Origin of the sequence: Rhodococcus sp. MS16 (assembly GCF_013277795.1) — a bacterium.
GTDB classification, from domain to species: domain Bacteria; phylum Actinomycetota; class Actinomycetes; order Mycobacteriales; family Mycobacteriaceae; genus Rhodococcus_F; species Rhodococcus_F globerula.
Genome location: NZ_VBTM01000015.1, coordinates 1 through 57,180, shown reverse-complemented (window position 1 = coordinate 57,180; position 57,180 = coordinate 1). Strand labels below are relative to the sequence as shown.

Below are 57,180 nucleotides of genomic sequence, written 5' to 3'. Positions count from 1 at the left end.
CGTTGGCCATTGATCGCTTCATCGTCACGGAGCGCTTGCGCCTGCGCTTTCGCCTTATCCGGTACGCGGCGCGCGATCGCCACCGAAAACACGCACGAGGTCACTGCTTTCAGGTTGCGACGCGGAGTGGTCAGCCGACGATCGGGGTGGGCACAGAGCATCTCCTTGGATCGATGAAAGGGTGGAACAGGACTTCGTGACAGAACAGTCAGTTGGTGGTGCGCTCCCACACCTGATAGCGGCCGGCATGCACCCGGGATGACGACACCGCCACTGCCCCTCACCACTGCCGAGAAGATGCTCTCCGACCTGGGCATCCCGGTCCGCGGCTGCGGACGGATCACTACGCCGCTCCCCCACCCTCCGGACCTCCGTACTCGACTTGCGGAAACTCTGACCATCGCGGACACGACGCGCACCGATACGCGAACATGTGCCACCTCAGGATCTCGACCGCAGGGATCCTGCAGTCACACCGTGACCGAACACCTCACCCAAAACCACCCGAACTTCGACGGGCACAGGCGATATCGATGCATCAACGCACCCATCGACAACGCCGCACACCGCCGCATCCGGCACCATTCCGAGCACCCCGCCCCACAATCATCCACTGCGTAACCACCGAAACCGATTACCCATCAACCGATCAGCCAAAAAATGCTGAAACACAACAACATTCAAAGGTGCCCGAAAATCGACCTTCCCGAGCCCACCGCACACCCACATCGACGAGCAACAACACCCTCCCCACCCGCAGCCGGCACCCGCCGAGCGATCGACCCGAGCCCAACCGGCACGCCTCCGACTCGACGAGCACCCACCACCGGGACATGTCATCACCGCAGGCTAGAGCACATCAACGCGCGGTAACCATCAACACCCCCAAGGCCAGTAGAGGCGTGCCCGCTACCGCTATTCCACCCGAGGGCGGTTCTGCATCAGGTGGTACTGGCACTCGATACCGACAATTCGACTACGCACGCCGCGAGGCACCCCAAAGAGCACGCACCATGACGACCCGGCTTCAAGCCTGATCATCACCACCGTGCCGACAAGACGAACTCAGGGCTCGAGTGACGGACGTTGTACGTTCACGACACGAGGAAGACACCCGTTCCAGCGACACTCTCGTAACCCGTAGTCATCGATGCAGTTACAAGCCCCGCCCCCGTAAACACACTCACGGCATCGCTGTACGGGATTTCCAGCACTCCGAAGGCTCCAGTCGCAAGGTTCCGCCAGTGCATCCAGTACGTGCCCTTCGCCTCCGGCGACAAGGCAGGGAACGTGACAGTGCCGGACGTCTCGCCCGTGATCGCCACCGGGTTCGACACACAGAAGATCTGGAATCCGCAGGCCCAGATGCTGTTGGTCACGAACAGTGGAATCTGAAAGGTGTTCACAGTAGGCGACGCCGACGCATGAGGAAGCAAACCTGTTGCAGGACCGACAGCTAAGCCCGCGGCAATGACACCGACGCCCAGCAATCGCCGCAAACTCCACATCAGGATTCCTTTCGTCGAGCCGTCCGGCCTACGAACACAACTCACATCCTGCGCGCTCACAGACCTCCGCACCACCCCCAGCGTGCGCAGCATTGAGTCTGACCACCGAAATCGTGCGGTAGCGAACGCCGCGCTGTGGAGCGCCTCCGAGTGAACATGCGCCGTTGAAACCAACAAAGCATGCCTCAAACTAAAAGGTAATCCATTTCTTTTCAGCAATCCGGCATCGGTCGAGGCCGCGTACGAGAGAACCCCGCCTTCCCCAACCGAGCCGATTCAGGCCAACCATCCCGAAAAGCACCACGATCGTTGACTTCTCGGATACAAAGTAGTCATTCCTTAACACACCCATCGCGGGTGCAAGGACGAGAGGGCGTGGGCATGACGAACGGCCGAATGAAACGAGTATCGGAATCAGGTGCCCCACACCGAGTCGGAGGATTCCGATACTCCCGCACCGAAGACGAGTGGGAATGGTCCGACAACGTCGCGACGATGCACGGCTACCGCCCCGGGGAAGTAATTCCCACCACCGAACTACTGCTCTCGCACAAACATCCCGACGACCGCCACTACGTCGCGCAGACCTTGGACGCGATCCGCACCTCGGGCGGGCCGTTCAGTAGCCGGCACCGCATCGTCGACACAAAAGGTGTCACCAGATCAGTCATCGTCGTCGGCGACAGCATCGAGGACGAGCACGGCGAAGTGACCGGCAGTGCCGGCTTCTACATCGACGTCACCGAAACCCTCGATCGCACCGTCCAGGAATCGGTCGACGAACTGGTCGACGAGATCAGCAGCTCCCGCGCCGCCATCGAACAAGCCAAAGGGATGCTGATGATCGTGTACGGCATCTCCGCCGCCCGGGCCTTCGACATTCTCATCTGGTGCTCGCAACAGAAGAACGTCAAACTCCGCCGCATATCCGAACAATTGGCCGACCGCGCCCGCACCGACTTCGTCCTACCCAACGGACTGCGTTCGCAATTCGACCATCTACTTCTCGGTTCGTGACCGAACGACAAGGGATTGAACCGCTGTGTGATCGGTGCCTGCGGCTGACTGCTTAACCGCAGGCACCTCGCCGAGGACCCTCCATCACGCCATCGACGTAAAACCATTTATACCGCCCGAAAGAGCACGAAAACACCCCTCCGGATGTCCTGTCCGATACCGAAGAGCCCGGCCGGAGCCTTATCCCACTGCACCCCTGCGAGGGCTCCCGTGCAGGCTTGAGCCGCGACCTTCACTACTGCCCGCGCCGATGCGATCTGTGAAGGCTTACATGCCACGATTCGTCGGCCATCGAAGTTGCTCTCGAGCCGTTCATTCCTGCACGTTGGCGAGAATCGATGCCCGAGAGCAAAGGAACGGTCACGCCAGGAGGATGACACCGACCCTTATCTCTGCGGTCCACCGAAAGCTGGACCTCGATGAACATCCCCGAATTGAGATGTCGGGGATGTTGTGTCGCGTCAGCTCGTAGCAGCGGTCCGGATCGGGTTCGGCGGCAACCGCCTGCTCGGCGCCCGCGGACGAGATCTTTCTGCCCACATACCGACGACGAGAACGAACCGAACCACCGAAATGTCGTCCCCCCGTGCCAAAGCAAAAGGGGTACGAACGTGTTTACGGAAAACACTCGACGATCCTCCGGTTGGATAGGCCACACGTCGTCGAATCGGTCAACAGACCTCGAGCTCTGAGCACATGATCTAGACGGGCGTGATGTCACCTAACTTCCAGGTCCGATCGAAATAGGGCTCGAGAGGCCCGTAGAAACGGAAATACGAGAACCAGTGCTGGCCCGCGATGGTCTGAACCCAATTGGATTCCTTCCCTGCCGGGGCGGTGGGCCCGTAGTAGAGATCCACCGAACCATCGTCATTGACAACAAGATCGGGATCACGCGAACCACGGTCGCCTCGGCCTTGTTCGTTGTCGATCAAGCAACGCGTGTCGATCGAGTACACCGTCGCGGACCAGAACAGCTTTGCCGGGACATCGGCGGGCACGTGCAGACTGTAGTGCCTTCCTCCGTCCAACCAGTGACCGTCGGTATCGGAGTAACTACCCAGATACGCCTGGCCGAGCCCCGGTGTCGTGCTCTTCATCGCCTCCGAGAAGCTGACTGCCTCGTAGAACCACGACGCGCGTTCGTAGAACTCGTCGTAGGTGTCCCCTCGCTGAGCAGAGTTGTCGAGAACAATCGCCAAGTCCCACTGACGATCTGGCCAGTAGCGCGAACCGGGGAACCGTTTGACGAACGCATTCGCCTGCGCGAACACCTCCCCCACTTCGACTGCCCGCTGCAAGATCTTCTTCGTTCGATCATCCGGGGCGAAGGGCTTGCCCTTCTCCATCCCCAGCTGCCGAAGCCACGCCATCGGGAAGCGGTCGCGCTCTTCGACAGGTTCGTCCTGGACGATGTCGTGCAGGAGTTCCCAGTATCGAAGACCTCGCGGCTGAATTCCGCTCCAGGGTTTACCGTCCGGTGAGACCAGCCGTGTGGGAGTCGGATCCTCACGATCGGAGTAAGGGTAGACGCGCACCGCCTCGACCAACTCCCCCGAGCGCGCCGGGTCAGGATCGAGCGTGCGGAAGCCGAACATGATGTGCATCATCGGTGAGTGGACAAGCGTGTATTCACCTGTGTCGTCGACACTTTGCCCTGGCCCCACAACCAGCGTCTTGCCGCCCTTGCCTGCATCGGGGCCCATCTCACCGAGCACGGCAACCTCCCGTTGCCAGAAATCTGCGATACCACCGGCCGTCGGTCCCGGTGGCAGCTCGATCACCAACGGCCCCGATACACCGAGATCGAAAAAGTTCAAGATGTACGGCGTCGTCGCGTTGGCGGTGATCAGGCCTAGTCGGTCACGATATGAGCGGTAGACGACGATATCGGACTCAGTTGCTCCGAAAATGTTGGTGTGCACGTCCATCCACTGCGCCCACGACACGATGGGGATGGCCCACAAGTACGCCTGCACCGCAGTCTGGAAGTCGAGCTCGTCGAACACCGTCGCGATGTGGTCGCGAGCGGGAAGTTCTCCGTCCCTGGGGACAACTCCGGAGGAATACGTCAATTCGATGTCGGCCATACCCAGATGGTGCTGAAAGAAACCGCGACGCGAATCACCCACACCGGGTGAAAAACCAGTTCAGTCGCCTCGGACAGCCGCCGTGCCGCGCATTCCCCGCATCACCTCCTCGCCGCCGAGAACCAAGCGTAATCGCCGGCCCGCAACGTTGTCCAAAACTGCGCTCCGACAGATTTATTCGAGTCTCTTCTCATCTCTCGCTGCGCCAGGTGTTGCAACGTCGGCAAGAACCCATCCCGCCTCTAACCTGACTGCCAACCGTGCCGAACATTCTCAGCGCTGATTCGTCTTTCCCCATGCCAAATTCTCAACGAGATCGATCCATCGTGGCCCAATCGACTGCCAGCTGTATTGAACTTGTTTGGCCACTATTTCGCAGGCGCGGCCAATTTGCGCCGCCCGCTCAGGATCCTTCAACAACTTCAGCATGGCAGCCGCCAAGTCCCGCGGCTCGGGCTCGCCACCGTCAAAGACCCAATCGATGGCCACCGGCCGGCCGGGTGAAATCCATTGAGGAGACGATCCCCATATCTCTCGTAGGCCGGAGTGGGCCGGCATTATCTGGGCCGCCCGGTACTGGGCATGCTCGGCTGCGATCAGCCCCCAACCTTCACCGGTCGAACTGCTGACGCCTATTTCACAGCTGGCATACAGATCATGCAAACGCTGAACGTGCCACGGAGCCGAAGCATGATCATGAGTGAAAATGACTGAATCTCGCAGGTCCAAACGGTCACGCTCAATCGCGAGATCGACTCCTCGCCGCCGGATCGCGCAGTGCATCAACAGCGTTGCAGATGGTATCAGTGACGCAATCTCAGCGAACGCCGCAAGAGTCACCTCTGGTCGTTTGCGGCCATCATTTCTGTTGGCATTGAGGATCCAAGTACCCTCGCTGCGCGACCGACACAAGGGAAGAATCGCTTCTCGCAGCTGTCGCCGCTCAGCGGAGATAGGGGCAACCGGAGAAATCGCATGCGGTATCGACGTCACGGTTGTATCGATTACCGCCCGCAGCGCGTCCGCAGCCTGGGGCGTGTAGGCCACAACTTGAGTCGCACCCGACAATCCCGTCAGACGTTCGCCGCCGCGAATAGCGCCTTCGACTGGTACGTAGGCCACGATCGGACACTCGATTGCGTTGCGGCGTAGGCGGGTCACCATCCACGCAACGGTCTCGGCTTGCCCGATCGCGATCACGACGTCTGGCGTGAGCTCCTCGGCGAGCCTGGCCAGAGCAGACGTGCGAGTTGGATCGAAACGATCATCGTGACAGTGACCGACCCAGGACTCGCCCTTCTCCGCACACCCGAGTCCGATGACGTGAACTTCGAAACGAGAGGTCAATGCGGACGCTATGCCGGCAACGACCGTTCCGAATCCCGTCGATCGGCCGGTGTGCGAAGAGAGAAGGACACGTCTCACTCAGGATCGATCGAGGAACAACGGCGCACGGAGTGTGATTCTCTGCTCAGGGGTGCGCATGGAGCTGAAAGGGCTGTCTACGCTTCGCAATTGGCCTTTGAAGGATGCGACATTGCTCTTCCCGAATGCAATGACCTGATTCGGCCATCCAGCGTAGCCATCGTACCAACCCTCTCGAGGGATGCCGCATTGACTTAACCAGTTCATCGCTTTGGCGCTCGGCGGATGAGTTGTTCCGATCGCCACAACGACTGTCCACCACGTCTTATTGTGCGATTTGGCTTGCGCTCCTACTGACTTGTCGAAAATGAGTTCTTCGAAAAGGTCAGGATCGTCTCCCAGGCGATTGTCATTGTACTGAATGACACCCTTTTCGTCGGCCATGACGATCCAATACTCTGCCGCGAAAGCAGTCGTCTTTTCGTTGGGTGCAGAAACTGCGTCCTGGCCGATCGTGATGCTTGATGTATTGGAAACTGGGCGAATAGCGGGCTGCTCTACGACAATTTCCTGATCCGCTATTACCGTCACACTCCGGTTCAGGTAGGCCTCGAGCGCGTCATCAAGAGCAGGAACTTGCGGCGTCGGAGCGACGTGCGAAATGGGTTGGAGGATCTGACTGGTCACGCCTGGGCGTGTCCCCACTGAGCTTGTCCAATCAACGATCAACTTGTTGAAATTGACTTCTGTGGGGGTGGTGGGGGGAACTGCGCTGGCGAGAATGCCGGGTTCCCCACCTTGAACGGCAAGTTGCGCGTCGCGTGATGATATCCACGACTTGTCCATCTTTTCCCATTCGGCGTGGGCAGCGACGGATGCCTCAGCGAACACCGCGTTGTACTCGCACTTCAGGTTGGCTTTCGCAGATTCTTTGTTGAAACTGGAGCTACTCGACACGGTGACGCAGTAGTTGAGGAACCCTCCCACAGACACTGTACTGATGACGTGGGTCCCCCATTTGTTGAAGAAATTATAGAAATGAAACTGATTCTCCTCAGTGAACGCATCACCAAGGGCTATCAGGTCGGCTTTGAAGCTCGAATCGAGCGGGAGTTCCTCGAGGTTTTTCACCGAAAGATCCCATAGATTGGTAGTGGCCTCCATCAGGCCGTAGTAGCGGGCAGAGCTCGCGTTGGCGAGGCTGGAATAGGAGGCATCGAACTCGCCGGAGAAACCCCACGCACTTGCTTTGATTTCAGTGGATGCGGCCATGTAAGCCGAATATTCGCTAGTTGTCTCGAAAATGTGCGCGGTACTGGAACTCTTGTGTATGTCGATAAGGTCCACATTGGCCGGAAGTAGATACTCGACACCGCTCTCCGTAACCGTAGTACCGGTCTCTTCGTGGATGTTGACGATGCGTTGTGTTACTTCACTGGTCGATTTCGCGTGCGCGATATTCAAACCGTAACCGAGGATTGCGGCACCAGGGACCAGGTTGAGGCTGGTGGAGGTGGTTGCACTTGGAAGAGGTGACACTGTGGACACGGAGGCTCCTCGCCGATTCATGAATGTAGTTGATTTGCTTCGTACGATCGTCCACCTACGGGTCAATACGTCCTTTTGTCCAGCAGGTAGCAATAACTGAGCTACTAACTATTAGTTCGACATACCCATACCTGCCAACATGACCACCACCCGGGCGGCTGTGCGAATCGGCAAATGATCCCACGGTTGCACTATTAAACAAACTAGAAGAAGAGGCACCGAAAGGACGTGACCTCTCTGCGACCTTCCACTCTTGACTACGACGTCACAGCCAATTTCTTCAACGCACCTTCCGCCTCTCCTACCCCCATCCTCGTCGCGGAATGAACGTAACGTTACGGCATATCAGTTGACTTTGTCTTTAAATAATGAGATCACATTTAAGAAGCGGGAAAAATATTTCACCGACAGCACGGCCGTGCAGTTGCTTGCCCTGTTCGCAACGCTGATGCTGACCAGTTCGGTCGCAATGCTGACCGGCGCGATCTACCAGCGTTGGAGGATCACTGGTCTGCTCGCCTCCCTCACCGGACTCTTCGGGATGCTCGGCCTGTCAGCGAGCGTAATCACCTGGGCGCACTGGTGGCCGGCGATCGGTTCATGGTTTGTCGATGTCCCACGGGTGGTGCCGATGACGCTGCTACCCCTCGCGCTGGCAATCGCGTGCATCACCGGATCCTGGGCGACACTGCGGCGCGCCACACCGTAACTGCATCAAGACGCGAAATACTTGATGCCCAAGAGTATTGCTTATCGACCTGGTGAGACCGGCACTACGCTGAGAATCGGCACTCCACTCGCGGTAGGCAGGCAAAGCTGTCAGTCTGAGGTCAAAAATGCACGTGCCGATTATGCCTGATGTGGGTATAAGTGCAGCGCCACTTGGGCGAGGGGATCCGCGGCCAGGTGATCGACGGTCGTACTTGTACGCATCCACGCCTCGACAGTTGTATCGAATCGGCCAACCAGTGTCCGGCAGTCCTCGATCACTTTCCGGGGGCTGTTCCGGATCTGCATTCGAGGCTCGCCGGCGCCCGCGGGCGTGAATTTCCCCGCTTGGGGAAAGCCGAAAACAACACTTTCACAGTGATTTACACGATTTCGTGCCCAGTTCAAACTCATCATCAGCTTCATCGCGTCATCCATACTCCATACAGGTCGTCGGGTGGAGGTCCCGCTGACAACGGCGCCGCTGCGCATTCGGAGTCCTGTCTGGTTGAAACAGGACTCGAGCGCCGGACGCCACAACTTCTTTTCGTTGTCACTGTCCGCGGGCTTGGGAAGAGGCTGGACCCAGGTACCGAATATCAATTCCGCGACGATTTTGCCGGGATCCGGCCGGCGAACGATCCGCGGCTTTCCGGTGCGTGGATCTTTCGGAGCGGGTCGTTTCTTAGTCAAGATCTCGTAGTCCCTCGTGGACAGAAGCTGGGTGTATGCCTTGTCGACACCTTTGTTCACGCTTTTACTTATGAAGGATCGTTGATCGAACCATCGTGTGCCGTATCTGGTCGACAGCGCAAGGTGCATTTGCTGCCGCACAACCAGTTCGGTAACGCGAAGCTGGCTGTGAATGTGGGATGAGAGCTTCATATCCAAGTGGTAGAGCTGGCGGGCTTGACGTTGCGATCCGTTCATGGCAGCCAGATAGGGGCGCAGCCGCAGCCGTTGATCGGCTGGGCGAACCAGGTTGTCGCCCTTAGGATTCACATCATCAAACGCATCCCCGGCAGCACCGGATTCCACGTCCGACCCCGGGTCTGGAGTGTGGAGCGAACCTTCGCCTGGATCAACAAGCACCGCCGCTGCGTCGGCGACTACGAAACCAGACCCGACCACCACCAAGCTATGGTGCACATTGCCATGATCAGGCTCATGACTCGACGACTTGCACGAATCTCATGAGTATCCGGACGCCCTCTGACTTTTGGGGGTGGAACGCAAGAGCTCGGAAAACGCTGCGGCACCCCGGCCAGGTAGGCCAGATCGCCGTCGCCAGCTTCTTCGCGGTCTGGTGGATGCGCGTGCGGGTTTCGTCCCGGACTCGGACGGTCGGGTCCTGGTTCGCGGTCGGGACCGACACCCCGGCAGCCTCCGCGACCAATCTTCTGGGATGCACAACTACAGTCGGTGACGCGTCGACCTCTCCGAGACCAAGACCGGTCACAGGCGCTTTCGGGCGAGTCTCGAGTAGCGTCGTGTGGCTAGACGGAACGCGGCAGGTCGACCACAGGGTCACCCGCAGGCGCGCGCCTAGAGTCGACGTATGAATCGCACCGACCGGTTGTACGCACTGGTCGAAGAACTTCGCGCCGTCGCCCCGCGGCCCCGCAGCGCCCGACGGCTCGCAGAAAAGTTCGAAGTGAGCACCCGCACGATCGAACGGGACCTGTCTGCATTGCAGCAAGCCGGCGTGCCCATCTGGGCAGAACCCGGCCGCACCGGCGGCTACTGCATCGACGCCTCGCACACACTCGCCCCGCTCGGGTTCACCGTCGACGAAGCACTCGCCGTCACCATCGCACTGGGCATGCTCTCCACCAGCCCATTCCACACCGCAGCAACCTCCGCACTACGCAAAGTCGTCGCGGTGATGGACCAGAGCACACTCCACGAGACAGCCGAACTCGCATCACGCATCCACCTGCTCGACGACGGCCCCGTCCCGGACGGCCCGCCCGAACTCGCAGGCGCTCTCCGCTCGGGGAACGTGCTACGAATCGCGTATCGGGATCGAGGCGGCGCCGACACACTTCGCGACGTCGAGCCCCTCGGCTATGTCGGGAAGGGACGCGACTGGTACCTGATCGGCTGGTGCCGACTCCGCGACGGCATTCGCGCGTTCCGAGGTGATCGCGTGATGTCGGCGGAAGCCACCGGCGAGCGGACGCCTCGCCGATCACTGCGAGCAGAAGACCTCGATATCGCCTACGGCACCCTCCGCTCCGTCAGCACCGGTGAGAAAGATTCGCAAACACCGACATAACGTTGTCGCCGGCGCGGCGCACCATGGAGGGATCGGGTCGAACGACCCGTCTGAAAGGACCACCATGGACTTCGCATCTATCCGCATCATCACCGACGACATCGAACGCCTCGCCCGATTCTACGAGCTCGTGACACGAACGCCCGCGATCCGACCCGCTCCCGTGTTCGCCGAATTCCGCACCGCCGCAGGCACGCTCGCGATCGCCAGCACCGCGACCGTCGCAATGCTCAACAAGCACGCCCCACAGCCCGGCCGCAACGCCTCGGTCATCATCGAATTCCTCGTCGCGGACGTCGACGCGGAGTTCGCTCGCCTGCAGGCAGCTTTGGACGTCATCGTCCTGGAGCCGACCACGATGCCCTGGGGCAACCGGTCCGCGATGTTCCGCGACCCTGACGGGAACCTGGTCAACCTGTTCACCCGGCCTACCGCCGAACCCCGATAACGCGGCTCGCGCTCGCCCCGCCGAACAAGAACGAACCCGGCAGCGTCACCCACCGCGGACGTGGCGGAGGTGCAACTGGCACACCCGCACTACCGCCCCAGGTCACCACCGCCCCCGGATATTGCGCTTAGGGTCGAGCACCGGCCGATGTGACGGGGGTCGATGGCACCGAGTTGTTACCGATTGTAATCCGTTCGCGGCGTTGGCCATTGATCACTTCATCGTCACGGAACGCCTCCGCCTGCGCTTTCGCCTTATCCGGTACGCGGCGCGCGATCGCCACCGAGAACACGGATGAGGTCACTGTTTTCAGGTTGCGACGCGGTGCGGTCTGCGCTTTGTTGTCGACCGTCCAAACTTAACCCTGGACGAACCAGTGCACAGACTTTCCGTCAGCTTAGATCCAGCGCCGACGCCCAACCCATCCAATTTCGTATTACACTAATCTGTATGACTGACGAAACGATCAACGGTCAGCCCGTCACGGACGAGATGATCGAGCAGTGGGCAGACGAAGCAGAGATCGGTTACGACGTCGAAAAGCTGCGCAAGCGCGGCAGACCCACCCTCGGAGCCGGCCCCGGCGTTGTCGTGCCCGTGCGGATGGATGCCGCATTGCTCGAAGCGTTGAACGCCCGCGCAGAACAAGAACACGTCTCCCGATCCGAAGCGATCCGAGAAGCAGTGCGCGCCTGGACCCAGGTCGCGTGAAGGCACATAAATCCGCAACCAAACACGGAATCAGCGAAGACGCCGGCATCTACGCAGCAGAGCACCACGTTTACATCGCCGATCTCGACGACGACAACCCCGCCCGCCAATTCCACCTCGGCTTCGACCCCCAACGGCCGCCTCCTAGAACTCGTCGTCCTGCGCTTCGACAGCGGAAACGAACTACTCATACACGCCATGAAAGCCCGCCCCCACTACCTCGACCTCCTGCAATGACCCTTGCCCACACTGCACCGGGCTGTGGGCTGTGGGCTGTGGGCTGTGGGCTGTGGGCTGTGGGCTGTGGGCTGTGGGCTGTGGGCTGTGGATGACGATCGACGAAATACTCTGATTGTCAGCCCACACACACACACCAGTTCACCCACTCATTCAGGGAATCAGTACGATTCGACCGAACACCTGACCGTCGTCCATCCGTTGATGCGCCTCAGCGGCCCTCTCAAGCGGAAGGACATCGTCGACGACCGCATGAAGTTCGCCGCGAACGGCAGCATCGAAGTACCCGGCGCGCACCCGGTCGCGCGCAACTTTCGGTACGGTGTCGAGGCTGAATGTACCTACAGAGAGGGACCTTTGGAACGACGCCATCAACGTCGTCCCGAAATCCTGAGGAGGCGGTCCACCGACAACCCCGACGAGAACGAGTCTGCCATTCGGTGCCAACCGCTCGATGAACGTAGGCAACGCATCACCAGCGACGATATCGATGATCACATCGAAAGCCTGCGGCCCGACACCATTCCCGCCGCGGTCGAGCACATGAGTTGCGCCGAGATCGCGAAGCCACTCGCCGCGGGCCGGCGATGACGTCGTAACCGTGACCGAGCCCTTCCGGGACGCGAGTTCCACCGCAGCAATACCGATACTTCCCGCGGCACCGCGCACGAGGACCGACTCCCCTGCCGCAAACCGGGCATGTTCGAGTACGAAATGCGCTACGGGAGCGGCGCTTCCGAGAGTCACGGCATCGACGCTGGAGAGTTCATCGGGAAGGGCAACGATATTCTCGACCTGCGCTAGCGCTAGCTCGACGTAACCGCCGCCCGTTCCCGTGAATGCCCAGACGCGGCGGCCGATCCAACTCTCCTCGACGTCGGCACCGACCTGCGTAACGACTCCAGCGACCTCACTGCCCGGAATGAACCCGCTTTCGAAACCGTAACTGTTCAGCGTTCCTCGACGAATGACAGCATCGACCCCACCCACTCCTATGGCCTCGGTTCTAATGAGGACCTCCCCGGCCCGCACTGTCGGCTCCGCCAAGTCGATGACCTGCATGCCGTCAGCGTTGCCGAATGTCTGGATCGAGATTGCTTTCATGAATCCGACGGTAATGGACGCACCCGTCCGTTTACGTAAAGTGAGAACCATGACCGACGGCTTGACTCAGATCCTGCGCGCCGACGCCAAGGAGAACCGCGACCGCATTGTGGAGGTGGCGCGTGAGGTGTTCGCGTCGGACGGCCTCGGTATCTCCATGCGCGAAATCGCCCGCCGGGCAGAGGTCGGCCCCGCCACCTTGTACAGACGCTTCCCCACCAAAAAGGATCTGATACTCGAAGCGTTCATGGACGAGTTCCACACCTGCCGCGACATCATCCGTACCGCATTCGATCACCCCGACCCATGGCGCGGATTCTGCTACGTGATCGAGCAGCTCAGTGAACTCAACGCGCAGAACCAGGGCTTCACCGAAGCCTTCACCTCCGAATACCCTGGCACGGTCGATCTTCTGTCCCATCGAACCGAAACACTTCGAGCGTTCACCGACCTCGCCCGTCGAACAAAAGCGCAAGGCGAACTGCGAGACGACTTCGTCGTCGACGATCTCATTCTTGTCCTGACAGCAAATCGGGGACTCTCCACGACGACACCGCCGCACGACCGCATTCGAGCCGCTCGGCGTTTCGCAGCACTGATGATCGACGCATTCCACACGGCGCCGACCAACCACGCACTGCCACCCTCGCCCGCACTCGCACGGTCGATAATCACGTCGCGGACAGGACCTCCCGGCAGAGGCGCCGACTGATCGTTAGCGACCCGGCACAGAGGTTCCAGACGAGGCGGCGGGTGCGGGCGTTGTCTCCGGCCACTGCGGCGCAGGATCCCCTGATCGACATGAAGCGTCCGGCGCTCAGAGGGTCGCAGCACGCAACAGACCCACAATCACGGCCACAACCGCCAGTGCCGCGGCCGCAGGTGCACCGGGAAAGTCCTTGACGCGCAGATGCGCCGCGACCGCGCCCAGAAAGTAGAGCGTCACACCGACCGCAGCAGCGATACCCAGTAGACCCCACCAGAATCCGGCGATAAGGCCTACCGCCCCGGCGATCTGAACCACACCGAGGAACGGCAACATATTATCCGGCAGGGCAAGGGTGGACATCTGTGCGACCAGCCGCTTCGGTCGGGTGAATTTGGCTGCCGCTGAGGACAGAAGTACCGCGGACAGGAGTGCGGCAAGAATGACATACGCAATGAACATGAAAGGTCCTTTACTGCTTTGAGGTTCGGTGATGAGTTCGAGTTGTAGATCGCGGATGTGCTGACTTGCGGCGGCCGATCTAGCTGCGCACCGTGGCGGCGACGCCGGTAGCGAACCTCTCGATCGACTCCAGAACAGCGCTGCGGGGAAATCCACCAAGGTCCATCAGCCCGACGAAACGACTCACCGAAGACCTGATGCTGCAGATCTGCCGCGACGCCGTAGCCACGTGTCTTGAACACGGCGTGCAGGAAACTCTGCCGAATTCATATCGGCGAAGCGGTAGATGCCGAATTCGATGTCGGCATTGAAGAGCGGTCAATGGCATGGGTACGACACTAGAACGTCGATAGGTACCAACAGGTACCCTTCGGAATATGAGTCTTCGCCCCGGAAGCGTGTTCCTCGCCGATTGCCCCGCCAGGCTGGCCATCGAGATCATCGCCACCAAATGGGCCGTCGTCACCGTGTTCGGGCTCAGCGACGGACCACTTCGACACGGCGAATTAGCGGAGCTGATCGGCGGAATCTCACGCAAAGTACTCACCCAGACACTGCGCCGGCTTCAAGACCACGGACTGGTCACGCGCCAGGTGTACGCCGAAGCCCCACCACGCGTCGAATACAGCCTCACCGAACTAGGACGCACACTCGAAGAACCCATCAGAGCCCTGACAGCGTGGGCACGAACCAACGGCGAAACCATCGCAGCGTTGCACGATGTCACCGACACCGACGAAATCTGAAGCCCAACAATATATTCGACCGAACGGTAATTCTTTGCCTCGGTGCAGCTACCCACCTATCGCAGGACGCCACGAAACATCACCACGATCAGGACACCCCGTCCAGTAACGCGCACTCGACATCGACCAGGATCTCCAAGCACCCCGCACGCCCGAAGGTGTTGGTACCTCACTTCCGTTCCCGACGAATCGAGAACCAAAATCATCCTGACGTAGCCTGCACACCGAGTGTTCATGCAACGCCGTCACTTTCGTCGAGACGGCGTCGAAGTTCTTCGCGCTCTACGCTGTCGTCGGCGCCGCCCGTGGGTCGATCTCACCACCCCTAACGTTCTCAGCGCCAGCCTGCACGTCGTCCGCGTCGTCGTGCCCGGATGTCTCACCAACGCCCACCGCCGGACTACAATTTCTCCGCACACCGCAACTACGCGACAGCCTTGCCGGACGACCAGCCCCACCCTCCCCCTGCCGCACTGACAATTCAGGAACCGCTACAGCGACGTCTCGTCGCCTCTGCCTGCAGCCTCGGGCACCTGCCCCTATACTGTCATCGACATCACTGTAAACCCATTGACATACAATATCTTTCATCGACCACCGACGACAGACCAGCATTACACCCACCTCGGGAAACAATCTAAACCCGCCCGCAAGCCACAAAAAAATGGCCCGTCTGATCGTTCGTCAGTAACGACCAGACGGGCCGTGCGCACCCTCGCCGGTAGGAAAGAGCACGCAGTCCACGGTTCGCTCAGACCAGGTAGCCAGCCCTCGGCATCGCCGAGAACCTACACCAGTCAGATCAGCGACGTCCCCACCAGAACCTTATCGTCCCGGTGAACTATGCCGTGGGCAGGACCCTGCCCACGGAATGCTTGCCCCGAACACGTAATCGCGAACTCACCGAACAGATCGCTCTTGCTTCGTCACAAATCCAGCAACTCAGCTTCGAAGCACACCAACTTCGATCAGGACTTCATCAACGCGCCGCCTTCACCAACCTCTTCACTCCAGGTAAAGACCAATCAGAAGCCCGTTCAGGTGCGCTCTCTGCCGCGGGCATCGTTCATCGAAACGTCGTAAACGCAGCTCCTCTCGCACCGCGTCCCGAGTCGACACTGAACCTTTCTGGCACACAGCATCATCCGACACCGTCAGTTCCCATTCACCGCCCGCACGGAAGGCGCGGCAGCACAGCAACGGGCCTTCGCCTCCACCGCCAATACCGCAATTTCCGCGGACCGGAACACTCGCCTACAAATCTGGCACTCTCAGTTGCAGAGTGCTAATCGGTGTGGTTATCATGTTCTCGCACAGTGAGTTCGGTCGACCGCCACAGTGGCGGGGACCTTTCTTTTCACGACATGGGAGGTGTGTTACTGTGCTACGTTTCGATCCCTTCACCGACATCGACGCATTCACCAAATCCGTCCTCACAGCAGGAACCGGCAACAACCGCAGTCCACGGTTCATGCCGATGGACCTCTACAAGGTCGATGACCACTACGTCCTGCACGCCGATCTTCCCGGCATCGACCCAGGGTCGGTGGACGTACACATCGACGGTTCGACCTTGACGCTGACCGCGCATCGCAGCACCCTCTCCGAGGAGGGTGTGAACTGGCTGGCGAGCGAACGATTCGCTGGAACGTACAGACGGCAACTGTCCATCAGTGAGGACATCGATGCCGAACAGATTGTTGCCTCGTACGACAACGGCGTATTGACGGTGACCTTGCCGATCGCCGAGAAGGCGAAACCGCGGCGGATCGAGATCTCCTCCGGATCGCCCTCCCGTCCCGAAAACGCCCAGGCGAAACAACAGGTGCAGATCGAAGCCTGACCCCGCCCGGCCAGACCCGCTCCCTCCAGTGGGGTGATATGCGAGGACACCATGCGCTCTCGGGTATCACCCCACTACCGGTTGAGCCGACCACCGCACAACCCGCACACATCCGGCATACGCACCTGAAAGAATCCGAAAGAAACAGTACGAGAACCTTTTACGGCCATGACTGCATCGACCATCCCTCCGCACGAACAGTCCGACAATCCCGGCAACCCCGATCCAGGGACCCCCGCACGCACCTCACCGGATTGGTGGGATCATGAACGTCCGATCACCAGCGATGAATACAACGACATGGCATTGATGCTCGGCGCCCTTTCGATCCTGACATTCTGGATGTTCGGCCTCGGCATCCTCCTCGGAGTCGCCGCCATCGGAACCGCACTGGCAGGCCGCCGCCCCGACACACCCGGACACGACCCCAGCGACAACAGCGTCGGCATTGTCGGGATCCTCACCGCAATCTCCGGTATCGCCTTTGGCATCGTCTTCCTCACCGCAGCCTTGCCACACATGTAAACAAGCCGAACGAGACAAAGACACCAACGGACCCGACTCGAAATCCCCTGAGGGCAGAGCCCCGGCAACCGAAGTGGGGCAGTCCCCAACGAGCTGAACCCCGACAACCACCGACCCACCCGCACCCAGCAGCTCAGGGGCATCGCAGCATCCGCCAGAATCGCGTTCACCAACCTCCTCACTGCCTACATCGCCAACACCACCACAGAACAGCTCTCCGACACCTCAAGCTACAAATACACCGACTGGCTGTGGGGCTACACCTCCGACCGCACTCACCGTTGAGGCAGGTATCCCAACATGACAGGTCGAATGCCGCATTCCGTCACTCTGATTGACCGACTCGACACTGTCACACTAGCGAAAATTCCAGTTGCGCAGCTTGTTTGAGCCAGGGCGCTACGGCACACCGCCGGACGGGTTTCATCTTCAGTCGGCGGCGTGGGTCGTAGCGACTTCCTGCCAGATCATGAATCGTCGACCAAAACGGCAGTGCCCCGAGTGCGAGGTGCCGCCCGGAGCACTGCATGTTCGCGGATGCGACATCGAAAGGTGCCATCACTGGCGACTGGAGGAGTTACTGGCAACCAGTGATGGCGGCCGGCGCGTCATTGCGCGGCCAGTGGACCAGCCGCACTGAGTGCGGCACCGAGAAGTGTGCCCGCAATCGACACGATTTCCCAGCTGCCAAGTGCTACCGGTCCGCCTGATGCCGCCCGGAATTGCTCAGCGCGAGAGGCGGTGCGGTTCCTGCAACTCGGCATTGTTGATGGCGCGGCCTAGCAAGATCGCAACGTAGGCGCCCGCTGCGGTCCACCCGACAATAACGGCAATCCACCACATGGCAGGAGCTTCGCACGTAACGCGCCGACGTACTGGACTTTGACCGGGCGAGATGCGAATGAAAGTCTCCCGCAACGCAATTGTGACCCGTCCATTCACACTCAGGTCAGGAGACTCTTGTCATAAATGAGGCCACAGATAACCGCAAACACAGTGAGGATGCACAGTGCAACGACTAGTCACGTCTTCAATCGGCCAGCTGGATCTGCGCGCCTCACCTCGCACCTAACCTCGGCCCTGTGATGTTTCGCCATGGGCGAATCGTCTCATATGCCCGCCCTTCGGTCGGCAAGGCATGAGTCCTTCGTCCCCAGTGGCGCACCCACAATGGCTCACGCGTGGCCGCCGACGTCGCAAGGCACCACCACGGCCGGAATTCCGGAGGCAGCTGGAACGACAACGCGTCGGCGAATACACCAACAACGCAGGCAAACTGCATCCACTCCCCCTGAACTCGCGCCCCAAACGCCCGCAAGTGCCACCGCACAATGCGGCGACGGCCCCTACAGCTACAGCCAAAGCCGCCGAGGAACCTGTTCCAGCCACGGTGGAGCACCCGCCTGGCTCGAGCACTCATCATTCGACAGTCGGCACATGACCGCTACAGAACTCAGCTATCAGGAAGACAAGACCCACGAACAGCGCGCGGCCGCATTCACATTTCGCGACTGCACGCGATCACGCGTCCTCGGTGAGCGGATCAGCTAGCTACGCCTTCTCCCCCGAACAGTCTCGGTATCAAGTTATTTCAGGAAGAATGGAACATCGTTGCGTCACGTAGAAGTGGCAACAATCGGCCGACTCATGCCGCGGTAGCCCCCGCGACCGACGTATCCGTTCCCCGGCGTTGCTGATCTCCGCAGATCAGTCCACGTTGCGATTGTTCGACCACGATTGTCGGCACGCATTGCTCTGCGACGTCGATTCCCAGCACTTCACGCCACCAAGATTCACGTTCGTCAGATTCCGCCCACACAATTGGATCCATGTCACTCCTCTTCGACCCCCGCCGATCACTGATACCCCACTCACACAGCTCGAAACCCACACCAGCACCGGCGAGGTGAACCCCATGAACACAGATCGACCGCTTCTCGATCCGATACCGACCGGTACGCCAGCTTCAAATATCGACCGTGGATCACACACTGCCGCAGCACGGTTCGCACCCTGACAGTCGCAGTCGTGAGGTGCCCCCGGACCGGATGTGCCCACACTGGGCCCGTGACCGACGCCGAGGGGTGTGGCAGCAACCGAACGGAAGGAGGAATGATCCTTCAGGCCAAAGAATTCGAAACTCAGACCACGAAAGGCCTTGAACTTCCAACACAAGAGATAGGACTTTAGTCCTCAGTTTCGACGGTTTGTCAGTACCGTCTCGCGCTCCCGACGCCGGCCTGACTACGGTGAGCGGGCGGAGCCGGATGCGAGGGGTCGACTCCCATGGATAGAGGGTCATCGGTGTTGTGTGCTCAACACCGATAACGTGGACAACCCCGGTCACTGGTTTCTCGGCCGGGGTTTCAACTGCCATGGGAACAGCCATCTTCCGCGCACAGAAGGTGATCACGTGCAGGTGGAGACACCGCACGGACCGGATGATCACGGCACCCGCCGCGCCCCAGGAGAGGTAAGAATTACCCAGCGAAACGCCCGGCGGACCGAAACAAGCCGGCTCCCCGCCGTCGGGCACGCATGCATCGACACCGGTGTTCAGACGACGAAAACGACTCCTCCCCAAGGCAACTGAACATTCGTCCGAGTGGCGCCAAGCCGCATCCGTGTGTAGACATAATCCGGCGACACTCGACCGTGACATCACTCACACCCGGTCTGGTGACCGTCGAAACCGGACATACCTCACACGTGCCTTGAAACCACAGGGCTTCGAGTACCGGACCATGCCGTAGGTCCGGTACTCGAGCCAATGGAAAGGGCCCACTCTTGCTGCTCCCGATGCCACCGGCCGACTCGATGTTCCCGCTCGGCGAATCCGGCGACTATCCGGTGCACGTCGGGGCCCGGCCCTGTTCGAACCGCCGGACAGGGCCGATGCACAGGATAGGCGGGCGATGCTCGCCGAGGCACTCGCCTCCGGCACCGCACCCGCCCGGCACTGGCCGGGGTCGTGTGCACTGTGTGCACTCGTCGGTCCTCGTCCTCGTTCCTTCGCCGCCCGCATGATCCGATAAACCACAACGGAAACCGCTCCAAGTCAGTACAATTCGCAACCGCGACAAGGAAGTCACGCATGAACGCACCGAAGTTGCCGGCAAACCCCGGCCACACCGCACCGCCAGAGTCGATGAGTACCGCCGAAATCAAGACGCGGATCGAGGCCATGTTCGTAGACCGTCCGGCACATACCCGAAAGGCGCCCCGCACAAGGCGGTTCTCATGAACACCAACGTCGCCGAACTGCTACTGGTCCTGACCGCCGGGATCGGCGGCACCGCGGCAATTCAAGCCGTCCTACGGCGCCGCCGCAGCAGTCGATCACTGCGCTTGGGGACACACCTGATGAGGCCACACCGATAACCGACCACGAGCACTGCTGCCACGCGGCGCGCAGCCTGATCGAACCCCTCCAGACATAAGTGCATGCGCGGCCCCACTACGGGTCACAGCGTCGACCGAGCCCAGCAACGTATGTCGGTGGTTAGGCAGCGATTCGGTGTCGACATGCACACCGACCTTGCTACCAAGATTGACCAAAGCGTCTAGAGAGTGGGCACTGTTCTCGATGACCCGTCGGCAGCCGCCCGCGCTACGCGGGTCGATCAACGTAGCGCCGTCGTCAGATATGGCATCGCTCGTCACCAACACCAGATTCAGTGCGGATCCGACGCCGTGCTCGCGGGACATCGGGCGCGATTTCTTCGTCCCCAGCATCACCACAGGAATGCGCTGCGATGACGGACCGGTCCGGAGTAGGCCACGGAAACAACCGCGCTATGCTACGCCGTTGCTTACTCCAGCGCCCGCACACCCGAAGCTGGTGTCGGGATGTGCTCAGCCGGCGCAGTCCAGGCAGATCAGCTGCCCGCCGGTGTCGGCGACGCGACTGCGGTGATGGACGAGAAAACAACTGGTGCAAGTGAATTCGTCCGACTGCTTCGGTACCACGCGTACCGTGAATTCCTCGCCGGACAGGTCCGCCCCCGGCAGCTCGAAGGACTCCGCGGTGTCCGCCTCCTCGACGTCGACGACCCCTGATCGGGATTCGTCCCGTGTGGCCTTCAGCTCGTCGAGCGAGTCTTGCCTCAGCCCGCCGGGATCGGTAACTCTGGGTGCGTCGTAGTCGGTGGCCATGACCCCTCGCTTCAGCGGATGTTTTTCCCGGATCCGCTCGATGTTCGCGGAGATCCGTTGCATGTTAATGCTCCGATGCCGTGGCCTGTGTCAGCGACCGGTCACATGGCGGCAAATCGTCACCTTCGATCTTGGGTTGGGTCGAAGGTGCCCGGGTCGGTCAGCACATCGTTCGATTCGCGGCCTTTAGCAGATCGCGGTGACTGGTCCGCCGGCGGCGAGATCACACGCACAGAGGGCCGCGCTGCGTATTTTGTCGCAGCGACTCGCCTTACTCGACCGCCGAGATAGCACGCGACCCGGGCCGCGTGCAGGACTGGCCAGGCAGCATCTTCGCGCCGGAACCAGCCCAGGAGCCGACATAAGACTCGGATCGGTCGAAATCGGCGAGGGTGTGAGATGCTTTCACCCGCACGATGTTTCTGCTCTTGGCTTCGAATCTTGGTGTGACAACTCAGATTCCCCTGCCAGTGAGAGACTCTCGCGTCCACGACACGCACATGCCCAACCACTCGCACGATCATCGGTGGATCAGGGCACTGCGGGTCGGAACCCCAGTACCCATCGCCGCGACGATCGAATCGACATTCGATGGCAACCGAATTTAAGGAGTAAGGAAGGATGACTGCTTCCGAAAGCGACGCACTATTCGACACCCTTTTGGAATCTGCCAAGCGGCTGTCCTTCGATTCAAGAGATCCGCAGGTCTACCAAATCGAACCTGGCGACGACGAACGCCACGGCATGACACCCCAGTGGTCACCCCTTTTCGGCACCCCGATGTGGGAGCGCATGTCCGAACCCGAGCGCATCCGAGTCACCAGAAACGAAGTCGCACAAATCCTGGGCGTCGGTATCTGGCTGGAGATCGGTTTGCAGGTGGCATTGCTGCGGGCGAGCCACAGCGCGAATCCGGCGCGACCGGACGTCAAATTCCTTTTCAACGAATGCGCGGACGAGAACCTGCACTCGTTGATGTTCGCCAATGCCATCGAAGCCATCGGATCGAAATTCTATCCGCGCGACCGCATGCTGGACTTCTTCGGCTGGCTGTTCCGACACATCGCCTGGGACGAAGTAGCGTACGGAATCGTCCTCGCCGGCGAAGAGATCTTCGATGTCATGCAACGTGACTGGATGAGCAGCGACGACGTTGCCGCACCCATTCGCCGCGCCGCCTACATCCACGTTGTCGAAGAATCCCGGCACATGGCATACGCGCGCCGAAAGATCCGTGACCGATTGATCGGGCTCTCCCGCGTTCGGCGATTCACGAGCACCCTGATCATCGCTGCGGGAACGCACGTCATCGCGAAAAGCCTGATCAATCGCCGGATATACGACGATCTCGGCCTCGACTGGGATCTCGTGAAGTCGAATATCGATGACAACGAACACCACCGCATGATGTTCCGCAAGGCCGCGGAACCGTTCATCGAATTCCTGAGCAAAGAAGGACTGCTGAATGTCGGCGCTCGATGGATCTACCGAAAATCGAACCTTCTCTGAAGTAGGAGTCTCGTGACCCACGTCATCTTGGGACATTGCTGCAAGGATGCCTCGTGCGTGCGAGTGTGCCCGCAAAACTGCATTCACCCCGCCCCCGGCGAGGACGGTTTCGCCTCCGCCGAGACGCTCTACATCGACCCCGACTCGTGCATCGACTGCACCGCATGCGTCGATGCCTGCCCCGCCTCGGCCATCAAACCCGAGCACGCGTTGACCTCCACCGAGCTCTCGTACGCCGCCCGCAACAAGGAATTCTTCGCGAATATCCCCATCGCGCCGCGCACCCGACCACCCGTCGTCTTCGAGCTACCGTTGGCGAGCCCGAGCGACAGACCCGAGGTCGCCGTCGTGGGATCGGGACCGGCGGCGATGTACACCGTTCGCGAACTCCTACGGCGATCGTCGTCGATCAGTGTCACCGTCTACGAGCAGTACGACACCGTCGGGGGCCTCCTGCACCGGGGCGTATCTCTCGACCACGTCGGTGTGCGTGCGATGATCCGGCTGTTCGACGTGCCCTTCCAGGACGACCGCGTCACCATCGTTGCTGACACGGAAATCGGTGTGGACATATCGATCGACGAACTCCGAGCGAGATTCGATGCCGTCATCCTCGCGTGCGGAGCCTCACAGCCGCGCCACATCGGCCCCACCATCGCCGGCGGTGGCATCTACCAGGCCATCGACATTCTGGTCGCCGAGAACGCCGGGTCCCAGGTTTTCCGCCCGCCCACCCCTGCCGGCCCTACATGCGTCGTGATCGGCGCGGGCAACGTCGCCTTCGATATCGTCCGGTGGGTCGCGAAAACCCGCCACCGAACTTCCGCGGGCCAACAGGTCAGTGAACTGGTGGTCCTGTCACGGTCGGCTCCGGACTGCGCCGCGTTCACTGCGTCTGCGTTCTACGAGCTTCTCGCCCTCGAACACACCGAGGTACTGATCGACGGCGCCGGTAGCGCGCCCCACGCCGGCACAGACAGCCCGCTGCTACGCGATCTCTTGCGCCTGCCTTCCACCCATATCCACGGCATACACACCGCACCGACCGACACCACAGGTCCCCTACGCATCATCTTGTCGTTCGGCCAAGAAGTCGCCGACCTCACGACAACCCACTCCGGCGCCATCGCGATCACCACGACCGCAGGTCGCACCTTCCACGCGAACTCCGCGATCTGCGCCACCGGATTCACCACCAAACCAATCGACGGCGTCCCACTCGACACACACGGAGTCATACCCAACCGCCGCGGACAGGTCATCTCCGACGAGACGGGCGAACCGCTCGAAGGACTGTACGTCGTCGGCTGGGCGAAACGAGGCGCATCCGGCGGCGTCGGCGACAACCGCACCTGCGCAGCCGAAACCGTCACACAACTCGTCGCCAACTTTCGCTCGCGGGTATGACTTCCGACGATCACCACAGCCATCGTTCCTGAGGTTCCTCTTCCTTCCGCCGCAACCGTGGTCAAATGTGCGCGCGAACGCACCGAAGAATCGTGCCGGTAGCCTCACCCCCTCTACAACGCTCATTCCGTCGCACGCTTGTCGCCTACCGACCGGTGACCAACACATCGAAATCCTCGAAAAACGTTGAACAAGAAGATGTTTATCCAAACTGGCGCCCCGTGCGGACCAGGCCGCCACCCACATACGACACAACTGCCTCCAGCCCACGCCACCAATCCTCGGTCTGCACAATTGACCGGTGGCAGCGCAGTAACCAAACCGCGTAAAGACCTGGATCCGCCCCCATGCGGATCGAGAAGGGGTATGACAGCTATCCGCACGTCCGATCAGTGCAGACGTGGGACGTAACACCCACGTCAGACGGGACGAACCGCGTCACCGCCGGCCTTGCCGCGCACGTACCGTCGAGGTGTAGACATCTGGCATCATCACCAGCGTTTACCGGCCCCGTCGGTCCCCTGTCCTGTGTGAGCATCGGGGTCACCCGACGAGGTTGCGGCGCGGCACCCCCCCCCAAAAAAACTGATTACTCACCAACCAGTCTCGTACGAAACGCACCTGAGAACTTCCACGACGACAAACTCGTCGCGGTAGAGAACAACCAACAACACAGGCTGCGCGCCTGTGCACCGATCACCGATCACCGATCACCGAAAGCCCTGGCAGGTGCGGTGACCACCGCCAGGGACAGCTGACCACCGACAAGGACCTGTGACGTCGATGGTCCTTGCGCGTCGAGATCCCTGCACAGGCTGCTGACGAGGAAGCTGTCTTGCTGGGCCTGTTGATGCGCAGTGTGCAGGTGCGCGATATCGGACTGTTCGATGTGCTGTGGGCACGGTCAAGTTTCATGTCGCAGCGGTGCTGAAGAAATTGGGCGCCGAGAGTCGGTGCCGCCGCTGCAGTGGCGTCAAATCCGCACATTGAACACATGACCAGGTCGAATGCAATCCGGTCGGTATCGCGTATCGGCCACACAGTGTCTTAGGTATGCCAACCCTAGGGGTAACATCACCCGACGAAACGAGTCGGGAGCGTTCCCGACCACAACGGGACGGATGGATATGCGCACGCGATTCGGACGGATTTCTATGATTGCGGCGGCTATGGCCACAGTCTTGGCTGTAGCCGGGTGCTCGAGCTCGAACTCCGACAAAGCAACGGAATCCAGCGCTGCAGGCACTCCCGAGTCCATCACCGTCTACAACGCTCAGCACGAGTCGCTGACACAGGAGTGGGCAGACGCGTTCACCAAAGAGACCGGGATCAAGGTCGAGATGCGTCAAGGCAGCGACACCGAACTGGGTAATCAGTTGGTCGCAGAGGGCGACAAGTCGCCCGCTGACGTATTCCTGACCGAGAACTCGCCGGCGATGACGCTCGTCGAAAATGCGGGACTTTTCACCGAGGTGAATGCCGACACCCTTGCACAGGTTCCCAGCGAATACCGCCCGTCGAGTGGCAACTGGACCGGTATCGCCGCTCGCTCCACCGTCTTTGCGTACAACAAGGACATGCTGACCGAAGATCAGTTGCCCAAGTCGCTCCTGGACTTGCAGAACCCAGAGTGGAAGGACCGCTGGGCAGCTTCACCGTCGGGCGCAGATTTCCAGGCGATCGTCAGCGCGCTGCTCGAACTTAAGGGTGAGGACGCAACCAAGGCGTGGCTCGCCGGTATGAAGGACAACGTTCGCACCTACAAGGGCAACGGCACCGTCATGAAGGCTGTCAACGCAGGTGAGATTCCCGGCGGCGTGATCTACCACTACTACTGGTTCGGCGATCAGGCCAAGACCGGCGAGAACAGCAAGAACGTCACCCTGTATTACTTCAAGAACGAAGATCCGGGTGCATTCGTCAGCGTCTCCGGTGGCGGAGTTCTGAAGTCCAGCTCGAAGCAGGATGCAGCGCAGCAGTTCCTGAAGTTCGTCACCGGCAAGTCCGGCCAGGAAGTGCTGCAGAACGGTACGTCGTTCGAGTACGCCGTCGGTAGCGACGTACCGGCCAACGCGAAGCTGGTTCCCCTGGCCGATCTGCAGGCGCCGAAGATCGATCCGGCCACACTCAACAGCCCGCAGGTGACGCAGCTCATGACCGAAGCCGGTCTGCTCTGAACCTCGGATTGAAGGACCGCGTGCGGTCGGAGCGAACGAAAGTTCATCCGACCGCACGACGGAACCGCCCCTCGCTTCTTCTGGCCGTAACCGCCCTCGTGGTGGTTGCGGTTTCGTTCGTTCCTCTGGGTTACGTGATCGCCCAGAGCATCGACACGGGCTGGGATACCGCTTCGGCGTTGCTGTTCCGGCCGCGGGTTCTCGACTTACTGGTCAACACCGTGCAATTGGTGATTGTCACTGTGCCGTTGTGTGTGGTCATCGGTGTTGCTGCCGCCTGGCTGGTCGAGCGCACTCGAGTATTCGGCGCTAAGATCTGGGCAGTTCTCCTCGCCGTGCCGCTAGCCATACCGGCGTTTGTCAACAGTTACTCCTGGGTGACGGCGATTCCGTCGCTCGGTGGACTGCACGGTGGGGTGCTGATCGCGACCTTGTCGTATTTCCCGCTCGTGTATGTACCGGTCGCTGCGACTCTGGGACGGTTGGATCCTGCAGTGGAGGAATCCGCCCGGGCGCTCGGACTGGGGCCGTGGCGTGTCTTTTTCCGAGTTGTGGTGCCGCAGTTGCGGCTTGCGATCTCGGGCGGTGCACTGCTGGTGTCCTTGCATCTGCTCTCCGAGTACGGCGCCTTCGTCTTCATCCGATTCGACACGTTCACCACCGCGATCTTCGAGCAGTACCAGTCGACGTTCAACGGTTCTGCAGCGACGATGCTCGCCGGAGTTCTGGTCCTGTTCTGTCTGACCCTGTTGGTGATCGAGTCCGTTGTCCGCGGGAGTGCGCGCTATGCACGCATCGGTTCGGGTTCTGCCCGACGCATGACACCCGCCGACCTGGGTTGGCGGTACCAACCGCTCGCACTCGTATTTCTTGCATCGACGATCATTCTGGCCGTAGGCGTTCCGGTCGCGAGTGTTCTTCGGTGGACCATCCACGGCGGGCGCGAGGTGTGGAAGTTCGACGAACTGGCGGAAGCCCTCGGTCAGACCCTGGGCTTCGGGCTTGCCGGTGCTCTAGGCACCTGTGTGCTCGCGTTCCCCATAGCGTGGATCTCCATTCGCCATCGCGGCCGGTTCAGTCGTTTCCTCGAAGGCGCAACGTACATTTCGAGTTCCTTGCCCGGAATCGTCGTCGCCTTGGCATTGGTGACCGTCACGATCCGGTACCTGCACCCGTTGTATCAGACCGTGGGTATGGTCATCGCCGCCTACTGTCTGTTGTTCCTGCCCCGAGCCTTGGTAAATCTGAGAGTCGGACTGTCCCAAGCTCCGATGGGACTCGAGGAAGCCGCCCAGTCTCTCGGAGTTTCACCGTTGTCGGCGTTCTTCCGTGTCACACTGCGTCTCGCCGCTCCCGCCACGGCGGCGGGTGGAGCATTGGTCTTCCTCGGCATCGTGAACGAGCTGACCGCCACTCTGCTGCTCGCACCCACGGGAACTCGCACTCTGTCCATGCGGTTCTGGTCACTGAGCAGTGAGATCGACTACGCGGGCGCGGCTCCATACGCACTCATGATGATCGTGCTGTCACTACCGATGACGTACCTGCTCTTCACCCAGTCCAAGAAGGTTGCCGGCTTATGACACACGCGCTCGAAGTTGCAGGAATCGACAAGTCGTTCGGAACCACGAAGGTATTGCGCAGTATCAGTTTTGCCGTCGAATCCGGATCCACGACAGCCATCGTCGGGCCCTCAGGCTGCGGCAAGACGACACTACTCCGGATCATCGCTGGCTTCGAGAAGCCGGACCAAGGCAGCATCTCCCTGAACGGGCGAGCAGTCGCCGGCACCGGATGGGTTCCCGCACACCGCAGAACAGTCGGGTACGTCGCGCAGGACGGTGCACTGTTCCCCCACGCGAACGTCGCTGCCAACGTGGGTTTCGGATTGCCCAGGCAGGCGAGGACAAAGTTGCGGATCGCGGAATTGCTCGAGATGGTCTCGCTGGACGAGTCCTACAGCTCGCGTCGCCCCGACCAACTGTCCGGCGGACAACAGCAGCGAGTTGCATTGGCACGGGCACTTGCCCGCGCGCCGGAACTGATGTTGCTCGACGAGCCGTTCTCCGCACTCGACGCCGGACTGCGCGTGACCACTCGGCGCATCGTCGCTGAGGTTCTGGCGAAAGCGGGCATCACGACAATCCTGGTCACGCACGACCAGTCCGAAGCGCTGTCTTTCGCGGATCAGGTAGCTGTCATGAGTGCGGGCAGACTGGCACAGTTGGGCACGCCCCGCGAGATTTACGACGCCCCGATCGACGTCCCGACCGCAGAATTCATCGGAGATGCCGTGGTCTTGCCGGCGATCGTAGAAGGGAACACAGCAACGTGTGCTTTGGGTGAGGTTGCCTTGTCGCGGAGCACGAATGCGGCCGCGATGAGCGGCCGGGCACGAATCATGCTCAGGCCGGAGCAGATCGAGATCACCGCCGGCGAAGCCGGTGTCTGGGGCAGGGTCGTTGATGTGGAGTACCTGGGTTCGGAAGCGTTGGTGGGCATCGATCTCGACGATCGCGGGGCTGACGACGTGCCGGAACGGGTGACGGTTCGCCGATTCGGAACCAGCAAATTAGCCGTAGGTGATCGCGTGAGCATCCGAGTCCTCGGCACCGCAATCGCGTACACATCGTGAACCGCAGTTAAACACTTCGGATAGCGCGTCATTTCAGCCAGAAAATGTATGCATGGACATTGCCAAGGTTCAGTTCGACATGTCATCAGTGCGTCTATGAAGTCTCCGAGTTACTTCGGCATCACGGAATGCAAGCCGGTAGACGCCGGTCCGCTTCTACCGCATCCGATGCAATCGTGTCCCACTGTATGGCGGGGCGATCGTCTCGACCGCTACTCGGGCCTCTTGACCTGAGCGGCTGGTGCGGCGCGCTCGGCAGCGAGTGCTGCGATCCTCTATGTCAACCGCACCGGCTGCTCGTGGCGGCAGCTCCCGCACGACTTCCCGCCCTGGCAGACAGTTTTCGCGTATCTCCCACGATGGAACGAGTCCCGGGTGACCAGACCGCATCCACGCCACGCTGCAGGTGAAGCTCCCTGACCGTAGCGGCGGGGATCCGATGGCGGCGACGGGGATCGACGCGCATGCAGTCGAGGGCGCCGACACGGTCGGCGCGGACTCCCGCGGATGGGGCGGGAGGAAACGGGTCAACGACAAGAAGTGACACGTGGTCACGGACTCTCTAGGCCTGTGGGTGACCGCGGTGAGCGTGCACGACCGCGGCAGTGGGCGCTTGGCGTTATTCCGGGTGACAGTGATGCCGTCGATGGTGTTGGCGTCGATGGTGTTGGCGTAAGCAGACGGCGGCTACGCCAGACGCCTCGTCGCGTGGGTCGCGGAGCATTGCCGGAGACGCTCGATATTGTGCGGAAACCCAAGGGCAGATCCGATTCAGTTTGCTGCCACACCGTTGTCTACTAGAACGGACCTTGGCGTGGATCGTGCGTTTGACATCGACTCGACCACGTCGGCGAAGCAAACGCATACTCGCCAACTCAACCACGACGGCGTAGGCATTTCCGAGGACTATAAGAAAGTAACGGGTGATCGACGTCGGGCACCGCGGATCGGAGGTGTTGCGCGACATCCGTCGTCGGCCCCGCAGTCCCGGAACCTTCCTAATTTCAGGGGCGGCCCAGGCGCACCCGGACAGGAGCGACAACTGACAAACGCAGCACCGCAGCAGCGCCCGTCCTCGCACTCACCCGGAGGCACACGGGTCACCGTCGCGGATCGTAGTCGGCGGTTGAAGCGTTGTCCGGTCGGGCGGCCAGGCGGGTCGTCTGCTGCCGGGCCCGCAAACCGTTGATCAGCAGCGGCGCAATGGAGATGACAACGATCATGATCAGGATCACTTCGATGTGCGCGCGTACGAACGCGATCCCGCCGAGCAGGTAGCCCAAGGTCGGCACCCCCACTCCCCAGGCAATGCCACCGATGACGTTGTAGACGGTGAAGGTGCGATACCTCATCCCGGATGCGCCAGCCATCACCGGCGCGATCGTGCGAGCGACGGGGACGAATCGGGCCAGCAGGATCGTCCGCGGCCCGTAGCGGTCGAAGAACCGCCGCGACTGCTCGAGTTGTATCGGCCCGATCCGTCTGGCGCTGGGACGATGAAACACCGCGGCCCCTGCCCTCCGTCCGATCAGAAAACCGAGTTGGTCGCCGACGATCGCAGCGACCGGAACGGTGAGCAGCAGCAACCACAACGGGGCGAACGGATGCGGCTGCGCGGCGAAGACACCGGCGGTGAACAGTAACGAGTCGCCCGGTAGGAAGAAGCCGACGAGGAGGCCGGTTTCGATGACGACCGCACCGAGGACCCCGAGCAACCCCAGGGTGCCCAGCAGCGTGGAAGCGTCCAATAATCCAAGTCCCAATGCCACGTTCATGCTGCTGGTCCCGTCATCGTCGAGTTACTGCGGCACAGATCGGTGGTGCCCGTGTCAGTGGTGGCCGCGTCCGAGTGTCCGGTGCGCCGTCCGTGGGACTGGCCCATCCAGGCCGAGTAAAGCGCACTGCCGATCACCGCAGCGAGGCCGCCGAGGAGCATTCCGCCGATCACATCGCTGAGCCAGTGTTCACCGAGGTACAGGCGGGTAACAGAGACCACCACAACCACTGCTGCTGCCGTCACCAGCAACACGGCACGCCGGGACGGCGACCAGGAATATCCGAGTATGAGAGCGGCCGTCACGAACAGCGCCATCGCCTCTGTCGCATGCCCAGACGGAAAGGAATGGTCTGTCTCGAGCAGAACCTGGGAGGCGATCGGGGGACGGGCCCGCCCGACAACGGTTTTCGTCACGGTAGAGGCCAGAGCGGCCGCACCGACAGTCCCGATGAGAATCAGCGCGGGGATCGGCGAGCGGGCTCGCCGGGACAACAGTGCACCGATCACGAGCGCGAGGACGATGGTGCCCACCGGGCCGCCGGCGTCGGTAACAGCGATGGCCGGCCCGGTCACCCAGGCCGACCTGTGTTCGGTGAACCAACCCAATACCGCCGGGTCCACGCTGGTCAACCAGTCCCCAGCTTTGACCTGATAGGCCAGCGCGACAAACGCCGCCGCTAATCCGGCGCTCTGCAGGCTGACCAGCACCGATTTGGCCGGACGGTGATCTCCTGACAGGCTCCGCCAGAGCGACGCACCCAGGCACATCGCCGCACCCGCGACCAGAACCGTCAAGGAGAGGGCTGCGCCGCCACCCTGATGTATGTCGGCAACCAACTCGTGGGACTGCCCGATCAGAGCCATGAGTTGACCGTTTCGCCGTGCGTCGACTTCGATGACATCACGTGGTGTTCTTGTTCTCTCACCACCGCAGTATCGGATTCGGTAGCTGTGGAACCGCTGAGAACCGGACGGCGATCACTCTCCGCCCGGCCGGGACAGAAACCGTCGACACGACCAAGTGCTCAGTCCTTCTCAGGCCATTTTCAGCATCGTCTCCCTACCGTCGGGATCTGTGAGCGAGACAACGAGATCTACCGACATGACCACCCGTGTGACGCTGAGCAAGGTCCCCGAGATCACAGTCTGGTTCTGGGTCATCAAAATCCTGTGCACGACAGTAGGTGAGAGCTTCGCCGACTGGATCAACATGACGATCGGTCTGGGCCTGCATACGACCGCCCTCATTTTCACAGTCGCACTCGCCGTTGTTCTTGTATGGCAACTACGCCTCGACCGCTACGTGCCACTCGTCTACTGGCTGGCAGTTGTGGTGCTCAGTGTCGCCGGCACGCTCTACACCGATATCCTGACCGACGATCTGGGTGTGCCGCTCGCAGTGAGTACGACCATCTTCGCGGCGGCGCTGACGGTTGTTTTCGGTGTGTGGTACGCACGCGAGGGAACACTGTCGATTCACAGCATCGTCACGGTGCCGCGGGAATTGTTCTATTGGCTTGCCGTTCTGGTCACGTTCGCCCTCGGCACAGCCGTCGGCGACTGGACACTCGAAATCACGGGGTGGGGGCCTGGTATATCGGTCCTACTGCCGGCAGGGTTGATCGTCTTGATCGTAATCGGCTGGCGGCTGGGCGCAAACGCGGTGCTCTCCTTCTGGCTCGCTTACATTCTCACCCGCCCGCTAGGTGCCAACCTCGGCGACTGGGTCGCGTCCTCGTCGACCAATCGTGGTCTCGGTTTGGGGACGGCGCTCACCAGCACGGTCTTCCTCACCGCGATTGTTGCCACAGTCATCTACCTCACGGCTACCCACAGTGACGTCGTCGAGGAACGAGAACCCACTCGGCCGTCCGGAACCCCGCATCCAGGTCGCGAACGGATCATGCTCGGATACTATGGCGCGGTCGCTGTCGCTGCGGGCGTACTGCTTATCTGGGCCTCTACGCAGCCGCACGAGACGTCGGCGACCGAAGAGGAAACCGGCACGGCGTCGATAACTACGACGCTTACCCCGGGTCAGGTGAGCGCTCATTTCCCGGCCGCGGATGTGACAGACTTCCGCACGATCACGCAGGACACACTGACGAAAGTGCACGCCGGTGACCACACCGGCGCGGTTGCACGGATCAAAGACCTCGAAACCGCATGGGACGACGACGAAGCGTCGCTACGCCCCTTGGATGAAACCGCGTGGGTCGTACTCGACGGCAGGATCGACAGCGCCCTCAAAGCGGTGCGAGCGAACACACCCGATTCCGCAACCGAAACTCAAACCCTCACTGCACTATTGAACGAACTTCAGTAGACAACGACACACACGCAATGCGGCGGCCAGTCGCCGACATGAACGCCCTTGTGAAACCAGCGCCGGGGCAACTCCTCAGCTCTTCTTGCTGTCCTCTGGTTTGATCACGTGATGAACAAGACCAATGTCTGGGCACCAGCCTTGGTCGTCGCATTACTCGTTGTCGGATGCAGTTCGAGTGATACGCCCGCGACTTCCGCTCAATCGAGTGCAAGTGCGCGCCCGTCGCCCCTGGTGGTCCCCGAAACACAAGACTCGGGTCAACACGGGATCGTGGTGCCGGGAATCGCCACCAATCCCACTCGGATGGGAGCCGAATCGATCAGCTTCGATCTTCCCGGAATGAGCTTCGAGGAGGCGGTGCAATGGATGGAAACGCACCTACCCGTAGACAACGCCATCGACGCCATGATGCCGTGTCGTACGACGCAATCGTCGAGAATGCACAGTTGGTACTGGCGCGATGGTGTCGATGCCCACATGCTCTCCGTGACAGTGTTTGCCACACCCATCACCAAGGTCGGCATCTTCGGCGGCACCGACCCAGTCGACTGTTGAGACTCGACGGAAGTCGCACTCGGCCAAGGCTTTCACTACGGTTGCGAAACGCAACGCAATCGGCGACGGGCACTGAACCCCGCTACCGATGGCAACCACAAGGGCCGGATTCGGCGACCCGCCGTCACGATATCGGTCACCGTCGAATGCGTAACAAACGAGGCGAGTGCCATGAACATCAGTGGGCGCAATCTGCCCTGAAGATGCGCTGAGAGCAAGTCGCGCTCGTACTCACACCTGACGTACTCGTGTTCTACACCAAACGGTGAACGGAGTCGGAAATGCGAGTGTTGGTTGTCGAGGACGAAGTACGACTCGCGGAAATTCCTGGACTTCTGGGAGGGTTCCTTCGAGCGACTGCGCATGTGTTTGAGAAGATACGAGTTTCCTGCCGCCGCCAAGGTCCACGCGCCCGACACCCGAAAACGTCGGTCTCTGCACACCACGTGCATTCGGTACCCGACGCCGCGAACAGTCCTATTCTCGCGGAGTGTCCAGATCGGCGAGTCTTCGGTCTACGTAGCCGAGGTATACGTAGCCGCTGTCCCAGACCGAGCGCGAGATCCCCAGCGTGATCGCAGGATTCGAACCAGACCGCACCACATCACTCGGCACCACATTACCTAGTCCAGTCGGGCGGCCTTCTCGACCAACAGGATTCGCCGCGCAACCTCGATCTACGTCTGCGGGTCCACGCGAGCCCTATGCGACGTCGATCGGGTGGCCTTCTCAGCATTCTCACAGCCGTCACGGCGAAGACTGGCCATATGTCTGGAACGCTCGACATGGTGCGCGAGCTCGTGACGGAGGTTCGAACCGAGTCAGCGACCGCGGAGGTAGCACTCTGGACCGTCTCGGTCTCTGTCGCGGCCTACGTCGGTGCAGTGTTCGGGAGCCGGCAAAACCGCTCGCGCGGTGCTGGCGCACTCTCTGCCGCACACGGTTGGGGTGCGATGCGGTTCGCGGCGTTGGCGGCGATGTTCACCCTCGTGACGGTGCAGGTCAGCACATCGGGCTGGTTGACCAAGGCGGACGCTGCGACGCTCGACTTGTGTGCCGCGCATCGGTTCACCGCCGCGACACCGGTGGCGGTAGTGATCACCGACGTCTCCAGTCCGGTCGGGGTCGCGATCATCGCGGTGGCCACCGCGGCACTGGTGTCGTGGCGTCGACGATCGTGGGCGCCGGGGGTGCTGATCGCGGGCACGGTGGTATCAGCGATGGCGGCGAACACTGTTACGAAGATGATCGTCGGACGCACGCGGCCACCAGATGCCGCCGAATTCGTTACCGAGGTCGACTTGTCGTACCCGTCGGGGCACGTGACCGGGATCGTTGCCCTCGCCGGGGCACTGTTGGTCGTGCTCGGCGCACATGCGCGGACCATTCCCGGTCGTGTTTCTGCCGGGGCTGCGATCGTGTTCGCGGGGACCGTTGTCGCGGGGACCAGGCTCTATCTCGGCGCGTGTTGGCTGACCGATGTGATCGGAGGCGTGTTGCTCGGCGCAGCGGTCGCGACTGCCGCATCCTTGGTTGCCGCGGTCTTCGCGGGCAGGGGCCTGCCGAATGCCGCTGTCGCGCTCGACGACCTCCCTCACCGGACAAACTCCGACCATCCTTGCCGGGCGAATCCGAATATCGCACAGTGGAATCTAGGGGTCGGCCGCACACGTCGACCGGAATCGATCAGGTGATCTCATGCCCGGAATCACAGACCAACTATTCGAATGTCAGATCCGGCTCCGCGGGGCGCCGGCGGACAATCACCTCTCTGCCGTGGTGGTCCTCGAACAGCAGATCAAATTTTTCCTCGAGGCACTGGACAGAGCGGCACCCGGATGGTCCGGTACATCACCCGATTGACCACCAATCATCCACGAAAACAACAGTTTCCGAGCGCATGCCGGAGGTCACCATGTGGTATCGCAACAGCCGCGCCGCGCTGAGCGCGGCACTCTTGGCCGCAGCCCTGGCAGGAGGCTGCGCCCAGAGCCCGTCGACGACCGGCACCGTCCCGAGCGCTTCGTCATCGGTGCTCAGCAGCGCCGCCCCCGAACAGAACTCAGCCGGTGACATCCCCGACAACCAGGTGTACGTGGCGTTCACCTCGCCCGACGGGCTGTTCACCGTATCCGTTCCCGAAGGCTGGTCGCGGAGCACGGTCGGTGTCGACACTGTCTTCTCGGACAAGTTCAACTCCATCAACATCGAGACCACCGCCCGCGCCGATGCACCGACCCCCGCGTCGGCGGCCGCTGAGGAACTCGCCCCGATCGCGGCCACGACCCCCGGCTACATCCCTGGGACGGTGGCCACGGTCCAGCGCAATGCGGGACAGGCCATTCTGATCACCTACACGGCAACCTCGACGGCCGACCCCGTAACCGGGAAAACTGTCAGCGAAGCCGTCGAGCGCTACGAATTCTGGCGGGCCGGCCATGAAGCGGTCCTGACCCTGACCGGTCCGCAGGGCGCCGACAACGTCGACCCGTGGCGCGCCGTGACCGATTCGCTGCAGTGGTCGTGATGGCCGCCGAGCCAGCTGTGCAGGCATCGTCGCTGTATCGGTTCTACCGCGCCGGCGACGAAGAAACCTATGCGCTGCAAGGGGTTTCCGTGACCGCATTGCGCGGCGAATTCATCGTGGTCGCCGGACCGTCCGGGTCGGGAAAGTCCACCCTGCTCGCGTGCCTGGCCGGGATGGACGAGCCCGACGGAGGAAATGTGCGCATCGCCGGCCAGCGGATCAGCCACCAACCCGCGCCCGTGCAGGCACGAATACGCGCCCGTCATGTCGGGATGCTCTTTCAGAGCGCGAATCTCCTCGAACACTTGACTCTGGCGGAGAACATCGCCCTCGTGCGCGGCCTCGTCCGGCGCCCCGATCGCGTGGACACCGTAAGCATGCTTGTAGAACTGGGACTTGCCGACCACGCCAGGGCATACCCGAGCCAACTCTCCGGCGGCGAACTGGCTCGCGCCGCACTGGCGGTCGCGCTCGCCAATGCACCGACCGTCCTGCTCGCCGACGAACCTACCGGCGAACTCGACAGCGTCACCGAATCTGCGGTCCTTGATCTGCTTGCCGGCGTCGCCGGGAGTGGCACCGCAATCGTCGCGGCCAGCCACAGCGTGGCAGTGGCTGCCGCAGCGACACGGGTGATCACCCTCGACAACGGGAGGGTGATCCCATGACCGGACACAATTCGGGCGCCGCCGCCGTCGATCCGACCGCGCCGCGCATCGTGGTCGAATGCATCGGGCTCGGCCGCACCTACCGCACCGGCGCGGCAGCAGTGACGGCCATACGCGAGGTGAGTTTCGCGCTGCCTACCTCGGCTCGGGTCGCGTTGGTCGGCCCCTCCGGATCAGGAAAGACCACACTGCTGCATCTGATCGCCGGCCTGGACACGCCTACTACCGGCACTGTGCGATGGCCGGCGCTACGCGACATCCGCCGGGGCAGGGCCGCCGAGGTCGGGATGGTGTTCCAGGGCCCGAGCCTGCTACCTGCCCTGGACGTGACCGAAAACGTCGCGCTACCACTCCTGTTCGCCGGCCAGTCCGCGGACAAGGCGATGCAGCACGCGGGCCTCACTCTCACGCTCCTGAAGATCGGCGAGCTCGCCGACAAGCTGCCGGACGAACTCTCGGGCGGACAGGCCCAGCGGGTCGCGATCGCCCGGGTCCTCGCAGCCCGCCCCAAACTGATCCTCGCCGACGAGCCCACCGGGCAACTCGACCACGACACCGCGGCCAGGACCATCACCGTGCTCCTCGAGACCGCCGACGCGATCGACGCCGCCGTGCTCATCGCCACTCACGACCCGGCCGTCGCAGACCGTCTCGCCGCACGGTGGACGCTGCGCGACGGCCGACTCGACACCGGCAGCACGGCGAATGCCGACACCGACCCTGGCGCCGGTTCCTCTGACGTCGTCGGCGGAACACCATGAACTGGGTCTCGATCTGGACGCGAGGACTGCTGCGGCGGCGACGCGCTCGACTGGCCGCGACAACGATCGGAGTCGCCGCCTCCGTCGCCCTGCTCGCGGGCATCAGCATCTTCCTCGCCGCCGCGCAGAGCTCGATGACCGATCGCGCCGCCCGCAGCGTCGTCGTCGACTGGCAAGTACAGGTCCAACCCACCGCTACCCCGGCCAGTGTCCTCGACCTGGTGCGCGCCACCGACCGGGTGCGGACCGCGGTCCCGGTCGGATTCGCCCACTCGAGCGGATTTGCCTCCGCCGCCGCAGACACCGCATCCACCACCGGGCCCGGCATCGTCCTCGGGATGCCCGACGGATACCGCACAGACTTCCCCGGCGCCCTGCGCACTCTGACCGGCACGGACAGCGGGGTCCTCCTCGCACAACAGACCGCCGCGAACCTGCACGTCACGCCAGGAGACAGCGTCGAGATCGGGCGCGCCGGCCTGCCCCCGGCGTCGGTGGTGGTGGACGCAGTGGTGGACCTGCCGCAGGCAGACTCACTGTTTCAGACCATCGGAGCTCCGCCGGGAGCGCAACCGGTCGCGCCGCCGGACAACGTGATCGTGATCGACCAGGCCCGGTGGCACACCCTGTTCGACCCACTGGCCGAGGTCCGCCCCGACCTCGTCACCACCGAAATACACGCCGCACTCGACCACTCGCTTCCGAGCGATCCGGCATCCACCTACGGCGTGGTGACAGCAGCAGCTCACAACCTCGAGGCCCGCAGCGCCGGTACGGCACTGGTCGGGAACAACCTCGGTGCAAGTCTGGGCGCCGCCCGCTCGGACGCCGCCTACGCGCAGGTGCTGTTCTTGTTCCTCGGATTGCCCGCTGCGGTGCTGGCGGGCCTGCTGACCGCCACTGTCGTGGCGACCGGGCAGGTGCACCGCCGGCAGCAGCAGGCACTACTTCGGGCCCGCGGCGCCTCCCAAAACCAGTTGCTCCGCCTGGCGGCGGTCGAAGCCGGTGTGGTGGGTGTCGGCGGGAGCGCCGTGGGACTGATCGCCGCAGCCCTCGTCGGCTGGGCTACCTTCGGATCCGCCCGGTTCGGCGCCACCACCACCGGCGCCGTCGGATGGGCCACGGCAGCCGCTGCCACAGGAATGGCAGTGGCGGCGGCCGCAGTGCTGGCGCCGACCTGGCGAGATCTACGACGGATGAGCGTCACTGCGGGTCGAGCCACCGTGACCACCATGGGCTCGCCCCTGTGGGTCCGGTTCAAGGTCGATATCGCGCTGCTCGTCGCGTCCGGTGTGCTGTTCTGGCTGACCAGCCGAAACGGCTACCAACTCGTACTCGCGCCAGAGGGCGTGCCCACCATCTCGGTGTCCTACTGGGCATTCGCCGCCCCCGCACTGCTCTGGGCGGGCGCCGCACTGCTGATCTGGCGCCTGTCCGCCCTGATGCTCGGTCGCGGACACCGCATCATCGGGGCCGTCCTGCGTCCGTACGCCGGATCCCTGTCCCAAACCGTGGCCAATTCCGTTTCCCGCCAACGGCATCCACTCGCCCGAGGAATCGTGCTGCTTGCATTGGCGCTGGCATTCGCATTCTCCACCGCCACATTCAACGCCACCTACCGGACCCAAGCCGAGGCGGATGCGCAGCTCACGAACGGTGCCGACGTCACCGTCACCGAGTCCCCGGGCAATCCGGTTCCCCCTACCGCCGCAACCGCATTGTCGACCGTCCCGGGCGTCCGGGCGGTCGAACCGATCCAGCATCGTTTCGCGTACATCGGCGCCGACCTGCAGGACCTCTACGGAGTGAACCCGTCCAGCATCACCACCGTCACCACGGTGCGCGACAGCTACTTCCGCGGCGGCACCGCCGCCGCCCTCATGGACAAGCTTCGCTCACAACCCGATTCGATCCTCGTCAGCGCCGAAACAGTCAACGACTTCCAACTCTCCCCCGGCGACACCGTCAACCTGCGCCTGCAAGACGCACGCACCCACCAATTGACCACCGTCCCGTTCCACTACGTGGGAGTGGTCGCCGAGTTCCCCACCGCACCCAAGGACAGCTTCTTCGTCGCCAACGCGGACTACATCGCCGCACAGACGGGCAGCGATGCGGTCGGCGCCTTCCTGATCGACACGGGAGGCCGCGACACCGCCGCGGTCGCCGAACGCATCCGAGCGGTCATCGGGACCAGCGCGACGGTCACCGACATCACCACCACCCGAGGCGAAGTCGGATCCAGCCTGACTTCGGTGAACCTCGCCGGTCTGACGCGAATCGAACTCGGTTACGGCTTCATCCTCGCCGCCGCCGCGGGCGCACTGGTACTCGCACTGGGGCTTGCCGAGCGGCGACGTAGTTTCGCGATCGCGAGCGCGTTGGGCGGCAGTGCCCGACAACTACGGTCATTCGTCGTTGCCGAGGCAGGCGTCCTCATTGTGGGCGGCCTACTCGCCGGCGGCCTGACCGGCTGGATGCTCTCACAGATGCTCGTCAGAGTACTCACCGGCGTGTTCGACCCTCCGCCGACATCTCTCACCGTGCCATGGACTTATCTCGCCGCCGTCGGCTCCACACTCGTCGTCGTGATCGTGATCGTCGCGACGACCACCAGTTACTTGGCCCGACGAGCACCACTGACCGTGCTGCGAGAGTTGTGACCCTGTGGGCCGGAGATCTCGCCACGCCGCGCAAGGTTCTCCCCCACCCCTACGCCCGCATCAGCCCGGACCGGCTCCGTACTGCACCTCGAATCAGTCGCCTCCAATGATCCACTTCGTAGCGAAATACTCAACGAGCACTACGGTGCGATCGCCACTGATCCTGCGTCAAAGTTCCGCGCAGTCATCGTCGGCGAACACGACACGTTCGACCCACGTGGACTACGCATCCATCGCGCACATATCACCGGCTACCTAGATCTCGATCACATTGATATCGACTTCCACCAAGATCACGGCTCTCGTTACCCGAGAACGCCGAACCCCCGGCACTCTCATTGCAACCGGCAGGAAGATCGGAGATATCCACGGATAGATCCGAACCGACTATCGCGCCGCCCACCGATGGATCGACACACGATCAAAAACGAACACCCAAACCTCAACACTGACAATCTGTTACAGCCGCATACGAGCGGACGGACAGCCCGAAAAGGCACGCCGAATACCTTCACCGCAGCCAACAAGATCACTGGCTTCGGACCCCACCGTCCGAAGCCGCTCCGCTTGCTGTACCTCGCCATCGCGGGGCAGAGATTCCCAGCGTTCCTGAACGCCGCGATCGGCCGCGTTTGCCGGGGCGTCCCACTCGACGAACGCGCGGTCGTACCTTCGGAAATGTTGACCATCCCCGAAAACTGCGCCTGGCGTTCCGCCCCGCGGCGTTGCCCCTGCCCGATCGCCCGGCCCGTGCGCAGATACGCCGTCAATTCCCTGTTCAGACCTCTTTGCCCTGAGCATGCAAACTGCGGTAGATCATTTCGTGCGACACGTGCATCTCCGGGTCATCAGGGAATTCTTTCCTCAGTGTCGCCGAAATCTGTTCCGGGGAGAAGTCGCGGTGCAACAACGCCTGTACCGCATCGCGCAGGCGGAAGTTGGCCTCGAGTTTCGAGGGTTTCGGTCGCCGCGCGTTCACCCGCGCATCCCGATCCGCCTGATACGGGAGGTACGTGCCACGAAAGTACTTGTGGCGTTGCAACTCACGACTGATCGTCGACACCGCCCGCCCAGAGCGTTCACTATGGCCGTCAACGTCTACCCGTCCTGGGTGTAGTCGACGATGAACTCCCGTTCGTGGATCGAGAGGTATCGGCCGCTCGGCGGCGATGTCACCCGAGAGCGCACACCTCCGCGCTCAGGAACCTAGTTCCAGCCGGTGTCCTCTCGGACTGCCGGACGAAGTACCGGGACGATTCAGATAAACGGGTGACGTGGTCTTCGCAAGGGTCGATCTTCTCGACCCTTTCCGGTCCGAATCCCCGTTTGCGCGGCTGTAAGTTCGCGTACGACAGACTGGACGCCATGAAGCACTTCGGCTCGCCGATTCTGCACCCGTCCCGGTGGAGTGTGCGTGTTCGCTCCACCGTCGCGTCGACGCTCGTAATCGCCTTCTGTCTGGTGATCGCCGGAATCGCACTGGTCTTCGTCCTGGCGAACTCGCTACATCTGTCCGCGCGCGACAGCGCGCAAGGGCGTGCCACGCAGTTGGTACAACAACTCGGCAGCGAAAGCGCGGCAAACCTGGATGCTTCGCTTCTGTCCACCGACAGTCAAATCGGAATCGTCCAGATCGTCGATCCTGATCACCGAATCGTGGCGCAGTCTCCCGGAACCGGGAGACGCCTGCTGTCCGAGCGGATTCTCAGCCCGGACGAGTCGGACATACTCGGAAGAGTGAAGGAGTCGGACGACGAAGACTACTGGCTGATCGGACGAGGCGCCCTGACACCGATCGGCCCGGTCACCGTCTTCGTCGGCGCTGACCGTGAACCAGTTGAAACGGTAGTGACGACTGTTGCCATTCTGCTGGCCATCATCGGTCCTCTGGTCCTCGGACTGGCCGCGTGTGCAACCTACCGCCTCGTCGGCTCGGCGCTCGCTCCCGTGGAACGCATACGCGCTCGGGTGGCCTCGATTTCGAGTGGGCGCCAAGGCGAACGAGTACCCGTCCCGTCCGGAAACGACGAGATAGCCCGGCTGGCAACAACAATGAACGACATGCTTGCGCGCCTCGACAAAGGAGCATTGGCCCAGCAACGATTTGTCAGCGACGCCTCACACGAATTACGCAGCCCGCTGTCCACCATCACCACAGCTCTCGAACTGGCACACCGACGCCCCGATCTCCTCGACGACGCCTTGATCGAAGACGCACTACTTCCCGAGGCGCGCCGGATGCGGCAGCTGATCGAGGATCTGTTGATTCTCGCTCGCTCGGACGAAAACGAACTCGAACCCACCAGCGCCGTCGTCGACGTCGACCTCGACGACATTCTGTTCGCCGAGAAAAAGCGAATCGACGGCATCTCCGAAATCACAGTCACCGCCACTATTGCTCCGATCCGCGTCTCCGGAGATCCCCGAGCATTGACGCGGATGGTGCGCAACCTGGTGGACAACGCCGTGCGGCACGCGCAGACCCAGGTGCATCTCGAGTGCGCCGAAACCACCGACACAGCACTGATCGCGATCGAGGACGACGGACCAGGAATCCCTGCGGCAGAACGCGAACGCATCTTCGGACGTTTCGTCCGCCTCGACCAGCCACGTTCGAGGCAGGGAGGCGGGTCGGGATTGGGGCTAGCTATCGCGTCGGAAATCGTTGCGGCGCATCATGGAACGATCACCGTCAGCGAAAGGGCGGGTGGCGGGAGTCGATTCGAGGTGACAATTCCCGCACCGGAGGACTAAAGGTCAGGCGGTCCCGACAAAACGGTACCCGACGCCTCGTACCGTTTCGATGCTGCGAGTTCCGAACGGCAGATCCACCTTCTTACGTAGGTAACCGATGTACACCTCGACGATGTTCTCGTCGCCTTCGTAGCTGATGTCCCACACGGAGCGAACGATGTCACTCTTCGTGACTACAACTCCGCTGTTGCGCATCAGAAACTCGAGAACGCTGTATTCACGTGGCGTCAGAGTCAATTCGCTTCCCGCTCGGCTCACCTGATGCTTGGCGGGATCAAGGGACACCTCCCCCACCGTGAGTATCGCCGGCCGCTGTGGAGCGCCGCGCCGCACCAGTGCACGCAGGCGTGCAAGGAGCACGACAAACGAGAACGGCTTGACCAGGTAGTCGTCGGCGCCGAGGTCGAAAGCATCGGCAAGGTCGTACTCGCCGTCCTTCGCCGACAGCATCAGGATCGGCGTCCAGATCTCTCGGGCGCGTAGGTCCCGCACGATGTCGTATCCGTGTTTGCCCGGCAACATGATGTCGAGAACTATCACGTCGAATTCGTCATTGCAGGCACTTGTGAATCCGTCGTCCCCGTTATGCTCGACGGCAATCACGAACCCCTCGGCCACCAATCCCCGCCGGATCGTCTCGGCCAGGCGTACCTCGTCCTCGACCACCAGTACTCGCACCACCGGCCCCGTTCGTCGACACACAGATTTTTCGGTGCAACCAGTAGAGCAGACGGTGGTGGTCCCCTGATCGAGTTGCGTTCAGCGTTTCTTCAGCTTCGGATCGTCACACTCATTCATGCTCTGAGCAAGCACAGCACACCCCCTGTCAAACGCCTGCTGATGCTCTTCACCGTCACGGTAACGATCGTCGTCGCTCTCACCCGCCTGTACCTAGGTGTGCACTGGCTCACCGACGTCGTCGTCGGAGCGATTCTCGCGACGCTTGCCGACACTGCCGGCGGGGCCGTCTTCCGCCTCCTGGAAGACCGAATGACACACCCCGCCATACCCCATCCCAAACCCGGAACGCAGCACTCGTATGACACCAACATCAACCGACTCTCCGACTTCGAATTCCCCGAAACCGATGACGAATCAATACAACCGATTACGTGACCGCATCATCGAATGGGTCCGCTTTCACCCAATCCGATTCGAATATCTCGCCAGTTGACGGGATTCAATGTCCGGGAAATTCGCATTTCGTCTTCGAGCACACCCGTGCCCACCGAACGGCTCGTCCATCGCGGCCACAACCTCCCGGACGGCGACTTCGAGCGCCTCGAGCACGACAACGTACAAAGAACGCACTCACACTCGCGTTCCAGACGCGGTGGAGGCATTCGTCGCGAGCCTGCAGGACACTCCGTGGCAGATACCCGCTTTCCGTTCCTCGATCACCACGGCTTCGAGACGCTCGACATCGACATTTCGCAACCCCGACCGAGACGGCAACTCAACTCTCGTTCGACGATCTCGGTGAACGCTACGGAGGAATCACCCAACGCCAGCCTGACACAGGACACACTGCAGGACAAAAACACTCAAACCGGGACGGGTCAGCCTCGCGCCGCCGTCTTCTGTTTGACGACGGTTGCACACTGGTTCTGGCCCCATTTCCGTGTTCGATTCCGAATGAGTCAGCGTCTGAGGCGTATTCGTTTGCGGAGGAACAGGAATTTCCGTCACGCCGGAAATCATCCCGATGCCGTTCACCCGAAGGTCGGAAGCACGCAAGCCCTGGCCTGTCCGCCGTCGGTTCGATCGGCGGCAGGTTCCAACACATCGAAAGCTCCGGACAGCTCGATGCGAGGCGCATCTGGAAGCGGCAGATCGACCTTCGTTGCAACCTTGACTCCCACCAACTGCCCAATCACGTCAACGGCTCTCCCGCCCTCCGACGCACATTTGTCGAGCAGATCGACGGACCAGGAGACGTCCGTGCGCCACCGCGTAACCGGCCCATTCCTCGCTCAGGAAAGTCGACTCTTGTCGTAGATCAGGCCGCAGACAACCGCAAATACAGTGAGAACACAGCGCAATAACTAGCCATGCCTTCAGTCTGTCTGCAGTCGGCGTCGAGAACCACCTTGCCGATGTCGAGGACTGTCACGTGATCGGCGACGCTCATCGCCGCTTCGACGGCCTGCTCCACCAGCAGGACCGCCAACCCGGTTGCCAGATCACGGATGTTCTCGAACGCAGAGGTGCGCGCACTCGCCCACCACTGGCGCAGGGACCCCACATCGCTGCTCGGCGCACTGCTGGTCGATGTCGACGAGGTCACCGTCAAGCGCTGCGCAGTTGCACGGCCCAATCTGGATCAGGCCGCGTCCACTCGATAACGTAGCTCGACCGGCCAGCTACGGCCGTATCGGCGGGCATGCGTTCCTTACAGACTATGCACTCGCTTCGAGGCCACACCACACGTCGGACGCTCGCCGAAACAGGCGCGGAGATGCACGAATACAGACTCCACTCGCGGTCGCATCGACCGAATCGATGTCGACCCCTGACAGATGCAGAAGAAGTACACCCAGGTCATCACTATTCTCAGAACATCCGAACAATCATCTCCCGCACGATCCACGTCCAGCCCGAACGACATGCGGCGCGAAAGCGAAGCCAAAACCAGGTTCCGATCTCGTTCACAACATTTCACTCGACTCCACTCTGGCACGAGTCCTCGTACCCCCGATATCAATTTCTAAACTTGGCACTTTTCGGAAATATTTGTTTCATTCGAGTAAATGTTACCCTGCGTGACTAGCACCTTTCCCTATTTTGTCTCTATAATGCTCGTGGTGACGTGTTAATGCCCACATGGGCATGCCACTTTCTTGCTGATCGATACAGCTATAGAACCGGCAAGTACGCAATACCGAATTATCTCGGTAAGTACCGACGACACGTTTTCGGCACCGAGTCGTCAGGCACTTACCTGTTCGAACATCCCTCCACCAGAAAGGTCCACCCATGTTCGATTTCTTTGGCGCAATCTCAGCATTCATCGAATTCTGCTTCAGCTTCGGCTCTTCCGCCGGAAGCGAAGCCGGTACCGGAAGCGGCAGTGGTAGCGCCGGAAGCAGTGGCGGTGGCCCGACATAAGACCCAGCAAGAACCTATTCAATTGGGGGCTTGATCCAGCGGTCGTTGCGGCTTCCACTCCACAGCGAAGCCGTAACGACCGCTGGCCCGTAATCCTGACATTAAAATTATTCGATAAATCATGTCAGCCGTCGTCACGCAAAAGCGCGAACCCTCGAAGAAATCGTAAATGTACCCGCCAACAGCATTGAATTTATCTCTTCCTGAGTTTGCCTCTTCCTCACCGCCCTACAACCGACCTCATGCCCCGGTGACGGCGTTCAGCCCCGTCCATGCGATTTTCTCCAAAACCCTCGGCGGTTCAACGGGGCCGGATCATCAGGGTCTGATCATCGCCGGTCGACCGCTCAACGCACATGACTTTAAACAGCCTCCACACTCATGGTGAGAGCGGAGGCATATAGACAGCAGATAGCTGGATTCAGCGCATACCTGTGCCCACTGCGATCCGCTGTGACGCAAGAAACGATCTACCGAGATCGAAGCGACATGCGGCGTGACAGACCAGACTTCTCGACCAGGTCACCACCGATCGACCCAGTTTGATCCCAAGTAAACAATTCAGCAGCACTTCCAACGATACGAGCGACCTCGACGCGCCCGCGCTCGAACACCATGATCGGCGGTGCACATGGAGGTATGTTCTTCCGACATGCCCAACCACTTCGACCACCCACACCACGCCGAGACCGTTATCGTCACGGTGCACGCGCACCGCGACAACGCCTATCAACACGTCGAACGACGCGCGCGGCTGCAGTGGACCCACATCTGCACACAGCATGCTCATCGAGCTCACGACGCCGGCCTCCAACTGGCGCACACCTCACCCCATCCCGCGCGCGCCGATCACCTCGAGTACAGATTCGAGGGAACCCTGGTGCTGTGCGCCACCCTCCCGTAGACCGATGCCGACCCCCGACTTGCAGAATTACCCGCGAGATCGCGTACAGACGTTCCCTCGCACCCGACCTGACGCCCGACTCGAGAGGTATACGCTCAGGCAGCCGTCCCGCCGACAGCACGCCATGTCGAATTCGGCGGCCACACCGACTTATCCTCTGCCCAAGAGGGCATTTCGCTGCAACAGAGGCGGCTGATCCCTGAGAGTCGATGCACGACCTCCGTCAATCAGGCGTTGGCGCTGAGCCGCTTCGTTGAGCCGACGTGGCCCGTTCATCGCATCGGCCCGAATTGAACAGTCGATAGCCCCGCTGCCCGAGTAGGATCCGCCCGCTCAGAGGCATTGTCACAGTGACGAACTCGCGGCGGCAACTGGCAGGATACTGTCGTGATACCGCCGCGCCATCGTACGAGCGCCACCGCAACCCGCGCACAAAATAACTATCCCCCAATAGTTTTCGACGACACACCGACACCGGAAATTCCTGCGCACGAGCCGTAATCACCTGCACCTCGGATATCCCGACCACACGATCGCGCACCGACATAAACGACAACCCCCACCTTCGGCACCGACGATCAGGCGCGTCGTCAACACGGTGGAGCGAGATGCCCCTTGACCACGCGCTCCCACCACGAATCGAGTGGGCTCGGTTCGGGCCACACGATCACCTCCCGGTCGGATTCCGCTTCCGCGACTCCGCGAGTGTCATCGCCTAACGAGAGCGGCGGGCAGTGCTCCGGTTCGTCGAATCCGTCGCCCTCGCATACATATCGATCCCGTGAGGCTTCGGCTGCGGACACTGTCGGAGTCCGGGCGCCGCCGGGACCGCCCACTCCCCGGCCACGGGCAGTGTCGAGGATTTCGTCGTCGCCCGGGCACACGTGAGCAAGCCGGTGCTGCCGCCCGACTGCAAGGAAAGGGGGTGCGGTGCGGTCCTGAGTCATTCCGTTGCTCCTTCGCTCGACCTATGGACGTGACCGCGTTGGCGGCACCAATTGAAGCTGAAAATGTGAGTCTTATCACTATGCTTAATTGAATAGTTCCAACTCACAGGTTCCCACCTGCCGACTATTCAAACAACCAAACGTCCAGTACGAGAGGAAAATTCGGACAGACGCCGAGGCCGCGCGTAGTGCTGTAAAACTTAAAAACAACACAAGACATGTGATCAAAACCACACATATTTAGCGCTGGCGCTTACGCCGATTTCAGCTCCTGAAGTCGAGGCCCCCACCCGACCGCCACCTCACAAACAGTGAAGGACACGCATTGCTGCTACCGATGTCACCGACCGATTCGATGTTCCTGCTCGGCGAATCCCGCGATCAACCGATGCACGTCGGGGGCGTGGCCCTGTTCGAACCGCCGGAAGGTGCCGATGCACACGCAGTGCGGGTGATGCTCGACGCTGCGCTCGCCCGCGGCGAGGTGGCACCGCTACTGCGCAAGCGCGCACGGCGATCGGTGACCACATTCGGGCAATGGGGCTGGGAGGCCGGCGTCGACGTGGATCTCGATCACCACGTTCGCCACGACGCACTACCCGCGCCCGGAGGGATCGCCGAGCTGATGGACTTCGTCGCGCGGCTGCACTCCGGTTTACTCGACCGCAGCCGCCCGCTCTGGGAAATGCACCTGATCGAAGGCCTCACCGACGGCCGTTTCGCGGTCTACATGAAAATCCACCATGCCCTCGCCGACGGGGCATCGGCGATGAAACTGCTGCGCAGCACCCTCAGTGAAGACCCCGACACCTCCGGCATGCCTGCGCTGTGGGAGCCGCTGGTCCGCGAGCGAGGCTCCCTGCGCCTGGTCCCGGACTCTTCCACCACTATTGCCGGCCCCCTGGATATGGCCGCGGTGGCCGTGCGCGCCGCCCGCGGCGTGGCCGGGGAGATCTCCGGGATGCTGCCCGCGCTCACCGGCACTCTCGACAGTGCCCGCAGACGCGGCGGCGGACCGCTCTCGCTTTCGGCGCCGAAGTCCATGCTCAACGTGCCGATCGGCGGGGCGCGGCGGTTCGCCGCCCGGTCCTGGCCGATCGAACGCCTACAGCTGGTCGCCAAATGCGCCGACGGCACCGTCAACGACGTCGTACTCGCGATGAGCTCCGGCGCCCTGCGCACCTACCTGAACGATCAGGGCGCACTGCCCGAGGATCCGCTGATCGCGATGGTCCCCGTCTCGCTACGCGACAACGGTCAGAAAAGTAAGGCAGGCAACGACATCGGCGTGCTGATGTGCAACCTCGCCACCCACCTCACCCACCCCACAGCACGGCTCGAGACGGTGCGCGACTCCATGCGTGAAGGCAAGGATGCGATGCGCACCCGCAGTTCGGCGCAGATCCTGGCGATGAGCGCCCTCGGCACCGCACCACTCGCACTAGCGATGTACGGACTCGGTGGCATGATCCGCCCACCGAACGTGATGATCTCCAACGTCCCCGGCCCCCGTAAGCCGCTGTACTGGAACGGCGCCCGACTGAGCGCACTGTACCCACTCTCGATCCCGGTCACCGGGCAAGCCCTGAACATCACCTGCACCAGCACCGACGACGAGATCGCATTCGGGCTGACCGCCTGCCGGCGCACCCTGCCACCCCTGACGCCGCTACTCGAGAACCTCGACGACGAACTCGGCGCCCTCGAACACGCCGCCGGACTGTGAAACTCGCCGCCCTGTCGGCAACTCACACGGACTGGCGTCCGTAACGACACGAGCTCCGGCACATCCGAATCCGCAACCCCGACACAGAAAGTGCACACATGACCACATCGCAATCGCAATCGCAATCGCAATCGCAATCGCACACAATACCCAGGTACGTCGCACCCGGCGGCACAATGAGTACCGCCGAGATCAAGGCCCGGATCGAGGCCATGTTCTCCGGCAGCCCGGCACCCGCTCCGGAGGCACCCCGAAAGAGGAGATTCGCTTGAATATCAACGTGATCGAACTGCTACTGGTGCTGGCCGCCGGAATCGGCGGCACAGCAGCTCTCCAAGCTGCCCTTCGACGCCGCGAGAGCCGCCGCTCGTCCCGCCTAGGGGCAGAGTTGATGCGGCCACACCCGTGACCGACCGACGGCCTGCTGCCACAGGCCGCTACGCGCTCCCTTGCCGAGACGAGGACTGATGAGATCACCGAAAACGATCACCGGCTCGAGGTACCTACTGTTCATCGGACACCCCTCAGACTTGCGTGAGGTCGCGCACTGGGCCGCGATGCGCCAATGGGCGCCGCAATACGAGCTCGAGCTGACCAGAACATTCACCGCCGGGCCGCTCGTATGCGCCATCGCGACCGAGGACGTTCTGGGCGGAATCTGCTCGCCCTCCGAAGCGACGACAATGCAGAAAGTGGTCAGCAACGGGGTACCGTGCACGAACGTATGGCAAGCACCCGACCGAATCCTGCACCTTCTCGATCAACACTGCGTCGCCAGAGGACACGAGCGTGCTCTCGATACGTCAGCCACCTAGATCGCCCCGCCTCCAGTTGAGACGGTTACTGCCTGCGTGACGATAAGTTCCGAACGTTGCGAGCGCGACTGCGGCGCGCGACATCTCGCGGATCGAGAGCGTCGAGAAGCTGAGCGCGCCAAGGCGGGTGATCAACGTGCACTCGGCAGGTCTCAATCAGGCCTTAGGCTTGGCGGAGTCACCGAGCGGAGCACTGATCCACAAACAAGCTGGCCGCTGGTGCACACGAGTTGCGATTCGAACAGGCGGCGCTGCTGGGTTGCGGTGTGCCGACCGGGGCCGGAACCGTCGACGAGGGGTACGAGGCTATGAAGGACTGCTCGCTCCCGCGCGTGATGGGTCTACCTCGCTGAAGGTTCGGCGACAGACGGAGTCGACAAGACCGTCGAAGATGTCCTTGACCCGCAGCCGCGTCTGGTATTCGATGACCCCACAGTGATGAAGAACCTCAAGGGCCCTGAACTGCAGTTACACCGAGGCTCGCGGCCCGTCCCGGTCTACTGGTGCCGACAACAGGAAGGGAGATACTCATGAAGTCGCCGCACACTCACTTCCCTGACCGTTCCGCGTAGCAAGCTGCAGAAAGGAAGCGATATGCCTACACAAACCTTCACACTGCGCGTAAACCCCCAGGACCATAAAGCCTTGGTCCGTCTTGCAGCACTCCAAGGGAAACCTGCAGCAGAACTGGCCCGCGAATTCATCGCCGAAGGCCTTCAACGCGCCCTGGACACGAAGGAAATCAACACGACCATGGACGAGGAGGACCCCATGCTTGAGAAAGCGTCCAAGAACCCCGTCAGGTTCGGGCCAGCAGCCGTGCCATGAGGCTGATCATGGCATCGTGATGGTCGGGTCCGGTTTCGTAGTCGCGCACGCAACGCCGGTACTTGCTGATCCAGGTAAACGTCCGCTCCACTACCCAAACCCGGGGTAGGACGTGGAGACCGGTGCTACCGGTGATGCGTTTGATGACCTGAACCATAAGGGCGAGCACGTGTTTCAACCCGGTCGGCTGCCCTCGGTAGCCGCCGTCGCTCCAAACCATTCGATCACGAAAGAACGCACCCGCAGTCCGGCGAGCACTCGGTGCCCGGCGTCGCGGCCGGAGGATCGACGCCGGCGAACGGGCACCACCGCGAGCAGCAGCTGCGTTGATATCGACGGCGATATGGCGTTTGCGGCCGTTCGTTTTCTTGCCCGTTCCATCCTCGCGTCGACCGGAACACCGTGTCCGCGGCGGGCACCCTCTGGAGTCGGCGATTGCCGGCTCGGGCAGCGGTCGCGTCCGGTGTGCCCCGTAACCGGTCGCGCAGCAGTTCACAGCATCGAGAACAACGATGCGCGCACCACTGCACGCAAACATGCGTGCACGAATATTGGCCGCAAAGCCTGCAAGCAGCGACTCCGGTGAACAGTGAACACGACTCCACTCACTCACGAGAAGCCATCGCGATCTGGAGTGTTCTTTGTTTCGTCGACCAGTGAGCAAACTGCCGAACCGACAGCACATCGACGACCCCGAATACCATCTCCCGAGCAGGCATTTCGGATGTGAAGCAATCGGATGCATCACTTATCGCGTCGGGCACCTCACAGGCGTGAGGTGCCCGACGCACACGATCCGCCTACCCGCCGCTGCCACTCGCCGGGAGCCTCACCCAACGTCGGGTAGAGGCCTTTAGAGTCGTCCGTCTCAATCCAGTGGTGCATAACGAAACGCACGTTCACACGCCCGGAACCCAAATCTCCGGGCAACCGAACATCTGAACGACACTGCCCCGGACGTCCCCCGCGCGCACAACACTCAGACCAGCCTGCCCGTGTCATCGAATCTCAAGGCGCAGAACCACAATCACGCCGGAACACGAGTCCGGACGAGCCGGCGCCCCAACAATGGCCAAGTACGTTTCGACATCGGCTTCCTACTGCCGCGATCTCCCGAATGTTCTTGAAGCGCATCACCGGCCCACCACCGGCTACTAACCCATCCGAGGGAAGTTGAAACAACGACCACCACGTGAGTACCCTGTACCTCTGCCAACTGCAACGTCACAGCGACCATCACGCGAACCCGCCCCTTGAGATACCAGCGGCGGCGTGCGCACCCCCGCCCAGCCTCGCCTCCCCGCAGGGCAGGGCAGGCGGTGATGATCGTGCGTGCCCGGATACCGCAATCGGAGACAGACCATGGACCGCCGCGTCCTCGACAACTGCAACCAAGATTCCACTCCGCATCACCACCGCAACGACACAGTCGTACACGGTGCCGGCGGCCCGTCGGGGCACGGCAAACCACCCCTGGCCGGAACGCGGGCCCGCAGCAAAGCGACGCCGGACCCGGAGGTCATCGCCGCAGTAGAATTCCTTCTAACACAACCGGATTCCGCCGGAATCCGCCGCCACTACCTCAGCCTGATCACCCGTAAAAGCAATCGTGACGGCACAACCGCCGACTACACCGCCGCCGAACGCTACCTCCTCGCCATCGCAACCACCCGTCAACGCACGAACTAGAATTCTGGGCCGCCACCAAGCCCTGTCGACCGACGCCCGTATCCGACAACCCGCGAACACAATCCGACCTCACCGTCGACGCCGCGGGACGCGAACGTCGAGACTTCGATGTCCTCGCGGGTGCAGAATTTTCCGGTTTCTGATCCCGACATACCGAAGCGCATTCGATCACTGATCACGATCGTCCAGGTGTTCTCGCCGAAACGGTTGACGACCGAGTCGCCTGTGCCGGCATGCACAACTCACCGCACGCACCTCCGATAGCGGGCTACGATCAGATGGTTCGACGCAAACACAAAGCGGCGGTGATCTTTCGGAAGCCCGCATCGATGTAGCACACGACCGGTTGCCACGACGACGCTCAGAAACAGCCGGAACGACGACAGCAAAGGCGAATCAGCACCAACTGTCGCCGAAACCACGGCCGAACCCGTGACTGATCGACGCGAAAACACGCCGGGCCGTGATCGCCGCACACTGCAACAGCAGAAGGGCGGAACCACCATGAGAACCTACACAGTCGGCTACTTCGTCGGCAGCCTCTCCTCCACCTCGATCAACCGCATCCTGTCGAAAGCACTCATCCAACTCGCACCCCAAGACCTCGAATTCACCGAAATCTCCATCCGGGACCTACCGCTCTACAGCCCCGACTACGACACCCACTACCCACCCGAAGGCGTCGCACTCAAAGAAGCAATTTCCGCAGTGGACGCAGTGCGGTTCATCTCCCCCGAATACAACCGCTCGATCCTCGGAGCACTCAAGAACGCCATCGACTGGGCCTCACGCCCCTGGGGCCAGAACTCCTTCGATCACATCCCGACCGCGATCATCGGCGCCTCCATCGGTGCGATCGGCACCGCTGTCGGGCAGCAAAGCCTGCGAGCTGTCATGGCTTTCTGCAACGCCCGACAGATGACCGCCCCCGAAGCCTATATCCACTACACACCCGAAGTGTTCGGCGACGACGGCACCATCCACAACGCCGACACCGAAGAATTCCTGCGCAACTACATGACCGAATTCCGCAACCACATCCACCGGGTCCTCACAGTTCTACCCCGCTGACACCGAGAACCGCAGAAGGATCCTTGTTCCTCAACATGCCCCGACAAGTATGGAACTCCGATACGACGTGTGGTGTCACAGCCACGCGAGTGCCGCGACGACAAGCGCCTCCGTTCCGGTATCGAGGGTGGGTTGGATCACCGGCGCAAAAGTGGCCGAGTGATTGACCGGAACATCCTCCGACACCCGACCGGCCACTTCGGCCTGCCGGTAGACATCAGGGTCGATGCCACCGAAACCCCAATACGTGTACGGCACACCCAGAGCGGCCGGAATGTCACTGAAGTCCTCACTCGCCGTCTGCATCGGCAACTCCACACTCCGCTCACCGAAATGCGCAGCGAAGGCAACTGCAACCCGCTCGGTCACATCAGAGTCGTTGTCCGTCAACGGGAAACGATCGAACAACTCGAACTCGGGATCCTTCGGCGACCGTGACGCCTGACATTCCGCCGTCACAATCCGGCGGATCGCCTCGAGAATCGCCGTGCGAGTCGCATCGCTGTACGTCCTGACATTGAGCTCGAGGACCGCATGATCGGCAATGACATTGCTCTTGGCCCCGGCCACGATACGACCAACAGTCAGGACCGCAGGTTCACCCGGCACGGTTTCCCGCGAGATCACCGTCTGCAACCGGACCACGATCATCGCCGCCAACACCACCGGATCGACCGTCGCCTGCGGCATCGACCCATGACCACCGCGACCGTGAACGATGATCCGCATACTGTCAGCCGCGGACAAGACCGGACCGCTCCGCGTACCCACCACCCCCGCCGGAGCCGGCAACACATGCTGGGCAAGAGCGACATCGACCGTCGGCAACAGCTCACCCAGCCGATCGTCGATCATCGCGCGGGCGCCATCGCCGACTTCCTCCGCCGGTTGAAACAAGGCGATCACGGTGCCGTTCCAGTGTTCTCTGCCGTCGGCGAGTAACTGCGCCGCACCGAGCAGACATGCGACATGCATGTCGTGACCGCACGCATGCATGACCGGCACCTCATCGCCGTCCGCAGCCGATGCCACAGCCGTGCTCGCATATGCCAGACCCGTCGCCTCCCTGACGGGAAGGGCGTCCATGTCCGCCCGCAGCAGCACCGCCGGGCCGTCCCCGTTCTCCAGCACCCCCACCACACCGGTCCCGCCGACACCCTCGTATACCGAAAACCCACTCCCCCGTAACCGCGCCGCGACGATCCCTGCGGTGCGATGTTCCTGATGCGAGAGTTCCGGATGCTGATGCAGATCTCGGTAGAGCTCTTCCTGCCAACCTCGGACACCGCTGACACCGGCCAGCACCGCCGCGATACGCCAATTCGTGGCCATCATCTCTCCTTCTGTCGGCGACGCCGGACGTCATCGCACATCCCTGTCAGAGGTGTACCCGGATAAAGCGGACGAATGCCGGTGCTGCCCAGCGTTCTTCACGCTACGCCGCACGGCGGCGAAGCACCCTAAAAAGCGGCGTGCAACCATCAGTCGGCTAGATCGTCCCGCCCGCTGCGTCGGCCACCGCCCGGAGGGCGAGGTGCATGCAGATCGAAGCGCACACCGACCATCCTGACGACGAAACACACCGCCGCCGCCACCAACGCAGCCCCCACCCCGTCATAACCGACACTGTGCGCAACAGCGATACCCGCCGCGCCGATCAAAGCGGGAATCGCATACAGCTCGCTGCGCAGCACCGTCGGGATCCGTCCGATCGCAACATCGCGGATCGTTCCACCCCCGACGCCGGTAATCGCCCCGACGATCACCGACTGCACCACCCCGAAACCCAGCTCGAACGCCTTGTGCGCCCCGAGTACCGCGAACACACTCAAACCAATGGCATCGAGCACGTTGATCGGCATCGCCAACCGCTCCAACCGGAAACTGAGCCCGAAAGCCATCAACGCTCCGATTGCAGCTACGGCCAGATATCGCAAATCGATGAACGTCGCCGGCGGAAGGGCGTCGAGCAACACATCGCGCACCGTGCCACCACCGAGGGCGGTGACCATGCCCAGCGTCACGACACCGACGATATCCAGCCGTACCGCACGCACCGCCGTCAACGCACCGTTCAACGCGAACGCGAACGTCCCCGCCAGATCCAACACCAACAACAACGGCGGTTCAGATGCCATGGCCAAATGACTACCCCATCCGAGACATACGCACACGACACGCGGCTTTGTCCGCGCCGCAAGCGCTGCGACGGGACAGCGACGACGTTCAGCGGTCTGAGCGCTGCAACAGTCGCCCCGCAGGGGATTCGAACTCCGCTGATCACCGAACCACGTGCATCAACATTCCACCATGGCCACCGATGTAGAGGACCTGGCGGATCGGCGCACGTCGAGGTGGAGCCATACCCGGGGAAAGTCTGTCCAAGAACAGCCAGGCTGCTCCGCACCCCGGCATGATTCACCACCGCCCGTGGGTAAACCACCAGGACAGCGCAGCGAAAGAATTGTCCGTCCCGCTGGGCGCACCTCGAGATGCGGAGGTTCCGATGCCCGAGCTCGACAACAACTCACCGCCCACGGGCGGAGATGCAGAACCTGCTCACGGCGACGTAGTCGGGCAACCCCATACCTCCGCCGAGGGGCAACCGATCATCGCTGCAGAACAAGACGCTGCCCGAATCAGCTCACCCGCCCACCCGCTGGGTAAGCCCGGACCGAGCTTCGACCGCAAGTCTCCGTTCATGATCGGAATGGCCGCAGCCGCGGGAGTGGCCGTCACTTACGGCGGGATCGAGTTACTGATCGCAGCACACGGCGTACTCGTCCTCATTGTCATCGCCGCGTTCCTCGCAGCCGGCCTCGAACCCGTCGTGTCTTGGTTGGTGCAACACCGAATTCCCCGTTGGGCGGCTGTGACCG

Annotated in this window: 56 protein-coding genes and 4 pseudogenes; 40 read left to right on the top strand and 20 right to left on the bottom strand. The window is 61.8% G+C overall.

Annotated elements, in window-relative coordinates:
• Positions 1-258: 258 nt before the first annotated feature.
• Entirely contained in the window at positions 259-621 is a 363-nt protein-coding gene (locus tag FEZ60_RS27150; RefSeq protein WP_172937533.1) for a hypothetical protein, read from the top strand.
• A 473-nt stretch (positions 622-1,094) separates the two neighbouring features.
• On the opposite strand, the gene FEZ60_RS27145 is transcribed toward FEZ60_RS27150, so the two are convergent.
• On the bottom strand, positions 1,095-1,508 hold the full coding sequence (locus FEZ60_RS27145; RefSeq protein WP_172937532.1) for a hypothetical protein: 414 nt from the start codon (positions 1,506-1,508) through the stop codon (positions 1,095-1,097).
• A gap of 381 nt (positions 1,509-1,889) precedes the next feature.
• Here FEZ60_RS27145 and FEZ60_RS27140 point away from each other — a divergent pair, with 381 nt between their 5' ends.
• Positions 1,890-2,525 carry a PAS and ANTAR domain-containing protein gene (locus tag FEZ60_RS27140; protein ID WP_242484868.1) on the top strand — a complete coding sequence of 212 codons (636 nt, stop codon included), beginning with the start codon at positions 1,890-1,892 and terminating at the stop codon, positions 2,523-2,525.
• A gap of 701 nt (positions 2,526-3,226) precedes the next feature.
• Here the strand turns inward: FEZ60_RS27140 and FEZ60_RS27135 are convergent.
• The 3 genes from FEZ60_RS27135 to FEZ60_RS27125 form a co-directional block, all read right to left on the bottom strand.
• A complete protein-coding gene (locus FEZ60_RS27135; protein ID WP_172937531.1) occupies positions 3,227-4,615 on the bottom strand; it encodes a DUF1254 domain-containing protein in 1,389 nt (462 codons plus the stop codon).
• A 273-nt stretch (positions 4,616-4,888) separates the two neighbouring features.
• The gene (locus FEZ60_RS27130; RefSeq protein ID WP_172937530.1) at positions 4,889-5,779 is read right to left on the bottom strand and encodes a glycosyltransferase family 4 protein; all 891 of its coding nucleotides are present in this window, start codon (positions 5,777-5,779) and stop codon (positions 4,889-4,891) included.
• Between the two features lie 261 nt (positions 5,780-6,040).
• A complete protein-coding gene (locus FEZ60_RS27125) occupies positions 6,041-7,528 on the bottom strand; it encodes an MAC/perforin domain-containing protein (protein ID WP_172937529.1) in 1,488 nt (495 codons plus the stop codon).
• Between the two features lie 418 nt (positions 7,529-7,946).
• On the opposite strand from FEZ60_RS27125, the gene FEZ60_RS27120 reads away from it, so the two are divergent.
• Positions 7,947-8,237 carry a hypothetical protein gene (locus FEZ60_RS27120; protein ID WP_242484867.1) on the top strand — a complete coding sequence of 97 codons (291 nt, stop codon included), beginning with the start codon at positions 7,947-7,949 and terminating at the stop codon, positions 8,235-8,237.
• 140 nt (positions 8,238-8,377) lie between these two features.
• Here the strand turns inward: FEZ60_RS27120 and FEZ60_RS32695 are convergent, their stop codons facing one another.
• Positions 8,378-9,370, bottom strand: a complete 993-nt coding sequence (locus FEZ60_RS32695; RefSeq protein WP_242484866.1) for a hypothetical protein — start codon at positions 9,368-9,370, stop codon at positions 8,378-8,380.
• Between the two features lie 424 nt (positions 9,371-9,794).
• Between FEZ60_RS32695 and FEZ60_RS27110 the strand changes: the two genes are divergently transcribed.
• From FEZ60_RS27110 to FEZ60_RS32690, 4 genes and pseudogenes are all read left to right on the top strand, one after another.
• Complete coding sequence (locus FEZ60_RS27110) at positions 9,795-10,514, top strand: YafY family protein (RefSeq protein ID WP_172937527.1); 720 nt, start codon at positions 9,795-9,797, stop codon at positions 10,512-10,514.
• Between the two features lie 64 nt (positions 10,515-10,578).
• Positions 10,579-10,962 carry a VOC family protein gene (locus FEZ60_RS27105; protein WP_172937526.1) on the top strand — a complete coding sequence of 128 codons (384 nt, stop codon included), beginning with the start codon at positions 10,579-10,581 and terminating at the stop codon, positions 10,960-10,962.
• Positions 10,963-11,412: 450 nt separating this feature from the next.
• The gene (locus tag FEZ60_RS27100) at positions 11,413-11,673 is read left to right on the top strand and encodes a ribbon-helix-helix domain-containing protein (protein WP_172937525.1); all 261 of its coding nucleotides are present in this window, start codon (positions 11,413-11,415) and stop codon (positions 11,671-11,673) included.
• A pseudogene (locus tag FEZ60_RS32690) lies at positions 11,670-11,910 on the top strand (toxin). The gene FEZ60_RS27100 and the pseudogene FEZ60_RS32690 overlap by 4 nt, the downstream one beginning before the upstream one ends.
• 153 nt (positions 11,911-12,063) lie before the next feature.
• Here FEZ60_RS32690 and FEZ60_RS27095 read toward each other — a convergent pair.
• Positions 12,064-13,014 (bottom strand): zinc-binding dehydrogenase, encoded by a 951-nt coding sequence (locus tag FEZ60_RS27095; protein ID WP_172937524.1) that lies wholly within the window; start codon positions 13,012-13,014, stop codon positions 12,064-12,066.
• A 49-nt stretch (positions 13,015-13,063) separates the two neighbouring features.
• Between FEZ60_RS27095 and FEZ60_RS27090 the strand changes: the two genes are divergently transcribed.
• Positions 13,064-13,726 carry a TetR/AcrR family transcriptional regulator gene (locus FEZ60_RS27090; RefSeq protein WP_172937523.1) on the top strand — a complete coding sequence of 221 codons (663 nt, stop codon included), beginning with the start codon at positions 13,064-13,066 and terminating at the stop codon, positions 13,724-13,726.
• A 105-nt stretch (positions 13,727-13,831) separates the two neighbouring features.
• On the opposite strand, the gene FEZ60_RS27085 is transcribed toward FEZ60_RS27090, so the two are convergent.
• Positions 13,832-14,182, bottom strand: a complete 351-nt coding sequence (locus FEZ60_RS27085) for a DoxX family protein (RefSeq protein WP_172937522.1) — start codon at positions 14,180-14,182, stop codon at positions 13,832-13,834.
• Between the two features lie 377 nt (positions 14,183-14,559).
• Between FEZ60_RS27085 and FEZ60_RS27080 the strand changes: the two genes are divergently transcribed.
• The 4 genes and pseudogenes from FEZ60_RS27080 to FEZ60_RS33195 all read left to right on the top strand — a co-directional run.
• Entirely contained in the window at positions 14,560-14,928 is a 369-nt protein-coding gene (locus FEZ60_RS27080; RefSeq protein ID WP_172937521.1) for a helix-turn-helix domain-containing protein, read from the top strand.
• A 1,381-nt stretch (positions 14,929-16,309) separates the two neighbouring features.
• A complete protein-coding gene (locus tag FEZ60_RS27075; protein ID WP_172937520.1) occupies positions 16,310-16,771 on the top strand; it encodes an Hsp20 family protein in 462 nt (153 codons plus the stop codon).
• Positions 16,772-16,939: 168 nt separating this feature from the next.
• Positions 16,940-17,296 carry a hypothetical protein gene (locus FEZ60_RS27070; RefSeq protein WP_172937519.1) on the top strand — a complete coding sequence of 119 codons (357 nt, stop codon included), beginning with the start codon at positions 16,940-16,942 and terminating at the stop codon, positions 17,294-17,296.
• 1,095 nt (positions 17,297-18,391) lie between these two features.
• Positions 18,392-18,691: pseudogene (locus FEZ60_RS33195) on the top strand (DUF3761 domain-containing protein); the annotation flags it as partial.
• Positions 18,692-18,941: 250 nt separating this feature from the next.
• Here FEZ60_RS33195 and FEZ60_RS27060 read toward each other — a convergent pair.
• A complete protein-coding gene (locus FEZ60_RS27060; protein ID WP_172937518.1) occupies positions 18,942-19,127 on the bottom strand; it encodes a hypothetical protein in 186 nt (61 codons plus the stop codon).
• 1,263 nt (positions 19,128-20,390) lie between these two features.
• Here FEZ60_RS27060 and FEZ60_RS27055 point away from each other — a divergent pair.
• Both FEZ60_RS27055 and FEZ60_RS27050 read left to right on the top strand, forming a co-directional pair.
• Entirely contained in the window at positions 20,391-20,540 is a 150-nt protein-coding gene (locus tag FEZ60_RS27055; RefSeq protein ID WP_172937517.1) for a hypothetical protein, read from the top strand.
• On the top strand, positions 20,537-20,677 hold the full coding sequence (locus tag FEZ60_RS27050; protein WP_172937516.1) for a hypothetical protein: 141 nt from the start codon (positions 20,537-20,539) through the stop codon (positions 20,675-20,677). The genes FEZ60_RS27055 and FEZ60_RS27050 overlap by 4 nt, the downstream gene beginning before the upstream one ends.
• A gap of 474 nt (positions 20,678-21,151) precedes the next feature.
• Here the strand turns inward: FEZ60_RS27050 and FEZ60_RS27045 are convergent, their stop codons facing one another.
• Positions 21,152-21,451 carry a DUF4193 domain-containing protein gene (locus tag FEZ60_RS27045; RefSeq protein WP_172937515.1) on the bottom strand — a complete coding sequence of 100 codons (300 nt, stop codon included), beginning with the start codon at positions 21,449-21,451 and terminating at the stop codon, positions 21,152-21,154.
• Between the two features lie 621 nt (positions 21,452-22,072).
• Here FEZ60_RS27045 and FEZ60_RS27040 point away from each other — a divergent pair.
• From FEZ60_RS27040 to FEZ60_RS32985, 8 genes and pseudogenes are all read left to right on the top strand, one after another.
• Entirely contained in the window at positions 22,073-22,960 is an 888-nt protein-coding gene (locus tag FEZ60_RS27040) for a diiron oxygenase (RefSeq protein WP_172937514.1), read from the top strand.
• A 12-nt stretch (positions 22,961-22,972) separates the two neighbouring features.
• Entirely contained in the window at positions 22,973-24,367 is a 1,395-nt protein-coding gene (locus tag FEZ60_RS27035; protein WP_172937513.1) for an FAD-dependent oxidoreductase, read from the top strand.
• Positions 24,368-25,494: 1,127 nt separating this feature from the next.
• Entirely contained in the window at positions 25,495-26,544 is a 1,050-nt protein-coding gene (locus FEZ60_RS27030; protein ID WP_172937512.1) for an iron ABC transporter substrate-binding protein, read from the top strand.
• A 20-nt stretch (positions 26,545-26,564) separates the two neighbouring features.
• Positions 26,565-28,127, top strand: coding sequence for an ABC transporter permease subunit (locus FEZ60_RS27025; protein WP_172937511.1), 1,563 nt, complete (start codon positions 26,565-26,567; stop codon positions 28,125-28,127).
• Positions 28,124-29,179: an ABC transporter ATP-binding protein gene (locus FEZ60_RS27020; protein ID WP_172937510.1), complete on the top strand. Its 1,056-nt coding sequence runs from the start codon at positions 28,124-28,126 to the stop codon at positions 29,177-29,179. The genes FEZ60_RS27025 and FEZ60_RS27020 overlap by 4 nt, the downstream gene beginning before the upstream one ends.
• Before the next feature lie 270 nt (positions 29,180-29,449).
• Positions 29,450-29,548, top strand: a pseudogene (locus tag FEZ60_RS32685) (transposase); the annotation flags it as partial.
• 37 nt (positions 29,549-29,585) lie between these two features.
• Positions 29,586-29,723, top strand: a complete 138-nt coding sequence (locus tag FEZ60_RS27010) for a hypothetical protein (RefSeq protein WP_172937509.1) — start codon at positions 29,586-29,588, stop codon at positions 29,721-29,723.
• 3 nt (positions 29,724-29,726) lie between these two features.
• Positions 29,727-29,855, top strand: a complete 129-nt coding sequence (locus FEZ60_RS32985) for a hypothetical protein (protein WP_275942474.1) — start codon at positions 29,727-29,729, stop codon at positions 29,853-29,855.
• A 424-nt stretch (positions 29,856-30,279) separates the two neighbouring features.
• Here the strand turns inward: FEZ60_RS32985 and FEZ60_RS27005 are convergent, their stop codons facing one another.
• Entirely contained in the window at positions 30,280-30,954 is a 675-nt protein-coding gene (locus FEZ60_RS27005; RefSeq protein WP_172937508.1) for a VTT domain-containing protein, read from the bottom strand.
• Positions 30,951-31,820 carry a phosphatase PAP2 family protein gene (locus tag FEZ60_RS27000; RefSeq protein ID WP_172937507.1) on the bottom strand — a complete coding sequence of 290 codons (870 nt, stop codon included), beginning with the start codon at positions 31,818-31,820 and terminating at the stop codon, positions 30,951-30,953. The genes FEZ60_RS27005 and FEZ60_RS27000 overlap by 4 nt, the downstream gene beginning before the upstream one ends.
• A 211-nt stretch (positions 31,821-32,031) precedes the next feature.
• On the opposite strand from FEZ60_RS27000, the gene FEZ60_RS26995 reads away from it, so the two are divergent.
• From FEZ60_RS26995 to FEZ60_RS26960, 8 genes are all read left to right on the top strand, one after another.
• Positions 32,032-33,282 (top strand): hypothetical protein, encoded by a 1,251-nt coding sequence (locus FEZ60_RS26995; protein ID WP_346343420.1) that lies wholly within the window; start codon positions 32,032-32,034, stop codon positions 33,280-33,282.
• Between the two features lie 111 nt (positions 33,283-33,393).
• Positions 33,394-33,840 carry a hypothetical protein gene (locus FEZ60_RS26990; RefSeq protein ID WP_172937506.1) on the top strand — a complete coding sequence of 149 codons (447 nt, stop codon included), beginning with the start codon at positions 33,394-33,396 and terminating at the stop codon, positions 33,838-33,840.
• Positions 33,841-34,607: 767 nt separating this feature from the next.
• Complete coding sequence (locus FEZ60_RS26985; RefSeq protein ID WP_172937505.1) at positions 34,608-35,534, top strand: phosphatase PAP2 family protein; 927 nt, start codon at positions 34,608-34,610, stop codon at positions 35,532-35,534.
• 4 nt (positions 35,535-35,538) lie between these two features.
• Complete coding sequence (locus FEZ60_RS26980) at positions 35,539-35,703, top strand: hypothetical protein (protein ID WP_172937504.1); 165 nt, start codon at positions 35,539-35,541, stop codon at positions 35,701-35,703.
• Between the two features lie 52 nt (positions 35,704-35,755).
• Positions 35,756-36,367, top strand: a complete 612-nt coding sequence (locus FEZ60_RS26975) for a hypothetical protein (RefSeq protein ID WP_172937503.1) — start codon at positions 35,756-35,758, stop codon at positions 36,365-36,367.
• Positions 36,331-37,035 (top strand): ATP-binding cassette domain-containing protein, encoded by a 705-nt coding sequence (locus FEZ60_RS26970; RefSeq protein WP_346343419.1) that lies wholly within the window; start codon positions 36,331-36,333, stop codon positions 37,033-37,035. The genes FEZ60_RS26975 and FEZ60_RS26970 overlap by 37 nt, the downstream gene beginning before the upstream one ends.
• The gene (locus FEZ60_RS26965) at positions 37,032-37,796 is read left to right on the top strand and encodes an ABC transporter ATP-binding protein (RefSeq protein WP_172937502.1); all 765 of its coding nucleotides are present in this window, start codon (positions 37,032-37,034) and stop codon (positions 37,794-37,796) included. Before FEZ60_RS26970 ends, FEZ60_RS26965 begins: the two co-directional genes overlap by 4 nt.
• The gene (locus FEZ60_RS26960) at positions 37,793-40,459 is read left to right on the top strand and encodes an ABC transporter permease (protein ID WP_172937501.1); all 2,667 of its coding nucleotides are present in this window, start codon (positions 37,793-37,795) and stop codon (positions 40,457-40,459) included. The genes FEZ60_RS26965 and FEZ60_RS26960 overlap by 4 nt, the downstream gene beginning before the upstream one ends.
• A gap of 778 nt (positions 40,460-41,237) precedes the next feature.
• Here FEZ60_RS26960 and FEZ60_RS26955 read toward each other — a convergent pair.
• The gene (locus FEZ60_RS26955; protein WP_172937500.1) at positions 41,238-41,522 is read right to left on the bottom strand and encodes a helix-turn-helix domain-containing protein; all 285 of its coding nucleotides are present in this window, start codon (positions 41,520-41,522) and stop codon (positions 41,238-41,240) included.
• A 302-nt stretch (positions 41,523-41,824) separates the two neighbouring features.
• On the opposite strand from FEZ60_RS26955, the gene FEZ60_RS26950 reads away from it, so the two are divergent.
• The gene (locus tag FEZ60_RS26950; protein ID WP_172937499.1) at positions 41,825-43,213 is read left to right on the top strand and encodes an ATP-binding protein; all 1,389 of its coding nucleotides are present in this window, start codon (positions 41,825-41,827) and stop codon (positions 43,211-43,213) included.
• Positions 43,214-43,216: 3 nt separating this feature from the next.
• On the opposite strand, the gene FEZ60_RS26945 is transcribed toward FEZ60_RS26950, so the two are convergent.
• Entirely contained in the window at positions 43,217-43,891 is a 675-nt protein-coding gene (locus FEZ60_RS26945) for a winged helix-turn-helix domain-containing protein (protein WP_172937498.1), read from the bottom strand.
• 75 nt (positions 43,892-43,966) lie between these two features.
• Between FEZ60_RS26945 and FEZ60_RS26940 the strand changes: the two genes are divergently transcribed.
• Positions 43,967-44,329, top strand: a complete 363-nt coding sequence (locus tag FEZ60_RS26940; protein WP_242484865.1) for a phosphatase PAP2 family protein — start codon at positions 43,967-43,969, stop codon at positions 44,327-44,329.
• 596 nt (positions 44,330-44,925) lie between these two features.
• Here the strand turns inward: FEZ60_RS26940 and FEZ60_RS26935 are convergent.
• Positions 44,926-45,090 carry a hypothetical protein gene (locus FEZ60_RS26935; protein WP_172937496.1) on the bottom strand — a complete coding sequence of 55 codons (165 nt, stop codon included), beginning with the start codon at positions 45,088-45,090 and terminating at the stop codon, positions 44,926-44,928.
• Positions 45,091-45,212: 122 nt separating this feature from the next.
• Positions 45,213-45,500, bottom strand: a complete 288-nt coding sequence (locus tag FEZ60_RS26930) for a hypothetical protein (RefSeq protein ID WP_242484874.1) — start codon at positions 45,498-45,500, stop codon at positions 45,213-45,215.
• 1,473 nt (positions 45,501-46,973) lie between these two features.
• On the opposite strand from FEZ60_RS26930, the gene FEZ60_RS26925 reads away from it, so the two are divergent.
• Entirely contained in the window at positions 46,974-47,225 is a 252-nt protein-coding gene (locus FEZ60_RS26925; RefSeq protein WP_172937495.1) for a hypothetical protein, read from the top strand.
• 590 nt (positions 47,226-47,815) lie between these two features.
• Here the strand turns inward: FEZ60_RS26925 and FEZ60_RS26920 are convergent.
• The gene (locus tag FEZ60_RS26920; RefSeq protein WP_172937494.1) at positions 47,816-48,172 is read right to left on the bottom strand and encodes a hypothetical protein; all 357 of its coding nucleotides are present in this window, start codon (positions 48,170-48,172) and stop codon (positions 47,816-47,818) included.
• Positions 48,173-48,497: 325 nt separating this feature from the next.
• On the opposite strand from FEZ60_RS26920, the gene FEZ60_RS26915 reads away from it, so the two are divergent.
• The 4 genes from FEZ60_RS26915 (at position 48,498) to FEZ60_RS26900 (ending at position 51,541) form a co-directional block, all read left to right on the top strand.
• Complete coding sequence (locus tag FEZ60_RS26915) at positions 48,498-49,898, top strand: wax ester/triacylglycerol synthase family O-acyltransferase (RefSeq protein ID WP_172937493.1); 1,401 nt, start codon at positions 48,498-48,500, stop codon at positions 49,896-49,898.
• 268 nt (positions 49,899-50,166) lie between these two features.
• Positions 50,167-50,307 (top strand): hypothetical protein, encoded by a 141-nt coding sequence (locus FEZ60_RS26910; protein WP_172937492.1) that lies wholly within the window; start codon positions 50,167-50,169, stop codon positions 50,305-50,307.
• Between the two features lie 58 nt (positions 50,308-50,365).
• Positions 50,366-50,713, top strand: a complete 348-nt coding sequence (locus FEZ60_RS26905) for a hypothetical protein (RefSeq protein ID WP_172937491.1) — start codon at positions 50,366-50,368, stop codon at positions 50,711-50,713.
• A gap of 594 nt (positions 50,714-51,307) precedes the next feature.
• Positions 51,308-51,541 carry a hypothetical protein gene (locus FEZ60_RS26900; RefSeq protein WP_172937490.1) on the top strand — a complete coding sequence of 78 codons (234 nt, stop codon included), beginning with the start codon at positions 51,308-51,310 and terminating at the stop codon, positions 51,539-51,541.
• On the opposite strand, the gene FEZ60_RS26895 is transcribed toward FEZ60_RS26900, so the two are convergent.
• A complete protein-coding gene (locus tag FEZ60_RS26895; RefSeq protein WP_172937489.1) occupies positions 51,513-52,154 on the bottom strand; it encodes a hypothetical protein in 642 nt (213 codons plus the stop codon). The two genes, FEZ60_RS26900 and FEZ60_RS26895, sit on opposite strands and share 29 nt — an antisense overlap.
• Positions 52,155-52,903: 749 nt before the next feature.
• On the opposite strand from FEZ60_RS26895, the gene FEZ60_RS26890 reads away from it, so the two are divergent.
• Entirely contained in the window at positions 52,904-53,230 is a 327-nt protein-coding gene (locus tag FEZ60_RS26890) for a hypothetical protein (protein WP_242484864.1), read from the top strand.
• Here FEZ60_RS26890 and FEZ60_RS26885 read toward each other — a convergent pair.
• Positions 53,227-53,469 (bottom strand): hypothetical protein, encoded by a 243-nt coding sequence (locus FEZ60_RS26885; RefSeq protein WP_172937488.1) that lies wholly within the window; start codon positions 53,467-53,469, stop codon positions 53,227-53,229. The genes FEZ60_RS26890 and FEZ60_RS26885 overlap by 4 nt on opposite strands.
• A gap of 265 nt (positions 53,470-53,734) precedes the next feature.
• Between FEZ60_RS26885 and FEZ60_RS26880 the strand changes: the two genes are divergently transcribed.
• Positions 53,735-54,301 (top strand): NADPH-dependent FMN reductase, encoded by a 567-nt coding sequence (locus FEZ60_RS26880; RefSeq protein WP_172937547.1) that lies wholly within the window; start codon positions 53,735-53,737, stop codon positions 54,299-54,301.
• A gap of 75 nt (positions 54,302-54,376) precedes the next feature.
• Here FEZ60_RS26880 and FEZ60_RS26875 read toward each other — a convergent pair whose 3' ends face one another.
• On the bottom strand, positions 54,377-55,633 hold the full coding sequence (locus FEZ60_RS26875; RefSeq protein ID WP_202026588.1) for an amidohydrolase: 1,257 nt from the start codon (positions 55,631-55,633) through the stop codon (positions 54,377-54,379).
• A 149-nt stretch (positions 55,634-55,782) separates the two neighbouring features.
• Positions 55,783-56,439: a trimeric intracellular cation channel family protein gene (locus FEZ60_RS26870; protein ID WP_172937487.1), complete on the bottom strand. Its 657-nt coding sequence runs from the start codon at positions 56,437-56,439 to the stop codon at positions 55,783-55,785.
• A 368-nt stretch (positions 56,440-56,807) separates the two neighbouring features.
• On the opposite strand from FEZ60_RS26870, the pseudogene FEZ60_RS26865 reads away from it, so the two are divergent.
• Positions 56,808-57,180, top strand: a pseudogene (locus FEZ60_RS26865) (AI-2E family transporter); the annotation flags it as partial.

What these genes read in the sequence shown, in the direction of transcription:
- FEZ60_RS26905 (WP_172937491.1), top strand. Translation starts at nt 50,366, where the DNA reads ATGAGATCACCGAAAACGATCACCGGCTCGAGGTACCTACTGTTCATC.
- FEZ60_RS27090 (WP_172937523.1), top strand. Translation starts at nt 13,064, where the DNA reads ATGACCGACGGCTTGACTCAGATCCTGCGCGCCGACGCCAAGGAGAAC.
- FEZ60_RS26980 (WP_172937504.1), top strand. Translation starts at nt 35,539, where the DNA reads ATGCCCGGAATCACAGACCAACTATTCGAATGTCAGATCCGGCTCCGC.
- FEZ60_RS26870 (WP_172937487.1), bottom strand. Translation starts at nt 56,439, where the DNA reads ATGGCATCTGAACCGCCGTTGTTGTTGGTGTTGGATCTGGCGGGGACG.
- FEZ60_RS27140 (WP_242484868.1), top strand. Translation starts at nt 1,890, where the DNA reads ATGACGAACGGCCGAATGAAACGAGTATCGGAATCAGGTGCCCCACAC.
- FEZ60_RS26950 (WP_172937499.1), top strand. Translation starts at nt 41,825, where the DNA reads ATGAAGCACTTCGGCTCGCCGATTCTGCACCCGTCCCGGTGGAGTGTG.
- FEZ60_RS27080 (WP_172937521.1), top strand. Translation starts at nt 14,560, where the DNA reads ATGAGTCTTCGCCCCGGAAGCGTGTTCCTCGCCGATTGCCCCGCCAGG.
- FEZ60_RS27005 (WP_172937508.1), bottom strand. Translation starts at nt 30,954, where the DNA reads ATGAACGTGGCATTGGGACTTGGATTATTGGACGCTTCCACGCTGCTG.
- FEZ60_RS26975 (WP_172937503.1), top strand. Translation starts at nt 35,756, where the DNA reads ATGTGGTATCGCAACAGCCGCGCCGCGCTGAGCGCGGCACTCTTGGCC.
- FEZ60_RS27095 (WP_172937524.1), bottom strand. Translation starts at nt 13,014, where the DNA reads ATGAAAGCAATCTCGATCCAGACATTCGGCAACGCTGACGGCATGCAG.
- FEZ60_RS27030 (WP_172937512.1), top strand. Translation starts at nt 25,495, where the DNA reads ATGCGCACGCGATTCGGACGGATTTCTATGATTGCGGCGGCTATGGCC.
- FEZ60_RS26920 (WP_172937494.1), bottom strand. Translation starts at nt 48,172, where the DNA reads ATGACTCAGGACCGCACCGCACCCCCTTTCCTTGCAGTCGGGCGGCAG.
- FEZ60_RS26875 (WP_202026588.1), bottom strand. Translation starts at nt 55,633, where the DNA reads ATGGCCACGAATTGGCGTATCGCGGCGGTGCTGGCCGGTGTCAGCGGT.
- FEZ60_RS26960 (WP_172937501.1), top strand. Translation starts at nt 37,793, where the DNA reads ATGAACTGGGTCTCGATCTGGACGCGAGGACTGCTGCGGCGGCGACGC.
- FEZ60_RS27150 (WP_172937533.1), top strand. Translation starts at nt 259, where the DNA reads ATGACGACACCGCCACTGCCCCTCACCACTGCCGAGAAGATGCTCTCC.
- FEZ60_RS26990 (WP_172937506.1), top strand. Translation starts at nt 33,394, where the DNA reads ATGAACAAGACCAATGTCTGGGCACCAGCCTTGGTCGTCGCATTACTC.
- FEZ60_RS27105 (WP_172937526.1), top strand. Translation starts at nt 10,579, where the DNA reads ATGGACTTCGCATCTATCCGCATCATCACCGACGACATCGAACGCCTC.
- FEZ60_RS27130 (WP_172937530.1), bottom strand. Translation starts at nt 5,779, where the DNA reads ATGGTGACCCGCCTACGCCGCAACGCAATCGAGTGTCCGATCGTGGCC.
- FEZ60_RS27110 (WP_172937527.1), top strand. Translation starts at nt 9,795, where the DNA reads ATGAATCGCACCGACCGGTTGTACGCACTGGTCGAAGAACTTCGCGCC.
- FEZ60_RS27045 (WP_172937515.1), bottom strand. Translation starts at nt 21,451, where the DNA reads ATGGCCACCGACTACGACGCACCCAGAGTTACCGATCCCGGCGGGCTG.
- FEZ60_RS27135 (WP_172937531.1), bottom strand. Translation starts at nt 4,615, where the DNA reads ATGGCCGACATCGAATTGACGTATTCCTCCGGAGTTGTCCCCAGGGAC.
- FEZ60_RS27055 (WP_172937517.1), top strand. Translation starts at nt 20,391, where the DNA reads ATGAACGCACCGAAGTTGCCGGCAAACCCCGGCCACACCGCACCGCCA.
- FEZ60_RS27145 (WP_172937532.1), bottom strand. Translation starts at nt 1,508, where the DNA reads ATGTGGAGTTTGCGGCGATTGCTGGGCGTCGGTGTCATTGCCGCGGGC.
- FEZ60_RS26965 (WP_172937502.1), top strand. Translation starts at nt 37,032, where the DNA reads ATGACCGGACACAATTCGGGCGCCGCCGCCGTCGATCCGACCGCGCCG.
- FEZ60_RS27050 (WP_172937516.1), top strand. Translation starts at nt 20,537, where the DNA reads ATGAACACCAACGTCGCCGAACTGCTACTGGTCCTGACCGCCGGGATC.
- FEZ60_RS27070 (WP_172937519.1), top strand. Translation starts at nt 16,940, where the DNA reads ATGACTGCATCGACCATCCCTCCGCACGAACAGTCCGACAATCCCGGC.
- FEZ60_RS27085 (WP_172937522.1), bottom strand. Translation starts at nt 14,182, where the DNA reads ATGTTCATTGCGTATGTCATTCTTGCCGCACTCCTGTCCGCGGTACTT.
- FEZ60_RS26985 (WP_172937505.1), top strand. Translation starts at nt 34,608, where the DNA reads ATGTCTGGAACGCTCGACATGGTGCGCGAGCTCGTGACGGAGGTTCGA.
- FEZ60_RS27020 (WP_172937510.1), top strand. Translation starts at nt 28,124, where the DNA reads ATGACACACGCGCTCGAAGTTGCAGGAATCGACAAGTCGTTCGGAACC.
- FEZ60_RS27100 (WP_172937525.1), top strand. Translation starts at nt 11,413, where the DNA reads ATGACTGACGAAACGATCAACGGTCAGCCCGTCACGGACGAGATGATC.
- FEZ60_RS27060 (WP_172937518.1), bottom strand. Translation starts at nt 19,127, where the DNA reads ATGGATCCAATTGTGTGGGCGGAATCTGACGAACGTGAATCTTGGTGG.
- FEZ60_RS27000 (WP_172937507.1), bottom strand. Translation starts at nt 31,820, where the DNA reads ATGGCTCTGATCGGGCAGTCCCACGAGTTGGTTGCCGACATACATCAG.
- FEZ60_RS26880 (WP_172937547.1), top strand. Translation starts at nt 53,735, where the DNA reads ATGAGAACCTACACAGTCGGCTACTTCGTCGGCAGCCTCTCCTCCACC.
- FEZ60_RS26890 (WP_242484864.1), top strand. Translation starts at nt 52,904, where the DNA reads ATGGACCGCCGCGTCCTCGACAACTGCAACCAAGATTCCACTCCGCAT.
- FEZ60_RS27040 (WP_172937514.1), top strand. Translation starts at nt 22,073, where the DNA reads ATGACTGCTTCCGAAAGCGACGCACTATTCGACACCCTTTTGGAATCT.
- FEZ60_RS26900 (WP_172937490.1), top strand. Translation starts at nt 51,308, where the DNA reads ATGCCTACACAAACCTTCACACTGCGCGTAAACCCCCAGGACCATAAA.
- FEZ60_RS26925 (WP_172937495.1), top strand. Translation starts at nt 46,974, where the DNA reads ATGCCCAACCACTTCGACCACCCACACCACGCCGAGACCGTTATCGTC.